We start from the raw sequence: 57671 nt of genomic DNA on the forward strand, positions 1-57671 counted from the left end.
GATGGTGGCGGACAGCGCGCTGGCCTCGGTGGACAGCGCGCTCAGGCGCGACGAGAAGCCCGGCTTGCTGGCATCGGCCTTGAGGAAGGCTGCCACGGCAGCCTTGTCCTTGTCGCTGCCTTCCACCGTCAGCCCGCCCTTGGCGTCCACCGAAAACGCAACCGGGCCGCTCAACGTGACGCCAGCCTTGGCCATCGCGGCCCGCATGTCGGTGGCCAGCGCGGTCTGCTTCTGGTCAAGCTTTTGTTGCGCGCTGGTGGACTTGAAGCTTTTCGAGGCGGCGGCAAGCGACGCGGCCGCAGCCGCCTTGGCAGCCACCGTGGCGGGCGTTGCCGCAGCGTTGGCGCTGTCGGTGCTGCTGCCCGTCGTGCCGGCAGCACCGCTCGCCTTCGCAAGCAAGGCATTGATGTAAGCGGACATGCCTGCGCCACCCCCGATGCTGCTGAAGTTCATGGAGAAGAATCCTGTCGCTGGAGGCCTGGCCTCGGAACCCCGGATGCTGCCGCCGGCATGCGTCGGCAATGCCTGGAAAAGCCCAGGCAGCAATGCGCTTTTCGGCGCAGCAGGTTCCTCGCCGTGGCGCTCGGCCTGCGCATGTGGCGCATGCCTGGACCATCACAGTCGTTCGATGATGGTCACGTTCGCGAGGCCGCCGCCTTCGCACATGGTCTGCAGGCCGTAGCGCGCGCCGCGGCGCTGCAGCGCATGCACCAGCGTTGTCATCAGCTTGGTGCCCGAGGCGCCCAGCGGGTGGCCCAGCGCAATCGCCCCACCGTGCACGTTGAGCCGTGCCGGGTCGGCCTCCAGTGCCTTCAGCCAGGCCAGCGGCACCGAGGCAAAGGCCTCGTTGACCTCGAACAGGTCAATCTCGTGGATGCCCAGGCCGGCGCGCTGCAACGCCCGCTGCGTGGCCGGCAGCGGGGCTTCCAGCATGATCACCGGGTCATGCCCCATCACGCTCATGTAGTGGATGCGTGCCAGCGGCTTCACACCCAGCGCCTTCAGTCCACGCTCGTTGACCACCAGCACACCCGAGGCGCCATCGCAGATCTGCGAGGCGCTGGCCGCGGTCAACAGCCCGCCGTCAGGCTGGATGGTCTTGACTTCCGCGAAGCCCTCGCGCGTCACGCTGAAGCGGATGCCTTCGTCCACGCGATGCAGCTCACCCAGGTCGCCCTGCTCCGCATTGCGCGCCGCCACGGCCACCACCTCGGCGTCGAACGCGCCGCCCTGGCTGGCAGCAATCGCACGCAGGTGACTCTGGTACGCGTAGTCGTCCAGCGCCTCGCGCGACAGGCCGTATTTCTGCGCGATGCGCTCGGCGCCGCTGAACTGGCTGAATTCCACGCCGGGGTAGCGGCGCTGCATGGCCTCGCTGACATAGGTGCCCAGCCCGTTCCTGGCCGGCAGCGTCATCGGCAAACCCATGGGCACGCGGCTCATGCTCTCGACGCCAGCGGCGATCACCGCGTCCATGCTGCCGGACATCACCGCCTGCGCCGCGAAGTGCAGCGCCTGCTGCGACGAACCGCACTGCCGGTCCACCGTGGTGCCGGGCACAGCCTCGGGCAGCGAAGACGACAGGATCGCATTGCGTGCCACGTTGGCAGCCTGCTGGCCGGCCTGGCCCACGCAACCCATGATCACGTCGTCGATGGCGGCCGGGGCGATGCCCGAACGCGCGACCAGCGCGTCCAGCACCTGGGCTGCCAGGTCCGCCGGGTGCCAGCCAGACAGGCGGCCGTTGCGCCTGCCGCCCGCCGTTCGCGCCGCTGCGACGATGAATGCTTCTGCTGCCACGGGATGTCTCCTTGCGTTGTTCGTTGTCGAGGACTCATGCGAATGGCGCCATCGAGGCGCACGCAATCGCCATTGAAGTAGCCGTTGCTGATCATGGTCTCGGCCAGCTGAGCGTACTCTGCCTGCCGGCCCAGGCGCTTAGGGAAAGGCACCGAGCCCGCACTGCCTTGGGCAGCCAACCCCGAGTGGCAGCAACTGCTGGAGAAACCGCGCAATGTCGGTGAACGCGCGGCCCGGTGGGCGCAGGGTCAGCGTTCGAGCAGCATGCCTTGCAGGGCCTCGAAGGCTGCCGAGACATAGCCGCGACGATGCAGCAGCAAGGTGTCGACCTGCGCCAGCGGCTGGGTGCGCAGGCCGGGAGGCTTGCGCTGCAATTCCAGCACCGAACGCGGCGCCACGCCGACGCTGGTGCCCGCCGCCACGCAGGCGAAGATGGCGTGGTACGAGCCCAGCTCCAGCACCCGCATGCCCGGTTTGCCGGCCAGCCATTGCTGCGCCATCCGCCGGTAGGTGCAACCCGGCTCCAGCGCTGCAAGGCTGCTGACCTGCAGTTGCCCGGCGCAGTCGACCTCGGGATGCTCGGCCGGCAGCAACAGCAGCAGTTCCTCCTGGAACACCGCACGGGCCTCCAGGCTGTCATCCAGCGCCACGCCAAGCACCGCCGTGTCGGCGACGAGGGCGCAGTCCAGCTGGTGGCCCAGCAGCTGCTCGATCAGGCTGGCCGAAGGCGCCATCTGCAGCTCGAGCGCCACCTCCGGCCAACGCTTGTGATATCGCGCCAGCAAGCCCGGCAGGCGGCTCGCCGCCGTGCTTTCCATGGTTCCGACGCGCAGGCGGCCTTTCGGGTTTTGCGGCTGCAGCGCCGCCTTGGCCTCGGCGGCAAGGGCCAGCAGGCGCTGGGCATAGGTCTGGAACAGCTGGCCTTCGGGGGTTAGCGTCATGCGCTTGCCTTCGCGCAAGAACAAGGCGGTGCCCAGCTGCTCTTCCAGCTGCCGCAGCCGTGTCGTGACGTTCGACTGCGCGCGCTGAAGACGGTCAGCCGCCCGCGTGACGCTCAGCTCGTCGGCCACGACGCAAAAGATGTCCAGCGAAGAAAGATCCATGAAATGTTCTCAAAATAAGATTGATAGCAAGATATCAATCTCTCAATTGGTATTATCACCGACGGCGACACCGCCGCCTACTCAATCCCGGAGTCCCCATCATGAGCGCCTGGCCCGACACCCGCCTTCTCGATCTGTTCGGCATCGATCTGCCCATCCTGCAAGCGCCGATGGCCGGCCCCTCGCTGCACGAGATGGTGATTGCCGTGACCCAGGCGGGCGGCCTGGGCGCCTTGCCTTGCGCGCTGCTGAGCGAGGCGCAGGCGCGCAACGAGCTCGCGCTGATCCGTGCGCAGACCACCGGCCCGTTCAACATCAACTTCTTCTGCCACCAGGCACCGCAGCCGGATGCTGCGCGCGAGGCCGCCTGGCGGGCCCACCTGCGCCCGTTCTACCTGGAACTGGGCCTAGACCCCGAGGCGCCGGTCCCGGTCTCCAATCGCAACCCCTTCGACGCGGCGATGTGCGCGCTGGTCGAAGAATGCCGGCCGGCGGTCGTGAGCTTTCACTTCGGGCTGCCCGCGCCGGATCTGCTCGCGCGCGTCAAGGCCACCGGGGCCAAGGTGATCTCCTCCGCGACGACGGTGGCGGAAGCGCGCTGGCTGGAGGCGCATGGGGTGGACGCCATCATTGCCCAGGGCTTCGAGGCCGGCGGCCATCGCGGCGTCTTCCTGCACGACGAAGTGCACAGCCAGCTGGGCACATTCGCGCTCGTGCCGCAGGTGGTCGACGCGGTCAAGCTGCCGGTGATCGCCACCGGCGGCATCACCGATGCACGCGGCGTCGCGGCAGCCTTCATGCTGGGCGCCGCCGCCGTGCAGGTCGGCACGGCCTACCTCTACACCCCGGAAGCCAAGCTGCCGGCCGCGCACCGGGCGGCCTTGCACAGCCCGCAAGTCGAGACCACCGCGCTGACCAATCTCTTCACCGGCCGGCCGGCACGCGGCATTGTCAACCGCCTGATGCGTGAGCTGGGTCCGCTGTCGCCGCTGGCACCAGCCTTCCCTTTGGCCGGTGGCGCGCTGGCGCCGCTGCGTGCCGCCGCGGAGGCAAAGGGCTCGGGCGATTTCATGTCCTTGTGGTCAGGCCAGGCCGCTGCGCTCGGGCGCGAGATGGGTGCCAGCGAACTCACCCAGCGCCTGGCCAACGAGGCCCTGGCACTGCTCAAGCGCTAGTCCACCCGCATGCAAGCCTCGAGGTCGAAAGATGAACCTGTCCCAGCCGATCATTGTTGATCTGGTCCACGAGAGCCCGGTGGTTCGACACGGCCTGGCCGCCATGATCCGCATGTCCACCCAGCTGAAACTGGGGCGGGAAGCGGCGACCGCCGACGAACTGCTGACGGCCATCTCCGACGCCCGCCCCGGGGTGATCCTGGCAAGTCAGCCGGCGGGCGCCGAGGTGCTGCGTCGCAAGCGTGCGGACCGGGACCTCCCACTGATCCTGGTGGCGGTCGCGTTCGCGGCCATGTCGGCGATCCTGACCAAGCTCTCGGCCAGGAGCCGGACCGAAGCCGTCTTCATCGCCAACCGAACCGGCATGCTTCACAAAGCCGCATCTTCAGGCGGGCGGGACGGCCCGATGAGCACAAAGCCTGTCGACGTCTGGGACGGCGCCGAAAGGCGCGTTCGCGGCGCGTGATCTTCGCCCCGTCAAGCCCGCATTCCGTCGCCGCGCGCGTCTATCGAGACTCGGTCAACGGAATGATCCGCCTGGCGGAATTGGCCGGCTTGGCCTTCTCCAGCGCGTACTCCCGCGCCTCCAGCGTCGGCCCGAGGAAGGTCTTCAGGCTCTGCCCCTCGCGCACTCGAACGGTCTTGAACATGAATTCAAAAACTTCGCGCAGCCAAGTTCGGCGCCCCATCTCCGAGTACCAGCGCATGGATTGCCGGAAGACAGCATCGGGGTGACCCAAGAGTCGGTACAACGCCTTGGGGCGAAGCTGCAGGATCAGCTCGATGGACTTGAACCAGAGGAACAGGCGCCACGGCGGCATGTGGCGAGTGGCCAGCACCTGGTGCTTGTAGTCCCAGCGGCGGGTGTCGGTCTGGATGACCTGGCGGTGCTCGGCGGTCTTGTAGAACGGCGTCCAGCGGTGCGGCGTCAGGTACAGCAGCTGGATCTGGTCCGGGTCGTAGCGCAACAGGTGGCGCAGGGAACGCCAGAGGTCCACGTCACGTTCCTCCTCGAACCCGACGACGTAGGTCGCCATCGAGATGATGCCGTGCTGGCGCATCAGTTGGATCGCTTGCCGGTCCTCATGCACGCTGGCGCCCTTGCGGATTTGCGTGAGCGTGGCTTCGCTGTAGGCCTCGATGCCCAGCAGGAAGCGAATGACCCCGGCCTGCCGGTACAGGTGCAGGATATCGGCATCCCGGACGATGTCGCCTGCCCGCGTGGAGCCGACCAGCAGCACCGGCACGTTCTCGGCAATCAAGGCCTCCAGGAAAGTGCGCCACATCCGACGCGAACCCGTAGGCAGTTCATCGGCGAAGTTGATCAGCTCCACGCCGTGCTCGCGATGCAGCCTGCCGATCTCCCTGGCCAGCTTCACCGGGTCCCGGTGGCGCCACTGCGTCCAGTACCCGCGCTGCCCGCAGTAGTTGCACAGGTACGGGCAGCCGCGTGAGAACTGCAGGACGACTGCGCGCTTGCCACCCCAGTAAGAGTAGCTGCTGTGGTCAATCAGCTCCCAGCCAATGCGATGTTCGTCCAGGTTGCGGATCATGTAGGCCGCCGGGGTTTCAACCACCTTCGCCGAGTCCTGCGGGTCGCGAAAGGCAATGCCACGCACCGCGTGCAGGTCGCCCTGCGCCTTCAGCGTCCGCATCAGGTCAACGACGGTTTGCTCGCCCTCTCCGCGCACGATGATGTCGATGCATGGGCTGTCCCTCAGGATCTCGTCCCAGTGATAGGTGGGATGCACGCCGCCATAGACGATGATGAGGTCGGACAGCCGCTGCTTGAGGGCACCGCACAGCGCGACCACGGTGGCGTGTGCGGAGCTGGAGCCCGAATGACCCAGCATCACCACATCCGGCTCTCGGTTGGCCGCTTCTTCGACGATGCGATTCAGCGGCATGTCCGACAGGTCCGCATCGATCAGTGCCACCGCGAAACCGGCGTCAATCAACGGCCCGCCGATGCAGAGCAGCCCCAGCGGTGGCAAATGGTCGTCCGGAATCCGGCTGCCAATGGCCGTGTGCGGCGGGTTGATCAAGACGACCTTCATCGATTCCTCCTGCGCGCCGTCCCCGGTACATGATCGCCCTGGGGTGTCGGTTGCTGTGCGCTGGAGTGTGCGGACCTTCGGTGAGGTCAGTGTGAAGTCCTGCAGGCAGGTCAAGGCATGCCGGTGCCCGCATGCAGCGCGCTGGCCGGCCGCGCAGCCAGCCATGCCCAGTCGGCCGAGGCGGCCTGGCGAGGCGTCATCGAGGCCTCAATGTGCCACTGCCTGCGCTTGGGCCATTGGCATTGGGCGACCGAGGTGGAAGCCCTGGCCTCGCGTGATGCCCAGGCGCTTGAGTGTCTCGAGTTCGGCTGGCGTTTCGATGCCTTCGGCAACGATGCTGCAACCCGTTTCAAAGGCAAATCCGTGCAGCGCGGCCGCCAGCGCGCGTCGCGAAGGATCGGCGTCGATCGAACGGGTGATGCTGGTGTCGAGCTTCACGATCTGGGGTTGGAGATTGAGGATGTGCCTGAAGCTCGCGTAGCCGGCGCCAGCATCGTCAATGGCAATGCGCAAACCGGCCTTCTGCAGCGGCCTCATCACGGCCACGATGTCCTCGTAGCGCTCGACGGCATGGTGCTCGGTGACCTCCAGGACGACGCGGTGCAGCGGCAAATCCTGCAGCGCATCAGCGATCCGGCCCTTGACGATCATCTCGGGCGACGCATTCACAGCCACATAAACCTCGGCAGGCAGAACCTTGAGCGCAGTCAGGGCCATGCGGATGGCCTTCGATTCCAACTCCAGCTCCCGCCCCACCCAGGCAGCCTCGGCAAACCAGACATCGGGCGTGCGATAGGGCTCAGAGGAAAAGCGGGCAAGCGATTCGAAACCGACGACCCGATCGTCGATGACGTCGTAGATCGGTTGGTAGACCATCCCGAGCCCGCCCGATTCAAAAACCCTGTCGATCTGCCGCTCGATCGTCTGGATCGCCTTGTGCTTCGACAAGTCTGCATCGACCTGCTCTGCGACCATTTCGGCAAAGACTCGCATCATGCCCAGATCGCGATCATTCAAGGTTTCATTGGCCGCATGACTGAAGCAGCAGAACGTGCCGTACACACGCCCGTCGTGAAGCCGGATGGGCACGCTCATGTGGGCGCCCACCGGCAACGCGCGTGTCGCCGGCAAGCTGAGCGCCTCGGCGTTCATGCAGGCATCGGTCATGAGCTCCGGCAGCCTGCCATCGACGACACGTTGGCAGTAGCTGTCTTCCACGGGGTCGGAATTGCCCGGCTGGACAAACCCGTCCGGGTTTCGCGCATCGACATGGCGAAAGAAGCGGCGCCCCCCGACGATTTCGGAGACGAAAGCGACCTCCATGCCCAAATGCGTCCGGATGGCATTCAGGATGCGGGCCACGGCGGGTCCTGCGTCATCGTCCGACATCGATGGCCCGCAGGCCGATCCGGCAACCGCGGCGGCAAGTAGTTTGTTCAACTGCAGCTCCCTAAAACAGCAGTCATGCCGCGCACTTCAGGACAAGCATCATGTCTGGTTTGGCGGCGCCGCACCGATGTTCTCACAGCAGCTGGCCCGCCTGTGAAGAATGGACTTGAGGTATTTCCTCTCGACAGATCGAAGAAAACAGGACTCAGGATTTGCCTGCGCCTGATGGACTGCGGCCATACCGCACGAGGCATTTGTGAGGCGGTCGCGAAATGGGTACAGGACATGGCGAATTCGCCCCGGCAAGCACACCAGCGCTCGCCCTCATCGGCCGAAGAACCTCCAGTGCCCTTCCGAGACAATTTCCACGCAGCCGTCCACCACCTTGAGGGCAGTCTGGTCATCGATGGCGTATGACGGGCAGCCGAGGCTGGCCGCCCACTTTTCCGCGCATGCCATGGTGTTGTCCGGGAAGCTCGGGTAGTCCAGGTGAGGAAAGATCGAGAAGTCGACCATCCCGAGCGCAATGTCGTCACCGGTGATGGAGGGCTTGGTCGAGACGAAGTCCACCCCGACCCGCGGCGTCATCACCATGCTTCCCGCGCTCAGGCCCACCCAGACCATCTCTGGCAGCAAGGGGAGAAGGTCCGCAAGCCCGGACTGCCGCATCCAGTGACAGAGGTACATCGGGTCGCCGCCATTGACCAGCAACACGTCCGCCTGCCGCACCCACGATTCCCAGCGTGCCTTGTCGATGCTGGGCAGCGCCGTGAGTTCCAGCAGCCCGATGGACCGCCACCCAAGTTCACACATCGGCGTGTCCAGCTCCTTGCCAGCCACGAAATGCCAGGCCATGTCAGGCGTGACACGCGGATGCCCGTATCCCGCTGTCGGGATGCAAAGGGCGCGGCAGTCGGCGATCGGTTTGCCCAGCAGTTCGAGCAGCGCGCCGTGAATGCTCGGGTTCTTGATGCCTGCGGAAGTCAGGAGTAGTTTCATGGTGCCCTTTCCAAAGCCTGGCCGACCGGGCCAGTCAGGGGAACGACGATCCGGCACACCGGGGATCGACAGCGCGTTCCACGCCGCGCCTGTCGATTCCGGCCGTCGTCGATCGTCGTGCGGGTGGAGTCTCCACAGGTGTGAAGACTTCAACCCTCAGACAAGCCACAGGAAAACCCTATGACCAAGATGATCATCGTCAGCCTGCCGGTTGCCAACCTCCAGGCATCGGTCGCCTTCTACAAGGCCCTGGGATTCGAGCCGAACCCGCAATGGACAGACGACACCGGCGCCAGCATGGTCTGGAGCGAGACCATCCAGGTGATGCTGCTCACCCACGCCAAATGGCGGACCTTCACCGAGCGGCCGTTCCCACCAGCCGGCACCGCCTCGACGATGCTCACGCTCAGCCTGGACAGCCGGGAGGCCGTCGATGCGATGAACAGCGCCGCAGCCGCCCACGGCGGGCAGGCCGACGTGAACCCGGTTCAGGACTGGGGCTTCATGTACGGCCGCGACCTGGCCGACCCGGACGGGCACCTGTGGGGGGCGATGTGGATGGATGTTTCGGCAATGCCGGCGGCTGCGAAGCAAGGCTGAGGATCGATGCGCAACGCCTCTACCAGCCGATCTACCAGCTGATTCGCCAGTCGTCGGACGAAGGCGCACAGGCCTTCGTTTTCACCATCGGCCAGCGGCAATTTCGTTCGACCGCTGGCCGGCAAGGTGAGGCTCACCCACCCTTGCCTCATCGACGATGAGCTCGACCGCGCCCGCGGCAGTTGCGGCAGTCGCGGCGGGTCTCCACTCTGCAAGCGGTCGAACGTCGCAACGATTTTTTGTACTTGACAGTACGTTATGTTGGGATAAACTTTAGTGGACTAAAGGGTACAGTAAAACATGGTACCGGGCACCAGACAGCATCGGTTCACCACAGCCCACTGAAAGAAAGAACATGTCAAGTTCCAAAGTCGTTTTCGTCACCGGCGTCTCATCCGGCATCGGGCGCGCTACTGCAGAACAGTTCGCAAGGCTGGGCTGCAAGGTGTTTGGCTCAGTTCGAGACATCAGGAAGGCACAGGCCATCCCTGAAGTCGAGTTCGTGGAAATGGATGTGCGTGACGACGCCTCCGTGAAGCAAGCCATCGACGTCATCGTCGGCAAGTCCAAGCGGATCGACGTGCTTGTCAACAATGCTGGCGGGACCTTGCTCGGATCGGTTGAAGAGACGTCGATCGCCGAGGCACAGGCGCTGTTCGACACCAACGTGTTCGGCACCCTGCGCACGACGCAGGCCGTGCTGCCGCACATGCGGCAGCAGCGCTCCGGAAGGATCATCAACCTGAGTTCCGTGCTGGGCTTCCTGCCCGCTCCCTACATGGGGCTCTATTCCGCATCCAAGCACGCCATCGAGGGGATGTCGGAAACGCTGGATCACGAGGTTCGCAAGTTTGGAGTCCGTGTGGTGTTGGTCGAACCGTCCTACACCAAGACCAATCTGGACCTCAACGCGCCGCAGACGGCGAATCGAATCTCCGCCTACGATGGTGATCGGGACCTCGTGTCAAAGGCCATCGTGCGAAGCGTCCAGAAGGCTCCGGGGCCGGACAGCGTCGCCGCCACCATCGTCGACGCCGCGCTCGGCAACTGGAGGATGCGTCGCACACCCAAGGGCGAGGCATCGCTCCTGAGCAAGTTGCGCCGCTTCATGCCGGCCGGCCCCGTCGATGGAAGTCTTCGCAAGACATTCGGCCTGGGCTGACGCCCTTGGCCACAGGCGGCGGGCCCGCGGCTGCGAGCCACCAACCACTCGTGCTCGTCACGAGGTGGTGCGCTCATTGACCGATGCAGTGCCTCCAGCGCGAACCGAAGGCGCACCAACGCAAGGGTGTCCCGATGGATCTTCTTCAATCGATGCACGTCTTCAGATGCGTGGTGGACGAGGGCGGGTTTGCCGCAGCCGCTCGCAAGATGGATCTCGCGCCGGCGGTGGTCACCCGGCTGATCCAGGACTTGGAGCGCTCGCTCAGCGTCCGGCTGCTGCATCGCACGACCCGGAAAATCGCGCTCACGCAGGCGGGCAACGCCTACCTGTCCAGACTGCGCCTCATCCTCGCCGAGATCGACGAGGCGGGGGACCAGGCAAAGCAGCACTCGCGAGAGATATCGGGGAGCGTGCGCGTCGTGACGACCTCCCTGGTCGCGGTCAACCTGTTGGCGCCTTGCGTGGCCGAGTTCCAACGTGAGCATCCCGATGTCATGGTCGAAATTCACACATCCGATCGGCCCGCGCAGGAACTGCACCAGTTCGACCTCACGATCGTGAGGCAGGACGATCAGCTGGACCCCGATGTCGTCGTTCGCCCCGTGCTCGAAATGAACTATGTGCTGTGCGGTTCGTTGACATATCTGCAGGCCAGAGGCACCCCGCGGACGCCTGAAGACTTGTCAGGGCACTGTCTGGTGCGCTTGCGCGAGCCCGGCACCCGGCTGCCGACGATCAGGCTCGTGAATCCTGCGGAAGGTGGCCGCAGCTTCGAGGTCTTGTCAGCTTCGTCCGTGATTTCGAACGACGATGAGGTGGCGTATCAAGCGGCCTTGTCGGGCGCCGGTCTCACGGTGCTGCCCGATCTCGCCTTGACCGCCCGACTGCACGGTGGACAAATGCGCCGAGTGCTGGCCCCCTGGGTCAGCGCCGACGAGTTGAAGCTCGTGGCCACAATGCCCAGCCGGCAATTCATGCCTTTGCGCACCCGCATCTTCCTGGAATTCTTCGTCCAGCACGCCCGCAAAGTCGCCGCATCGCCTCCGATCTGAAATTGGCAGTTCAATCCTCAGCCGGGGGTTGCGTAAGCTGCCATGAAGACCCGCACAGCCTCGCGCAACAGCGCCTTGTTCTCGCGTGCGTCGGGCATCTCCAGCATCAGCAGGCCGCGAATATGGCCATCCCCCAGGAACATGGCCAGGAACAGATCGGCCGCCAAGCGTGGGTTTTTCACTGCCATTGTTCCGGCCTCGCTCGCGCGGCGCAGGTACGCGGCGAGCTCGTTGTTCAGTCGGTCCGCTCCCTGCCGGTAGAACGCTCGGCAGGCTTCGGGATACGCGCTGGCAGCGCCGTAGACCGAACGAAACTTGCCCAGGGCGTCCTCTTCGCGCGTCAGTGCCAGGAACTGTTCGCCGACAGCGAGCAGCGCCTTGCGCGGCTGCAGCGGATCCAGCGCTTCAACACCGGCAGAGCCACCCATCACACGGTCGGTGCGGTCCTGCACCACCGCCTCGAAAAGCCCTTCCTTCGATCCGAAGTGGCTGTAGATGGTCATCTTCGAAACACCCGCCTCCGCAGCGATGGCGTCCACGCTGGCGCGCTCCAGGCCATGGGCGAAGAAGTGGCTGCGGGCTGCTTCCATGATGCGTCGCAAGCGCTCGGGGTCGCGCGGTCGGCCGCGACGCGCGGGAGGCGGCGCGGGTTCGTCGTTTTGTGCCATTGAATGTGTTTGTGGACTTGACAGTCCATTATATGCCGCTAGACTTGCTGTACTAGTAAGTCCACTAAATGCAGGAAACACATGACGCCTCCATTGCATCGCAGCCGTGCCGTCCGCATGCGATCCAGCCGTTCCACGGTGGCCGCGTTGGCAGTGACGCTCCTTTCCGCCTGCTCGGCCCCGCAGCTTCGGGCCCCGTCCCCATCCGTGCCGCTGGCTCCCACCTTCATGAACGACCCGGCATCCGCCGCCGCCACGCCTATCGACGATGCCTGGTGGCGCAGCTTCGGCGACCCCACGCTGACCAGGCTCGTCAGGGACGCCTTGTCGACCAATCAGGACGTGGCCATGGCACTCCAGCGCGTCGCCCAGGCCCGCGGGGGCGCGGATGCCCAGGCCTCCCGCCTGTGGCCGACGGTGGGCGTGCAGGCTTCGGCATCGCGCAGCGAGAGCGGCCTGCCGGAAGCGGTCAAGCAAGGCCAGCCCGACACGCGCGCGCTGCGCGCCGGAATCGAAGTGGCCTGGGAGATCGACCTGGCCGGCGGCGTACGGGCTGCGCGCGACGCGGCGCAGGCCGATGCGCAAGCCGCCGCGGCCGGCCTGGTCGGAGCCCGCCTGCTCGTGGCCAGCGAAGTGGCCCGCCAATACTTCGTGCTGCGCAGCGCCCAGGAACAGTTGCGCATCGTGCAGGCCCTGGCCGATGCGCAGCGTCAGACCGCCGCGCGCGTGGAAAGCCGTCAGCGCGAAGGCCAGGCAAGCGCCTTCGACCTGGACCGCGCACGTGCCGAAGCGGACACACTGGCTGCCCAGGTGCCGGCGCTGCGGATGCTGGTCGGGACCACCCAGACCAAGCTGGCCGTCCTGCTCGGCCGCGACCCGTCGACCAGGGTTGTCGACGCCGACAACGGCTTCGCGTGGCCGGCCGCGCCCGCCATCTCGGCAGGCCAGCCCAGCGAGCTCTTGAGGCGCCGCCCCGACCTCGTCGCCGCCGAGGCGCGCGTCGGTGCCGAGGCCTTGCGTACCGCTGAAGCCCGCGCCCAGTGGTGGCCCAAACTGTTCCTGAATGCGTTGGTGGGTCGCGAAGACCTGCGGTTGAACGCGCTGGATCTCGCGCCGGTTCACTTCTCCAACGTCGCGCTGGCCTTTGCCATGCCGATCTTCAATGCCGGCCGCATCGACGCTGGCGTCCGCGTGCAGTCCGCGCGCGCCGATGAGGCCCTGCTGGCCTGGCAGAAGGCGGTGCTGGTGGCGGTCCAGGAAGTCGAGGACAGCCTGCTCATGCGCTCGCAGGAGTCCGAGCGAAACGCAGCCCTCGCCCTCACAGTCGAGCATCGCCGCCGTTCGCTGCAACGCGCCGAGTCGCTGCAGCGCGAGGGGCAGATCGACCTGCTGGTCTTGCTGGACGTGCAGCGCTCCGTGCTGGCCAGCGAATTGAACTTGTCGGACAGCCGCCTGCAGCAGGCGCTGGCCGACGTGCAGCTCTACAAGGCGCTCGGTGGTGGGCTTCCCATGATCCAAGCCGGTGCCGACATGACTTCTCTTGCCGCAAGGACGCCCCAATGAACGACGCATTCAACAGGATTTTTCCCGCCGTTTCGCTTTCGGGCCTCGCGGCTGCCTGCCTGCTGCTGACGGCCTGCAGCAAGCCGCCCGAGCCGGCCGCCATCGTGAAGCCGGTCTTCGTGACGACGGTGACGCCGGCCAACGCCACACAGAGTCGCAGCTTCACGTCGGTGATCCGTGCCCGGGTGGAGACGGACTTCGGCTTTCGGACTGCGGGCAAGGTGGTCGAGCGGATGGTGGAAGTCGGCGACAGCGTCAAGGCAGGCCAGGTGCTGGCCCGGCTGGATCCGGCCGACTACCAGCTGGCCGTGGAGGCGGCAGCCGACCAGGTGCAGGCCGCGTCCGTGGAGGCGCAGCAGGCCGCTTCCGACGAGGCGCGCTTGCGCCGGCTGCTGTCTGACGGATCGGTCGGCACCGCCGACCACGAGCGCCAGAAGGCACGCGCCGACGCCGCTGCAGCGCGCCTGGCCCAAGCGAATCGCCAGCTCGAGCTGGCGCGCAATCGGGAGGCCTACGCCACGCTGGTGGCGCCCTACGCGGGCGTCGTCACGACCCTGCGCTTCGAGCGCGGCCAGGTGGTCGCAGAAGGCCAGCCCGTGCTGTCACTGGCCCGCGACGGCGAACGCGAGATCGTCGCCGAACTGCCCGAGGATTGGGTCGGCCGGGCGCGAAGCCTGGTCGCCACGGCAGCGCCCTGGAGTGACGCGACAACGCCGGTCCGTCTGGTGCTGCGTGAGCTCTCGCCGCAGGCCAGTGTGCAGGGCCGGACCTACCGCGCGCGCTATTCGGCCGCGCCCGAATCGCGCGAAACCGTGGTTGCGCTGCCACTGGGCAGCACGATGCAGTTGACGCTGTCGGCACCGCAGGCGGGCCCCGCGACCATGGCGCTGCCAGTAAGTGCCTTGGTCAAGGGCAGCGGCTCGGCCGGCGTGTGGACCGTGAACGCCAAGGGTTCTGGCCTGGTGTTCACACCGGTCAAGGTGGTGGCCATCGACGACGCCACGGTTCAGGTCACGGGACTGGCCACGGGCAGCAAGGTCGTCAGCGTGGGCGCTCAGAAGCTCGACGCGGGCACCGCCGTGCGCGCCATTGAGCGCACCCCCGTCTCCGCCACGGCCACTGTTGCCAAGAGCAGTTCATGAAACGCTTCAATCTTTCCGAATGGGCCGTCACGCATCGGGCCATGGTGCTGTTCCTGATCGTCGCGACGCTCATCGTTGGCGGCCTGTCGTTCAGCCGCCTCGGGCGCCTGGAGGATCCGAACTTCGACGTGCCGCAGATGACGGCCATCGTCGTGTGGCCGGGCGCCACCGCGCAGGATGTGCAGGACCAGGTGCTCAACCGCATTGAGCGCAAGCTGCAGGAGCTGGACCAGTTCGACTACGTGCGCAGCTTCGCGCGCCAGGGCTACGGCGGCATCACGCTGTGGATGAAGGGCGGCAGCAGCAAGGAAGAGCTTAAAAACGCCTGGTACCAGGCGCGCAAGAAGATCGGTGACGTGCGCCAGGAGTTCCCCGAGGGCGTGCGTGGGCCGTTCTTCAACGACGAGTACAACGACCGCTACAGCGTGCTGTATGCATTGAGCGCACCCGACCTGTCGATGGCCGAACTGCTGACGCTCACCGAGGACGTCAAGCGCCGCCTCCAGAGCGTGCCCGGTGCCGCCAAGGTGGACGTGCTGGGCAAGCAGGCCGAGCGGGTGTATGTGGAGTTGTCGACCCGGCGCCTGGCCGCGCTCGGCATCGCGCCGACGGCGGTGTTCGACGCGCTGGCGCGCCAGAACCTGGTGACGCCCGCCGGTTCGGCCGACGCCACGCACGACCGTGTGCAGGTGCGCGTGGACGGCGAGCTGAAGAGCGCGGCGGACGTTGCCAAGGTGACGCTGGAAGTCGGCGGTCAGCTGCTGCGACTGGCCGACATCGCCACCGTGCACGCCGGCTATGAGGACCCGCCCAGCTTCAGCATCCGTCACAACGGCGTGCCGGTGCTGGCCATCGGCGTGACCATGCAGGCCAACGGCAACGTGCTGGACTTCGGCAAGGCGCTGGAGCAGCGGCTGGCCCAGATCCGGCAGGAGATCCCGGCCGGGGTCGAGATCCAGCAGTATGCCGACCAGCCGCGGGTGGTGGCGGAGTCGGTCTGGGAGTTCGAGCGCTCGTTCCTCGAGGCGCTGGCCATCGTGCTGGCCGTGTCTTTCCTGTTCCTGGGCTGGCGCACCGGCATCGTGGTCGCCGCGTCGGTGCCGCTGGTGCTCGCGCTGGTGGCGGGTGTGATGTACGCCGCCGGCTGGAACCTCGACCGCATTTCGCTCGGCGCCTTGATCATCGCGCTGGGCCTGCTGGTCGACGACGCCATCATCGCCGTCGAGATGATGGTGGTGAAGCTGGAGGAAGGCTGGGATCGCATGCGCGCGGCCACCTATGCCTACACGTCCACCGCGTTTCCGATGCTGACCGGCACGCTGGTCACGGCCGCGGGCTTCATGCCGGTGGGCTTCGCCAAGTCGATTGCCGGCCAGTATGCGGGCGGCATCTTCTGGGTCGTTGGAACGGCGCTGATCCTGTCCTGGCTGGTGGCCGTGATCTTCACGCCTTACCTGGGCGTGCTGCTGTTGCCTAAGAACCTGGCGACCCAGCACCAACACGGCAAACACCACGACCCCTACGACCGACCCGTCTACCGCCGGCTGCGCGGCATCGTCGACTGGGCGGTGCATCGCCGGGCCTGGGTGCTCGCCATCACGGTGCTGGTCTTCGCCGTCGCTGGTGCCGGCATGTTGCTGGTGCAGCAGCAGTTCTTCCCCACCGCATCGCGGCCTGAACTGCTGGTGGACTTCCGCCTGCGCGAAGGCGCGTCGTTCGCTGCCACGTCCACCCAGGTGAAACGCCTCGAAGCACGCTTGGCGAAGGACCCGGACATCGAGTTCTTCACCGCCTACACCGGCGCCGGCACGCCGCGCTTCTACCTGTCGATCCAGCCGGAATTGCCGAACCCCGGCTTCGCCCAGTTCGTCATCAAGACCGCTGGCATCGAGCAGCGCGAACGCGTGCGCGCCCGCCTGATGGAGTTGTTCGCCAAGGACGAGGCCTTCCCGGACATCAATGCGCGCGTCACGCGCCTGGAGTTTGGCCCGCCGGTGGGCTTTCCAGTGCAGTTCCGCGTCACCGGTCCCGACAAGGCGCAGGTCCGCGAGATCGCCTACCAGGTGCGTGATGCAGTGCGCAAGAGCCCCCTGGTGCGCGACACGCAACTCGACTGGAATGAGCAGGTGCGTTCGGTGCAGGTCCATGTCGACCAGGACAAGGCGCGGCTGCTCGGCCTGTCCAGCGCCGATGTCCAGAGCCTGGTGCAGACCACCCTCGACGGTGCGCCGGTGACGCAGATCCGCCGCGGCGAAGAGCTCATCGACGTGGTCGTGCGCGCCTCGCCCGAGGAGCGCAAGCGCATCGGCCAGCTCGGTGACCTGCAGGTCGCCACGCGCGACGGCGTCGCCGTGCCGCTGTCCCAGCTGGCCCGCATCGAGCCGAGCTTCGAGGAGCCGGTGCTGTGGCGGCGCAACCGCGACATGGCGCTCACGGTGCGCAGCGACGTCATCGATGGTGTGCAGGGCCCGGACGCCACCGCGAAGATCCGGCCGTCGCTCAAGCCGATCATCGACAGCCTGCCGGCGGGTTACCGCATCGAGGAAGGCGGCGCGATCGAGGAGAGCGACAAGGCCAACGTGGCGTTGTTCGCGGTGTTCCCGGCGATGTTCGCGGTGATGCTGACCCTGTTGATGATCCAGTTGCAGAGCTTCTCGCGGCTGTTCATGGTGTTCATGACGGCACCGCTGGCGCTGGTGGGCGTGGTGCCGGCACTCCTGCTGTTCAACGCGCCGTTCGGCTTCGTCGCGCTGCTCGGGGTGATCGCGCTCAGCGGCATGATCATGCGCAACTCGATCATCCTGGTCGACCAGATCGACCAGGACATCGCACGCGGCATCGCGCCCTGGGCCGCCATCGTCGAGGCCACGGTGCGGCGCTCGCGTCCGGTGGTGCTGACGGCCGCAGCGGCGGTGCTGGCGATGATCCCGCTCACGCACAGCGTGTTCTGGGGGCCGATGGCCATCGCGATCATGGGCGGCCTCGTGACGGCCACGGCGCTGACCCTGGTCTTCGTGCCGGCGCTGTATGCCGCGTGGTTCCGCATCCGGCGCGACGGCCCGGCGCAGACACCGGCTGCGGCACCGCTCGCAGACACGGCCGCACCCGCTGGCCATTGACGCACCCGTCAAATATTGGGGAAACAAGCTTGTCTGCAACCACCAATTCCCGTTCCGGAATCAGAATCCCGGGGACCACCGAACACTTTCTGGACCCGCTCGGGCCACAAGCCCGAAGCCATGGTCGACTGCGTTACCTCGCGGGCGGAACCGGGGCGCCGTTGGTCTTGCTTCACACCGTGCGCACGCAGGCCGAGCACTTCCGCAACCTCATCCCGCTGGTCCAGGATCGGTACACGGTGTACGCACTCGATCTGCCCGGCATGGGTTACTCGCAGATCGTGCCGGGTGCTTCCTACGACGAGCCCGCGATGCGCGATGCAGTGAAGCGCTTCATCACCCAACTCGACCTGCGCGACGTGACGCTGCTTGGCGAGTCGATGGGCGCCACGCTCGCCCTGACAGCCGCTGCAGATCTTCGCGAGAGAGTGCGGCGTGTCGTGGCGATCAATGCCTATGACTATGCGGGGGGAATCGCGCGGTCCAGCCTCCTGGCGCGGTTCATCGTGACCGGCGTGCTTGCCCCGGGCATTGGCCCGACCATCGCCGGTGTCGAACCCAAGGCGATCATGCGCGCCGTGCTGCGTGGAGGTCTCGGCGACACGACCGCCCTGACCGACGACTACGTCGATGAACTGCTGAAGGTCGGACGCGGCCCAGGCTACCCGGTCGTTGCCCGTGCGGTGTACGGGAACCTGCCCAGCCTCATCGCGGCGCGGTCCCGATATCCCGAGGTCGGCGTACCGGTCCATCTCATCTATGGAGAAAGGGATTGGTCACGCCCGTCGGACCGACAGGCCAACAGGCGACTCCTTCCCACTGCTGAATTCATCCAGGTGCCGTACGCCGGTCACTTCATCGTCCTGGAAAGGCCCGACGTGCCCGCCAAGGTGCTGAACGACGCGATACGGCTCGCGGGCGTTCCAGAGACTGCGGCATGACCTCGCTCGATGCAACGTCCCCAGCCCAAATCCGGGACGCAAAGGATCAGACAGATGCGCCACTCGCGACGTCGCACTGAAAGCCGGGGCTTCAATGATCAATCGCACTGCCTTCCCGATCCGGCGGCACAAGCAGGCGCGGCCTCAGGAGCTTCTGGATGCCGCCCTCAGCCTGTTCATCGAAAAGGGGTTTGCGGCGGCTCGTATCGACGAGATCGCCGCGCGCGCCGGTGTCTGCAAGGGCACGCTCTATCTCTACTTCGACAGCAAGGAAGATTTGCTCAAGGCATTGATCGCGCAGCGCTTCTCTTCCCGAGTCGCCATCTCGTTGCACGAGACGACCGATGTTCGCGCCAGCCCTGACATGCTTCGAGAGCTCATTGCCACGTGGCAGTCCGAGTTCGTCGCAGGAGAGGCCGGCGGGATCGTCAACCTGCTGTTCACGGAAGCCCGCAACTTTCCCGTTCTGGCCAATTTCTGGATGCGCGAGGTGATCACACCGACGCGCCTGCTCGTGTCCAGGATCGTCAAACACGGCATCGAGCGCGCCGAGTTCCGTGCCGTGGATCCAGACATCGTGGTGGATGCACTGGTGCTGCCCTTGATCGCGGCATGCCTGCACCGCCATGCGATCGCGCCCTATTCAACACTGGATGCCGTGCCGTGCGGTCACGCCGACTTCAACGGCTACTTCGAGTTCGTTCTCGAAGGTCTGATGGATCGGCCTGCAGACAGCTCGCAGTCACCCAACCGGATCACTGCATGAGGATGAAAGCTCGTCGGTCCATCGGTTGGGTCGTCAGCGCTTCACGAACCGATAGGCGAAACGATCCGTCTCGCCCTTGATCGAAGGATCGAACACCTTGATCGAGTGCGGATCGTCACTTCTTGCGAGCAGGGCGCTTTCCGCGTCCAGTACAAAGCCGGCCGCCTCCACCTCCTCGCGAACGAATGCAGGCTCAATCCGATGCAGTGACTGCGCATCGCCCGTGCCCAGCCCGGCGGTGGCGGCGTGGTCCACGATGACGTAGTACCCGCCGGGCTTCAGCCGCTCGTGGACAGCTCGATTGAAGTGGGCCGCCGTCGCGCCCTTGGCCTGCATCAGCGCGGTGTGGAGATCGTGATAGAACAGGTGCATCCAAAGAACATCCGCCTGCTGCGTGACCTCCGGCATCGCCACGAGGTCCGCCGAGACCGCTTCGGTGTTCTCTCGGCCCGGCTCCATCGCAAGCGTTCGCATGCGGCCGACTGGATCGTTCTTGAAATGGGCGACTTCGGCCGGCACGAAGCTGAAGACCCGTCCTTCGGCTCCGACGATGTCGGAGAAGAGACGGGTCCAGGCGCCGTCGCCTGGGTAAACGTCGATGACGGTGGATCCCGCATCAACTCGTGCGAACCGGATCAACTCGGACAGCTTGGATGGGTCGTACATCGGAATCTCCTTTGCGGTTGGCATTTGACGAGCGCGTGGCGTGCGAGGGGGCGGTCCACGGCGGGTCCACCGTTGACCCGCACCCTCGTACTAGACCTGCGCCATGCCTCCATCGACGGCGAGATCCACGCCGGTAATGTAAGAACTCTCATCAGAGGCGAGGAACGCAACTGCAGCCGCGATTTCCTCGGGGAAGCCTCTGCGGCCCATCGGGATCTGCGTGGTGAACTGTGCGACCGCCTGCTCGGCCTGCTCAGCGGTAAGGCCAGTCGTCGTCGCCAAGGCCGGGGTATCGATTGCGCCGGGACTCACACAATTCACGCGGATGCGGCGGTCCTTCAATTCCAAAGTCCAACCGCGCGAGAAGTTGCGCACAGCCGCCTTGCTCGCAGCGTAAGCAGTAAATCCTGGAAGCCCGAGCACGTTCGAGACCGACGAGTTCAGGATGATCGAACCGTCGTCTTTGAAGAGGGGAAGGGCCTTCTGCACCGTAAAGAACAGCCCCTTCACGTTCACGTCAAAGGTCTGGTCAAAATGCGATTCAGTCGCGACCGCGAGCGGCGCGATTGTCCCCGCGCCCGCGTTCGCGAAGAGGACGTCGATGTGACCGTGCTTTTCTTTCACGACGGCATAGAGCCGGTCCAGATCTTCCAGGCGCGACACGTCGCCCACGACCGTCGTGACGTTTCTCTTGATGGAGGCAGCGGCTTCCACCAGCTCTTTCTCTCGTCGCCCAGTGATCACAACGTGTGCACCTTCTTCCACGAAGCGCTTGGCGGTGGCCAAGCCAATCCCGCTGCTGCCGCCCGTGATGACTGCAACCTTGCCTTCTAGTTTCTTCACGATCTTTTCCTTTCGTTTGTGGTGTGACGCAGCGCCCTGTTCCGATGGGTACAAAGGCGCTGTACCATTTGGATCACCGATCCAGATCCAAATTCACGTATCCGAACCAGTGATCCAAATATACGGATCAGTGATCCACTTGTCAAGAAGCCTATGCGAGCCGACGCCCAGAAGAATCGAACCCATCTCCTTGTGGTCGCACGAGAGGTCGTCGCCGAGCAGGGTGTCAACGCGTCCATGCGCGACATAGCGCGCCGGGCCGAGGTCGGATTGGCCACGCTGCTTCGTCATTTCCCGACGCGCGAAGCCTTGTTCGAAGCGCTGCTGTGCACACACCTGGACGCGTTGGTACAGACGGCAGGCGGACTCGAGAAGTCGGATGCACCCGGTGAGGCGCTCGTTTCATGGTTCCGAGAATGGATGGCGTTCGCGCAGAGCTATCGAGGCGTTGTCGCCATGATGGCAACCGCCCACGCGAACCCGGAGTCCGCTCTCTATGCCGCGTGTGCAGCGGTGCACTCAGCCAGCGCGCGCCTGCTGCTTCGCGCACAGGCCGGCGGCCAGGCGCGCACCGACATGAATGGGGACGACTTGTTCGGCCTGATGTCGGCGCTCGGTTGGCTTGTCGACCTGCCGGCGTTCGCGCCACGGGCCGATCATCTGTCCCACATCGTCGCCAGCGCCATCCTGCCGAATCTGCCGAATCTGCCGAGTCACGGTGTCGCGAAGCGAAGTGCCAAGCCAGAGCGATGAGGCTTCGCGATACCGGCCCCAAGGACGCCGCGCGTGCGCGACACCATCGCAATGCTGCCCGCCGGGCAGCATTGCAAAGCACCTGCCGAGGTCCGCGCAATGTCCGCGCCGTCAGCCGCCAGGTGTTCCGTCTCGCACCGCCTTGTCCAGCACCTCTCGCACCTTCACCGCCAGGTCGTCCAGCGAAAACGGCTTGGTGAGCAGGTTCACGCCAGCGTCCAGGCGGCCGTGGTGCACGATGGCGTTGCGGGAGTAGCCGGTCGTGAACAGCACCTTGATGCCGGGCTGCAGCACCTTGGCCCGCGCGGCGACATCTGCACCGGTCAGGCCGCCGGGCAAGACCACGTCGGTGAACAGCAGGTCCACGCCCTGCTTCTCCAGCACCGCCAGTGCCGCGGCACCGTGGGCTGCTTCGATGACCCGGTAGCCCAGTTCCTGCAGCGCGGAAACCGAGAAGGCCCGAACGTCGGCATCGTCTTCCAGCACCAGGATGCGCTCGCCTTCGGCGCCCGGCACCGGCAAGGCTTCGTCATGCTCGGTCGGCTGGGCCAGCTGGTGGTAGCGCGGCAGGTACAGCTTGACCGTCGTGCCGATGCCGAGCTCCGAGTACAGCTGCACATGGCCATGCGACTGCTTGACGAAGCCATAGACCTGGCTCAGCCCCAGCCCGGTACCCTTGCCCTCGGGCTTGGTGGTGAAGAAAGGTTCGAAGACGCGTGACATGGTCTGCGCGTCCATGCCCGCACCGGTGTCGGTCACGCTGATCACCACGTACTGGCCCGGGGTCACTTCCGCATGCCGCGCCGCATAGGCCTCGTCCAGGTGGCCGTTGGCGGTTTCGATGGTCAGCTTGCCGCCGGAGGGCATCGCGTCGCGGGCGTTGACCGCCAGGTTCAGCAGCGTGCTCTCGAGCTCGTTCGGATCGACCTCGGTGGTCCACAGGCCGCCGGCGCCGACCACTTCCAGCTCGACCGTTTCGCCCAGCGCGTGGCGCAGCAGCTCAGACATGCCCTGCACCACCACGTTGGCAATGAGGGGCTTCGGGTCCAGCGGCTGCCGGCGGGCAAATGCGAGCAGCCGCTGGGTCAACGAGCTGGCGCGTTTGGCACCGGACATGGCCTGCGCCGCAGCCCGGCGCAGGCGTGCCATTTCCTCTGGCAGGCCACGCGAGAGCAAGTCCAGGTTGCCGACGATCACCTGCAGCAGGTTGTTGAAGTCGTGCGCGATGCCACCGGTGAGCTGGCCCACGGCCTCCATCTTCTGCGCTTGCCGCAAAGCCTCGGCGTGCTGCAGCAGTTCGGCCGTGCGGCGCTGCACCTGCGCCTCCAGGCCGAGGTTGAGTTCGCGCAGCGCCGCCTCGACACGGCTGCGCTCGGCGATTTCCAGCTGCGCCTTTTCGAACAGGCGCATGTTGTCGATGGCCACCGCAGCCTCGCCCGCCAGGCCCTCGAGGTTGCGCTCGGAATCTTCCGTGAACACGCCCACGCGCGAGTGGCCGAAGAACAGCCCGCCGATGACCTCGCCCGAGCGGGAGATGACCGGCACTGCCAGGTAGCTGCGCACAGGCAGGTGCCCGGCCGGCATGCCGGCGTTCGGCGCGTTGCGGCCGTAGCGGGCGTCGCGCGTGATGTCGTCGGAACGCACGATGTCCTCGCCACTGAAGGTCGGTGCAAACACCGCCGTGTTGCGTGGCATCGGGAACTGCGCGAACTTCTCCCTGGGCACGCCGGAGAGGCTGTAAAGCATGTAGCTCTCGCCGGCCGCGTTGACCAGGTTGTAGAAGAAGGCACCGAACTCCGCGCCGGTGAGCGCCACGCCGGCATCGGTGACTGCCTGCACGACCTTGTCCAGCTCGGTTTCACGGGCCAGCGTGCTGCCGGTCTGGTTCAGGATCTCCAACGCACGCGTGCGCTCCTGCAGAGCCAAGGCAAGCTGCTGCGCATCGGTGCGGTCGCGCAGGATCTTCACGAACCCCGAGCTGCCTTCGCCGCTGGCCATGCGCCGCGTTTCGCCGATGGCCCAGAAGCGCCCGCCCCCCTTGCGCAAACGCCAGCCCTCCGAGCCGCCGGTCCCCTGCAGCTTGGCCTGGCCAATCTCGGCCAGCAGGGCCGCCGGACCTCCCGCTTCTTCGGGAAAGATGACACCGAGCGAGCGGCCGAGCATTTCGCCCTCGGTCCACCCCAGCAACCGCTCGGCACCCAGGTTCCAGCCGGTGACCAGGCCGTGTTCATCGAGCGTGATGATGGCGGTGTCAAGCGCGCTGTTGAGCACATCCTGGTATCGCCTGAGCGTGGCCACCAGGTCCTCAGGGCTGCGCAGCAGCGTGGGGTCGAAGCTCGAGGACAGCGCAGCGGTAGGGCCAGAGGTCGACATGGGCGAGGTCCGGAAAGCAGCGCCGCAGCCTGCAGCGCCGAGGGTCTTGGAAGGTGATGGTAATGCCCTGCAAAGCGCTCCGGCCCGCTGGACATCCCGCGCACTGCATTCAGCCTGCCCTCCTCGCCTTCTGTCCTCGCCGTCTGATCTGCTTGCGGGTGGGTCTGTGCACGCATGGTGCTGCCTTGGAATAGGTTGAAGGAATCTGCCCGCTGGCGCCGTCCTGGCGGATGCGCAGCAGCGGCGCCACGGCTCGGACGTAGGTTGACTCCCACAGCCGCAAGGCCGCCTGCCCGATGGCGGCCGGGGCGGACCCTTCCTACATTCGTCCTTGAGGCGCCAAAGACGGTGCCGCATCATCACAACGCCGGTGCGCTCGATTCGCGCCGGCCCATGGAAGCAGGAAGCTGTCTTGAAAATTCAAATCGGGTTCGACATCACGCTGGCCGTCAATTCGCCCAACGCCATCCTCTTGATGCTCAATGTGCATCCCGATCGCAAGCATGACGTGCTCAGCGGCGACGCCATCGTCGTCGAACCGGGCCTGGCCATCGAGAACTACACCGACGCTTTCGGCAATCACTGCGGCCGCATCAACGTGCCACCGAACGTGAACAGCGTCCGATTGCGGAACACGGCTGTCGTGCTGGACCCTGGCCGGCCCGACCCGGTGTGTCTGGACGCCATCCAGCATGCGCCGCAGGACCTGCCCCACGAGACCTTGCAATACCTGTTGCCCAGCCGCTACTGCGAGGTCGACAGCGCCTTGATGGACTTCGCCTGGTCGCGCTTTGGCAGCACGCCACTGGGCTGGGCACGCGTGCAGGCCATCGTGGACTTCGTGCACGGCCACCTTCAATTCGACTATGGCCGGGCCCGTGCCAATCGCAGCGCCCTGGAAGGGTTCAATGAGCGCACCGGCGTGTGCCGCGACTTCGCCCACCTGGCAGTGACGCTGTGCCGCGCCATGAACATCCCTGCGCGCTACACGACCGGCTACCTGGGGGACATTGGCATCCCGCCGGTGCGCTCCCCAATGGACTTCAGTGCCTGGTTCGAGGTGTACCTGGGCGACCGCTGGCACACCTTCGACGCCCGCCACAACACGCCCCGGATCGGCCGCATCGTCATCGGCCGCGGGCGCGATGCGGGCGACGTCCCGATCACCATGACCTTTGGACAACACCAGTTGACGCACTTCTCGGTGGTCACCGAGGAGCTGACTTGAGCCAACCGGCGACTGCGCCGCGCGGCCAGAAGCCCCTTCGGCGCTCCATCTTCTGGTCACGGTAGGGACGGAGATCGCCCACGCTGTCGCCGGCATGCCGGACGATGATCACCTCCCCTTTGGCATGGCCGCCCCGCCCGCGGTGCGCCCACAGGTCGAAGACGCAGTGCAGGCAGATGTTCGCCAGTGGCAGCGAGATCACGGCCCTTGCGGGGGTGCCTACCTGCCCTGCATCAGCTTTGCTTGCCCACTGTTAGGGCCTACTGCTTGCGCACGGCTCCCATGTAGACATGGTCGAAACTGAGGAAGCCACAACCGCCGGATTCGTTGTCGAATATCTGCACCTGCGCCTGCTTGCCGGCCTGGACCGACAGGTCCAGCGTCACCCAGTTCCCATCGTCCCTGATCGAGGACTGGTTACAGGAATTCGGTGTGTAGGTCGCGAGAACCTCGCCGGCAGCGTCCAGCACCTTCAGGCCAACGGTGCCGTCGGGATTGCCGCCAGACATCAGGAAATTCAGGAAGGGGCGCGCGGCATCTACGGTGAACAGCGGAGACGTCAGCGTGCCGGTGGAGGCATCGCAGCCCTTGTTGTTGCCGTTCATTTCGCAGGTGCTGACGGCTCCCACGCCGACCCGTGCGCCGCCGGATGTCCCCTTCCAGACATCGGCGTTGGCCGGGTTGACGAAATCACCGGTGGCGGTCCAGACCTGCGCGGTGGCCATGGCATCGTCGAAGTCGCCGATCGGCTGCGCGAAGGCGTCGGCCGTCACCGTGACATTGAAGCCCAGCCTGGCCGTCATCGCTGCACTGAGCACGACCGTGCCGCCGTCCTTGCCTTGGCCCGAGGGATTCCATGCGGTGGGCGACTGGTACCAATGGTCGGTGCTGACGAAGCCACAGCCGCCTGCCTCCTCGTCGAAGAGCTGGGCCTTGATGAAGGCGCCATTCAGGGCCGAGATGTCGATGTGGGTCCAGTCATCGTCGTTCTAGATGAAGGACGGTCCGCAGCTGTTCGGGCTGTAGCTCAGCAGCACATTGCCCAGTGTGTCCATGACGCGCAGGCCGACGTTCTTGCCCGCACCGCCGCCATGCATCAGGAAGTTCAGGTACGGGTCCGTCACCTTGAAGGCCGGCGAGGTCAGCGTGCCGGTCGGCGAGTCGCAGGGCGAGCCCGGGCCGCCGATCTCGCAGGTGCTGATGGCCGTGTCGCCGACGCGCGCGGCGTTGGCGTCCGTGCCGGTCGTGCCCTGCCAACTCGTCGCTGTCGGGTTGGCAAACACCCCGGTGCCGGCCCACCCGCGCTTGGCCACCATGTCCACCGGGTTCTCGAAGCTGGCGAAGGGCACCATCTTCTGGAACGCCACCGGATCTTCGACGCTGACCTTGACCGGCGTGAGCGGCTTGCTCAGCACGCCGGCATTGACACCGCGCGGCTCGTCGGTCTGGTAGAAGTGGTCGAAGGCGACGAAGCCGCAGCCGCTGGACGCGTTGTCGAAGATCACCAACTGCACCGTCTCGCCGATCAGGCCGCTGGTGTCGAAGTTGACGTAGTGCTGGTCGCCCTTGAGCACAGGATCCCCGCAACTGTTCGGGTTGTAGGTTCCCAGAACGACCGGGGCGCTGGCACCGGGCGGCGTGTAAAGCACCTGCGCGCCGACGTCGGGCCCGCCGTTGCCACCCGACATCAGGAAGGTGATCGAATCCTTCTTGATGAGCACGTTGTTGATCGTGATGCTGCCAGTCGGCGCATCGCATCCCGCGCCGCCGATCTCGCAGGTGCTGACCGAGGCATCGCCGATGCGCGCAGCGATCGGCGCCATGCCCGGGTTCGAATACTCGAGATTGTTCCAGTTCGTCGTCGTGGCGAAGGCACCCGTCAGCGTGTACTTGGCCGTGTCCTGCTGCATCTGTGCCGGGTACTCGAAGCTGGAGATGACGTTCTCGGTGACGAAAGTGGTGTCGTCGGTGGTGACATGTGCCGAGGTGTTGGCCACGTGGCATGTCGGGCAGGCGGTCACCTTGATGGACAGGTTCAGCTTCGACGGCGTTGAGTAGCTGTCGTCAGCGACGACGGTGACCTGGTAAGTGTTGTCCCTGTCCGCATCGGCGGGATTCTGAAAGTCGGGCGGAATCGCGAAGCGGATGGAGCCATCGCCGTTGATCGCGAACAATGCCGCATCGGCGCCGGAGAGCGTGAGTTCGAAGGCGTTGTTGTCCGGGCTGCTGACCGTCAACTTCGCCACGGCCGTGGTGAATTCGGGCACGCTCAACGCACCCGGATCGGAGATGACCGGCGAGTGCGGCTGAGGCAGTGACTCGGCGCTGCCGCCGTTGCCACCACCGCAGGCGCTGAGCAGGACAAGTGCGGGCAGGCTCAGCATGCAAAGCAGTTTTTTCATCATGGTTCTCCCACTCAGAAGAAGTAGGTGTACATGGCGCGCAGCGTGCGACCGAACAGCGGTCGGCTCACGCCGCGGTTGGTCGCTCCGTTGGGGCCCTTCAGGTCCACGAAGACCGGATCGCCCTCGGTGAACGAGAGGCGGTTGGTGATGTTCGAGACGTGGAACTGGATCGAACTCTTCTGGCTGAAGTCCCAGATGAAGCCGCCATCGAGGTGGTAGTACGCAGGGTAGAGCGTGACGTTGACGTCCTGCGATTCCGAGTAGCGGCTCCCGAAGTAGGTGTACTTGGCATAGGGCTTCAGCGGCAGGCCGGTGTAAGGCTTCAAGTCCCAGCTCGCCTGCAAGTTCGCCATGACCGCGGCAAGGCGGCGCGGGCGGCGGCCGTCCTCGCCGATCTGCTCGAAGGTGTAGCCGGTGACCACGTCGTTGACGCGCAGCTCCTTGACGGTCCGGTAGTTCGCGTCCACGACCTTCGGGTCCTGCACGAGGCCGTTGAAGCGCAGCTCCAAACCCTTGACCTCTGACGGCCGCCACGCAGCTTCCAGCTCCAGGCCGACGTTCTCGATGCCGCGGCGGTAGAACTCGCGCACCAGCGGGCAGCTGTTGATGTCCACTGTCACCCCGGCCGGCGTGCAGCTTGGCGACGTGAAATCGCGGAAGTCCACGTACTGGTCGCGTGGGCTGAACTTGTTGTAGAACAGCGCCAGCTGGGTGTCCCAGGTCTTGGCGTAGTAACGGAGGCCGCCTTCGTACTGCATGATGCGCTCGACCTTGCTGCCGGGCTGGCTTGGGTCGAACTGCAGCTGGTTCAGCTGCTCCAGGCTCGGCAGCCGAAAGGAGCGCGAGACCAGGCCGTAGACGGCCAGGTTGGGCTGCACCGAGTAGTTGCTGCCCAGCGACCAGCCGGTGGCGCTGAGCTTGGAGTCAAGCCTCTGGTCGGCACCTGGCAGCAGGATCTCGTTGTCGGCCAGTGTGTCGGCGGTGCTGCCGGGCAGGACGCCGGCCGGTGTCAGGTCGCGTGTCTGGTCGCGCACGTTGTAGATCACGTTGGCGCGCTGCGTCTGGTGGCGCACGCCTGCGTCGATCTTCAGCCGGCCGTCACCCGTTTCCCAATGATCAAGGAAATACAGCGCTTCGCCCTTGACCTTGGCATCTGCCAAATAGCCATTGAAGCCCAGGCGCATCACGCCATTGGAAGTGACCGAGGGGCCGACAGGATTGCCCGCGGCATCGATGGCGCGCAGGTCTACCAACTGCGGATGCGCCTCCATCGTCGAGACCAGCAGCGACTGCTGAAAGTTCTGCCTGTTCGCATAGTTGGTGGCATATGCACCGAGGGTCAGCTGATGCTCGCCCAGCCACTGCACCGACTTGCCCAGCTTCAAGTCGAACGAGGTGCTGCGGGCCTCGGTCCTCGCGATGAAGGGAATCAGGTAGTTCAGATAGGCGCTGTCGGCGATGCGTGCGCCGCCGTCCACGCCATAAGCTGCCACGCCGACGGCGGTCGGGTAGAAGCTGCCGAAACGCAGCACGTCGTTGTTGAAGCGGGCATTGTTGAAGCGGGCGGCCGTGGTCGTGTCGTTGCCGGTGAACATGCCGTTGAAGCCGCTGCTGCCGTTCGAGTGCCGCAGGCCGGCGTCCAGCGTCCAGCCCGACTCGAACTCGTGGATGCCCTTCAGCGTGGTGATGTTGAAGTCGGGGTGGATGCCGTCGGCGGTGTCGATCTGGCGCTCACCATACTCGCCGAGCATCCTGAAGCGGCGGTTCGACGAGGACGCCACCGTGCCATGCGCGAAATCGATGCCCAGCGGCCAGACCTGGTCCATGCGGATCTTGACAGGATCGGCCGGCGTACCCGGCGCGCTGATGGCCGGCACCTGGAAGGGCACGTTCTGGTAGAAGGCGGTGCGGTCGTTGATCTTCAGCGCGTGAAGCTGCACTTCGCTTCGACCGTCATCGGTCTGATAAACGAGATTGCCCCTCACCTGACCGCCTTTGTCAGCGGTGTAGCCGGTGTTGCGCAGGCCGTCGGAGGTGCGGTAGAAGCCGCCCACGGCGAAGGTCAGGTTCTTGCTGATCGGGCCGGAGACGAAGAGGTCATTGCGGACGAAGTTGTAGTCGGCCACTTCCAGCTTGTAGCCGCCCTCGAACTGCTGGCTGCCAGTGCGGGTGATGTGGTTGACAGTGGCGCCCAGGCCGTTGGAGTACAGGATGCCGCCAGTCCCTCCCTTGACCACTTCCACACGCTTGGTCATCAGGTCGTCGCGCACGGCGACGTCGTTGTTCATGAAGGGCACCTCTGGCTCTTCGAACCAGGGCAGGCCGTCGATCAGCTGCGGTGCGTAACGGTAGCCACCAGTGACCGGCAGGCCGCGCACGGTGATGTTGTTGCTGGCTTCACCGGCGGTGCTGCCCTCGGCGAAGATGCCCGGCACGTTCTGCAGCAGGTCGGCGGTGCTGATCGGCGCCAGGCGCCGGATCTCCTCGGCCGACAGCGTGTTGATCGTGTTGGTCGAGTCCTTTTTCAGCGTCTGGCGCCCGCTGCTGGCAGTGCCGGTGATGACCACCTCCTGCGGCTTTTCGGCGCTCTCGGTGGCTTCGGGGGCCGGGGCCTGCTGGGCGAAGGCGGCCTGCGCTGCCAAGGCCACGGGCAACAGACGCCAGGCGATGGCGGCTCGTGGGTATTTCATCGTTCGTCTCCTGTGGATCCCCTTGCCGGGGTATTTCTCGAGGTCGGTGGTGGTGGGGCGATCAGGGTGGCGGCCGCAGCGGCCAGAGCTGAACCTGCGCGGTCATGGGTCTGTCTGAGGACAGGCGCAGGCCTGTGCTGGCGGGCAGGGTCGGGTAGCTGCGCAGGGAATAGGCTGCGGCGTCATTGACGAACACATCGACGACCGAGCCATCCACGAACACGCGCAGGCGGCGCATGACCCCGAACGCGGCGCGGTCGTAGTGGCCTTGCAAGCGCAGCGGGCCTTCGTTCTCGGCGGACAGGCTGGCGTGCGTCTTGTCGACGGACACGCTGCCCTGCTCGGGGTCGAAGCGCAGGCGGGTGAATTCGCCCCCGTCCGGCGAGGCCATCAGGTCCATGGTGACCGGGGCGGTGCCGCTCAGGTCGAGTTGCAGCTCGTAGGCCTGCATCCCGCTGGCCAGTCGCTGCGGGTGCTCGTCCAGCGCCAGCGCGCTGTCGGTGCGCAGCGGGTCGTCACGCAAGGCGCGCAGCTCCGGCGCTGGCGCCTGGCCCAGCGTGCGCCGATCGGGTCCCAGCGTCCACACCCGCGGCAAGCTGAAGACATGGGCCCAGCCGGCACGCAACTGCGCCGCCGGCGTGCGCCGCTCGTCCACGATGCCGATCGCGCGCAGGCTGCCATCCGCGGCGCGGCCCACCGTCGGTGCCAGGTGACCGGGCAGCAGGTCCAGGGGCTTAGGGCTGCGGTCGAAAGGCGTGAACAGGTCGCCGGACCATGTGCCGGTCCAGTAGACGGCGCGGGTGGCGGGCTCCCCGTACTTGCTCACCTTGCCGCCGATTGGATTGGCCAGCAGCAGCCACACGCCGTCGCCCAGCGGCACGAAGACCGGCATCTCCCAGATCTCGGAGCCGTTGTCGAGTTGGCGCCACGCGACGTCGGTGAAGCGAAGGGGCTTCCATTGAGGGCGCGCCTGCGAACGGTCCAGCACATAGTGCTGCAGTCCGCCGCCGCTCTCCAGCGCAGCACCGACGAGCATGTGCCAGGTGCTGCCCTCCTTCCACAGGAAAGGATCGCGAAAGTCGCGCAGGCCCTGGCTGTTCAGGACTGGGCCGAGCTTGCGCCAGTGGCGCAGTTGCGGATCCTCGCTGACGGCCATCGCCACGCCGGGGTTGGCGGCCGACAGCCGGTCGCCATGGTTGACGCTGGTGTAGAAGGCAAAGGCTTTGCCTCCGTCCTCGATCACGTGCCCGGACCAGATGCCCTTCATGTCAAAGCCGCTGTCTTCCGTTTGCAGCTCGGGCCACAGCGCGTCGGGCAGGTGTTTCCAGCTCACCAGGTCGGTACTTGTCATGTGGCCCCAGTGCATCAAGGTCTTGTAGGGACCGTTGGGTGTGCGCTGGTAGAACAGGTGCCAGGCGTTCCCGACGCGGATCAGGCCGTGCGGCTCGTTGGTCCAGTTGGCCGGCGGCATCGGATGCACGCGCGGGCGCTGCGTGTCGCCAGCGAAGCGTGTGGCCGGCACTACAAGCGAGGCTTCGGCATCGGGCGCGACGGCCGGAACCGGCAGGCGCCTGATCTGCTCGACGCTCAGTGCCGAGGGATAGACAGCCAACTCGTCATAGGCGGCATTCAGGCGGTTGACGATGAAATCCAGGATGCGCGCCTCGATGGCCGGTGCCGCAAGCGTCAGCGGCACGGCCGACAGAAGCAGGCGCATGCCGGGTTGGCCGCTGGCGGTGCCGAGCAGCGCGCCGTCCTGGTAGAGGCGAACGAGACCGGCTTGCGGATCCACGCTGACGATCACCTGCACCCAGCGGCGCAGCGGGAAGCGCTGTGGCGCCAGCAGCTCCAGCATGCCCGCCGAGGTGGCGATGCGGAAGCCCCAGCGGCCAAAAGCGTCGACATGCAGGTCGAAGCCTTTGCCGTCCTGCGACTGCTGGGCGATCGAGGAGGGAGACAGCTCGTCGACCGGCACTTCCCGATCGGAAGGGAAGCTCTCCAGCGCCAGCCAAAGCGACAGCGTGAAGCCGGCGTGGGCGTCCAGAGGCAGCGCGGCCTGGGTGTAGCTGGAAAAGCCATCGGTGCGCCAGGCACTGCCGATCACGCCCGGCACCACGTCCGGCGCGCGGAACTGCGTGTGGATCGTCGCGCCCACGGGCAGCTCGCCCTGTGCCAGCCGGTCGAAGTTCAGCGCGAGCAGTGGCGCCGGCATCGGCTGCGCCGATGCAAGCCGCGCACCGAGGCAGATGAAGGCCATGCCCAGCCGCATCCATCGATAGACATCTGGATCGCGCGGGGCACGGCTGCCGGCCCCATGCGCCGCGCCCGGCCTGCGGTCGCCGGAGGCCTTGACCGATGTGCAAAAGAAAAAGTCCGGCATAATGTCTATCGATAGCCATTTTATTGGAAAGACAGGCGCCGAACACCTGAGAGAGGGCTTCGGCGCCAAAATGTCTATCGATGGTATTTGCGGGAAAGAGAAGCCGTTCCTGGTGTTTCCCCGAGGTTCCGGGCCGGCATTCAACGCCTCGGGTAAACACGCAGTGCATCGCGTTCCCTGGAAACTACCATCGATAGACAAAATGCCGCTGAACAGAGACGAAAGACGAGCTGGCCCCGATGAATGACGCTTCGACCATCTACCAGGTCGCCGACCAGGCCGGCGTTTCGGTGCGTACCGTATCGCGCTACCTGAACGACCCGAACTGCATCTCTCAGAAGACCTCCGCCAAGATCGTCGCGGCGATGCGCGAGCTGCAGTTCCGCCCTTCCGTCGCGGCCCGCGCGCTGAAGGGCGTGAAGCCCAACCTGATCGGCATCGTGTCCGACCGCATCACCACAAGCCCCGACTCATTCGAGCTGATCAAGGGCCTGCAGCTGGCCGCAAAGGCGCTGGGCAAGCGCCTGTTGATCGCCGAATGCGGCGGCGTGGACGCCGACGTGCCGGAACTGATCGATGGACTGATCGAGCACCGAGTGGACGCGCTGATTTTCGCCACCCATTTCCACCGCGCGCTTGATGCGGCCCAGCTGAGGCGCGCCGAAGGCACGCGCCTGGTCTTGCTCAACTGCTACCTGCCGGGCGGCGAGGTCCCCAGCGTCGTGCCGGACGACGAGCAGGGCGCGCGCGACGGCCTGGCCCATCTCTACACCCACGGTCACCGCCGCATCGTCGTGTTCGAGCTCTTTCCGGACATGCGCGCCACGCAGCTGCGCCACCGCGGCTTCCTGAAGGCCGCGAAGGCGGCGGGCCAGCCCGAACCGGTCTTCGTGCAGGGCTCGCAAGGCGCATCGATCGAGGATGAGTTCGCCGCGATCGATTCGCTGGTCGGCCAGGTGCTGCGCGAGCACAGGCCCACCGCGATGCTGGCCGGCAACGACAAGATGGCCGCCCGCATCATCCAATGCCTGCACAAACGCCAGATCGCCGTGCCGGGCCAGGTCTCGGTGCTGGGCTTCGACGACCATCCGATGCTGGTCCATGCCACCGACCCGCCGCTGACCAGCGTGCGCCTGCCCTATCTGCAGATGGGCCGCCGCGCCGCGCAGATGGCTTGCGACGAAAGCGCCTCAGGCGCCATTCGCGAGCGCTGCGAGGTTCAGGTGCGCGCCTCCGTGGCCGCGCCCCCGGGCAGGAAGCCCAAATGAGGCCGGCCATCCTGCTGCTGGCGGCCACGCTGGCCGCCGGGGCGGCCCTTGCCGAACCGGTCGAGATCCAGGTCTGGCGCCACCAGACCGGCGATGCCGACATGCGGGCCAGCGCCGCCGCCGAGGCCCGCTTCAATCGCCAGCAGTCGCGATGGCGCGTCGTCGTCGAGACGCTGCCCCAAGGCTCCTACCAGCAGTCGGTCATCGCGGCGGCAATGACGAAGAAGCTGCCCTGCGTGCTCGACCTCGACCAACCGGCGGTACCCAATTTCGCCTGGGCCGGCCATGTCCAGACGCTGGAAGGCGCGCTGCGGCCGGCCGGCGTAGAGGCGCTGATCCCCGGCGCGCGCTCGACGTTGAAGGGCAAGCTCTACGCCGTGGGCCAGTTCGACGCGGCGCTGGCCCTGTTCGCCCGCAGGAGCGTGCTGGCCACGCACGGCATTCGCCTGGCGACGATGGCGCAGCCCTACACGGCCACCGAGTTCCGCGACATCCTGCGCAAGCTGAAGAACGAAGGCTTCCGCTATCCGCTGGACCTGAATGCGCAGTGGACCGGTGAATGGGTCAGCTACGGCTTTTCGCCCTGGCTGCAGAGCGCCGGCGCCGACCTGATCGATCGCAAGAACTTCACGCGGGTGGACGGCGTGCTCAACGGCGATGCTGCGCTGGGCGTCGTCGACTACTACGGCTCGCTGTTCACCGAACGGCTGGTGGCGCGCAAGCCGGTCGACGACCAGTCCTTCCCCAGCGGGCGCGCCGCCTTCCACTACACGGGCTCCTGGTCCGCCAAGGACTACCTCGCTCGCATCGGCGACGACCTGGTTGCGCTGCCGCCGCCGGCCTTCGGCGCCCAGCCGCGCATCGGCGCAGGTTCCTGGCAGTGGGCGGTGTCGAGCAGTTGCCCGCATCCTGAAGGCGCACGGCAGTTCATCGAATTCCTGATCTCCGCGCCCGAGATCGCTGCCTTCTCGCAGGCCACCGGCCTGATGCCCACCAGCGAGGCGGCAGCCGACCAGACCGCGCTCTACCGCCCCGGCGCCTTTGGCCGCAGCTTGTTCGAGTACGCCCGCGCCTATGCCTTGCTGCGGCCCGAGACACCGGCCTATCCGATGCTGTCCAGCAGCTTCGAGCGGGCCCTGAAGGAGGTGCGCGAGGGCGGCGATTCCGCCGAGGCGCTGGACCGGGCGGTCGAGGCGATCCAGCAGGACCTCAAGCGCAATCGCAACTATGGCTTCTGACCCGAACTCCCGCCTCGCCCAGGCGCACTGGTCCGAGGTGGCCGTGCTCGCCGGCCCAGCCTTGCTGCTGTTCGCAGCCTTCGTGCTGCTGCCCTTTGCGCTGGCCGTGGGCTTCAGCTTCACCAATGTGAAGCTGCTGCAGACCGAGCGCATCGAATGGACCGGGCTGGACAACTACACGCGCATGTTCGCGCTCAAGGTGGTGGACGCACCGCCGGCCGCCAGCGAGACCGAACGCGAGTTGCCGCAGCGCCAGTGGCGGCGGATGAAACGAGAGGCACCCGCGGGCCTCGACGGCTATCAGTACCTCGGCGATGTGTCACTGGCCGGCCGCCATTACCTCGTCGGTGCGCGCGATCCGCAGTTCCTGCGCTCGATCGCCAACACCTTCCTGTTCGCGCTGATGGTCGTGCCGCTACAGACGGCACTGGCCTTCGCAATGGCACTTTGGGTCAACCACGGTTTCCGCGGCCGGGTGGTGCTGCGCACCGTTTTCTTCTCGCCGGTGGTGACCTCGATGGTCGTCGTCGCGGCGGTCTGGGGCCTGATCCTGCACACCGAGGCCGGCCTGGCCAACCAGCTGCTGCGCGTGATCTTCGGCGACAACGCGCCGCAGCCGGACTGGCTGGGCGACCCGCACCTGGCCATGCTGTCCATCGCCATCATGTCGGCCTGGCAAGGCGCGGGATTCCAGATGCTGATCTTCCTGGCGGGCCTGCAGGGCATCTCCATCGACCAGTACGAAGCAGCCGACGTGATGGGCGCCAGCCGTTGGCAGAAGTTCGTCTACATCACCTTGCCGGGCCTCAAACGCACGCTGGTCTTCGTCGCCCTGTCCACCACCATCATGGCCTTCGGCCTGTTCACCCAGGTGGACGTGCTGACCGGCGGCGGGCCGATGGATTCGACCAGCACGCTGATCTTCCATTCGATGCGCGTGGGCTTCCGCGAGCAGGACATTGCCTACGGCTCGGCGATGACGCTGTTCTTCTTCGTCTTCGTACTGCTGCTGTCGCTGGGGCAGAAGAAACTGTTGGAAAGGTCCAGCCGATGATGAACGGCAAACGCGCCGCCGGCCCGAGCGAGGTGGCGAAATCCTTGCTGCACATCGCGCTGATGCTGCTCGCCGGCCTGGTCTTTGCCTACCCACTGCTCTTCATGGTGGCGGCCAGCTTCAAGCCGGGCGAGGCGCTGTTCACCGACCTGGGCAAGCCGACCGCGCTGCTGCCCGACGCTCGCTGGTCGCTGAACAACTACCGAGCGGTGTTCGAGAAGGGTGCCGTCGGCGCCTACCTGCTGAACTCGGGGCTGATCGCCCTGGTCAGCGTGTCTGCCGGCATCTTCATCAACAGCGCAGCCGCTTTCGCGCTGGCCAAGCTGAAGTGGCGCGGCCAGGGCCTGGTGCTCACGCTTGTCATCGGCCTGCTGATCGTGCCCTTCGAGGTACTGGCGATCCCGATGCTGCTGATCGTCTCCAAGTTGCCCTGGTTCGACGCCAGCGGCCTGACCATTGGCTGGCTGGACACCTTGCACGTGCAGATCATTCCCTTCCTGGCCAATTCCTTCTGCGTCTTCCTGTTCTACCAGTTCTTCAAGGATGTGCCCGACGAGCTGGTGGAGGCCGGACGCATGGACGGCGCCGGCGCGCTGACCATCTACCTGCGCCTGGTGCTGCCGGTGTGCAAGCCGGTGATCGTGACGGCCGCGATCATCCTGTTCCTGGGCATGTGGAACCAGTACCTGTGGCCGGTGATGACGGTGCACACCGCCAGCGCCCGGCCCGTGATGGTGGGCCTGCAGCAGTTCTTCGGCCGCAGCACCCAGTGGGGCGAGGTGATGGCCTATGCCTGCCTGATCACGCTGCCAGTGATGGTCTTCTTCCTGCTGTTCCAGAAGCAGTTCATCCGCTCGGTCGTCGGCGCAGGCATCAAGGGCTGAAACCTGCCCGCACATCCTCGCACATCGCCACATTTGTCTATCGGTAGCCAGTGAAGTTCAATCGACATGCCGAACATCGTTTTCCAGCACGCAGACAAGCGCTACGACGAGCGCATGGAGCGCTACGTCTTCCGCGACTTGAACCTTCACATCCGTCGTGGCGAGTTCACCGTGCTCGTCGGTCCCTCGGGCTGCGGCAAGTCCACACTGCTGCGGATGATCGCGGGGCTGGAAGCCGTCAGCGGCGGCCGCCTGATGTTCGATGACCTGTGCGTCAACGACCTGCCGCCGGTCAAGCGCGGAGTGGCGATGGTGTTCCAGAACTACGCGCTCTACGCCCACATGACGGTCTACGACAACATCGGCTTCGGCCTGAAGATCGCCGGCCTGCGCCGGGCCGAGCGCCATGCGCTGATCCTCGATGCCGCCCGCCAGCTCCAGCTCGAGGAGCTGCTGCAGCGCAAGCCCACACAACTCAGCGGCGGCCAGCGCCAGCGCGTGGCCATCGGCCGCGCGATCGTGCGCAAGCCCACCGCCTACCTCTTCGACGAGCCGCTGTCCAACCTCGATGCCAACCTGCGCGGCCAGATGCGGGCGGAGATCGCCGAGCTGCACCGCCGCCAGGGTGTGACCACCGTCTACGTGACGCATGACCAGGTGGAGGCGATGACCTTGGCGGACCGCATCGTCGTGCTCAGCCGCCAGGGCCTGGAGCAGTTCGGCACGCCGGACGAGCTCTTCGACACGCCGGCCAATGTCTTCGTCGCCGGCTTCATGGGCACGCATCGGATGAACCTTGTCCCGGTGGACGCCGCCCACGCGCCTCAGTTGGCGCTGCTGACCGGCCGCTCGGTCGAGGCGCTGGCCGCCGCTGGCATTGCCACCATCGGCGCGCGGCCCGAGGACATCGAGCTCGTCGCGGGCGCGGCCGGCAGCGTGCAATTGGTCGAACGGCTGGGCGCCGAATCGCTGGTTCACCTGGTCGTCACCGGCGCGTCCACGCCGCTCACCGCGCTGACCACTGACCGCAGCCTCGCCTTCGGCCAGCCGCGCTCGCTGCGCGTCAACGCCGACAAGCTCCATCTCTTCGGCCCGCAAGGCCAACGACTTCCCTCGCCCTGACCGAGCTCGCACCACCGTGACCACACCGATGCCGACGACCGATGCCGACCAGCATGCCTGGCGGCCCCGCTACCACTTCTCGCCGAAGCGCCACTGGATGAACGACCCCAACGGGCTCGTCCACTTTGACGGCGAATACCACCTCTACTACCAGTACAACCCGCAGGGCGACGACTGGGGAAACATCAGCTGGGGCCATGCGGTGAGCACCGACCTCACGCACTGGCAGGAGTTGCCGGTGGCCATCCCCGCGACGGACAGGCTGATGGCCTTCTCGGGCTCCATCGTCGTGGACCATGCGAACCGTGGCGGCTTCGCGCCGGCCGGCGCCACCGTCCCGGCACTGGTGGCCTTCTTCACCGGCTTCGACCCGGGAACCAAGATCCAGTCCCAGCACCTGGCTTTCAGCCTCGACCGGGGCCGCACATTCACGCCCTATGCAGGCAACCCGGTGCTGGACATCGGTTCCACCGAGTTCCGCGACCCGAAGGTGTTCTGGCACGAGCCGACGCAGCGCTTTGTGATGCTGGTGGTGGTGGCGCTGGAACAGCAGGTCTGGTTTTACACCTCCCGCAACCTGGTGGAGTGGACCCGTGTCTCGACCTTCGGCCCCGCCGGCTCGGCCGACGGGAACATCTGGGAAGTACCCGAGCTGTTCGCGCTGAGCGTCGACGACGACCCCACTCGCAAGCGCTGGGTGCTGATCGTCTCGGTCAACCACGGCTCGCTGTGGGGCGGCAGCGGCGTGCAGTACTTCATCGGCGATTTCGACGGCACGCGGTTCGTCGCCGATGACGCGCAGCCACCGACGCTCTGGGCTGACCACGGCCGCGACTTCTACGCCCCGATCATGTTCGCCAACATGCCGGACGAGCGCGTGCTCTGGCTGGGATGGTGCAGCAACTGGGAATACGCCCGCGAACTGCCAACGCAGCCCTGGCGCGGCCAGCAGTCGGCGCCGCGTGAGCTGAGCCTGGTCACCACACCCCGGGGTTTGCGCCTGCGCCAGCGCATGGCGGCGGAGATGAAGGCGCTCGTCGGGCCAGAACCGCTGTTCACCGCGCGTGAGAACTCTGCGCACATGACAGCGGCATCGCTGGCCCAAGCCGGTATTCAGGGCAGGCAGCTGATGGTGCGTCTGCGCGCGCTTCGGGCCGGCCTGGACTCACCCATCGGACTGGAGCTGCTCAAGGGCGCAGGGGAATCCGTGAAGGTGGGATTTGACCCTGAACGCAACAGTTTCTTCATTAACCGGAGCTGCGCGGCGCCCCGCTTCAAGGGTCAGTCCGAGAGGCACGATGCACAGCGGCTGTCCAACGCCAACGAGATAGAGATCGAGGCATGGATCGACGGCAGCCTGATCGAAGTCCTGGCAGACGGCGGCAGCGTTGCGTTGACAGATCTTGTCTATGCGCGTCCAGACGCGTCATGCCTTGGCCTTTTCCATGGCGCCGCTGCCACGGTTAGCTTGCTCGAGGTGCATGCCATGCAGGCCACATTGTGTTCCCCGGACGGTCTCCAGGTCGAAGCGCGACATCTCTGACGCACGGCATCGAAGGTCAATCCGAGGTTTCGATCCGGACGAGAGGCGCAAAACAGGCTCAAGTGGCGCTCCAACTTGTCGAAATGTCCAAGAGACGCTGGTGCCCGCTCCATGTCAGCAAGATGCGGTGTGTTGATGCCGCGCCCACCTGGAGAAGACCCATGAAGATTCGACAGCGCCTGTGGACGCCCGCCGTCGGCTGGACAGACGGATCCCCGGCCGCCGGCGACCGCGATCAACTCGTGCTTGCCTTCGGTTCACCGGACGCTCTTCGCCAACAAGGGCTATTCGATCAGTTGCGGGCGTGGCACCCGAATGCCCTGATCGTTGGTTGCTCGACCGCCGGAGAGATCCTCGGTACGCGTGTGCACGATGACTGCCTCGTGGCGACGGCCGTGCAATTCGAACGCAGCGTGATCGACTGGGTACTTGTTCCGGTCGCCGAAGACACGGATGGCCGCGAAGCGGCAGAACAGATCGCGCTCAAGCTGGTGCGCCCGGGCCTGCGACACGTGATGACGTTTTGTGACGGCCTTGTGGTCAACGGCACGTCGTTCGCCAAGGCTTTGCGCGAGCGCCTGCCCGAGGGCATCTGCGCTACCGGAGGGCTGGCGGCCGACTCCGACAGGTTCATCGAGACCTTGGTCATGTGCAACGGCATCGGGCAGAGCCGGCACGTCGTTGGCATTGGCTTCTATGGCGATGACTTGCTCGTCGGATATGGCAGCGTCGGTGGCTGGGACAGCTTCGGCCCCCTTCGCACCGTGACTCGCTCGCGAGGCAACGTGCTTTTCGAGCTGGATGGCAAATCGGCACTAGAGCTCTACAAGAGCTACCTGGGCGAACACTCGTGCGGATTGCCCGCGACGGGTTTGCGCTTCCCCTTGCTGCTGGAAGACGGGCGCGGCGGTGCCGGGCTGGTACGCACCGTGCTGGGCATCGACGAAGCCTCCGGGAGCATGACCTTCGGGGGTGACATCCCCGAGGGGGCCAAGGCCCGTCTGATGAAGGCCAACTTCGATCGCCTGGTAGATGGCGCGTCCGGTGCCGCGTCCGAAGGGCTGCGGCGGCTGGGCCGCGACGATGCGCAATTGGCCGTCCTGATCAGTTGCGTCGGCCGAAAACTCGTGCTGCGCCAGCGCATCGAGGAAGAGATCGACGGCGTTCGCGAAGTGCTTGGCGATACGGCGCTTGCCGGCTTTTACTCCTACGGCGAACTCTGCCCGCAGGGGACGCTTGGTGGATGCGAGCTGCACAACCAGACGATGACGATCACGACTTTCTCAGAGGTATGAATCCCTCCCATCACAAGTTGCTTCGACGTCAGCTGCGGCGCGCATTCGGCGATACCTATGCGCTGCCCACCGGGCTGGAGCTGCTGCTGGGGGCGGTAAGCCAGGCGTACGAAGATGCGGACGGAGAGCGCATGCTCATCGAGCGGGCGCTCGAAATGATGTCTCTCGAACTCAACGAGCGCAATGAACAGCTGCGAGCCGACCTGCGCGAGCGCCAGCAGGCGCGTGACGAACTGCAACGCCGGACCGACGAACAGCAGGTGCTGATCAAGCGCCTGGAGGAGGCCCACCATCAATTGCTCCAGTCCGAGAAGATGGCTGCCATTGGCCAGCTCGCCGCCGGAGTGGCGCACGAAATCAACAATCCGATCGCCTTCATCACGTCCAACCTCGGCACCCTGCGCGATTATTCGAAGTCGCTGCTCGCCATCGTTGAGGCGTACGAGGCGCAGGAGCATGTGTTCAGTGCGGCCGCCTTGTCGGACCTGCACCGGATCAAGGACGTCAACGACTACGCATTTCTGAGCCAGGAGGTGCTGCAGCTGGTGGACGAATCCAAGGACGGCGCCCTCCGAGTGAAGCAGATCGTCCAGGATCTAAAGGACTTCTCGCATGTGGGCGAGCAAGGCTGGCAGTGGGCAGATCTCCACAAGGGGCTGGACAGCACCCTGAACATCGCCAACAACGAGATCAAGTACGTCGCCGAGGTCAAGCGCTGCTATGGCAACATTCCGCAGATCGAATGCCTGGCGTCGCAACTGAACCAGGTGTTCATGAATCTGTTGGTCAACGCCGCACACGCGCTTCAGGGAATGATGGGATGCATCGTTGTCACGACCGGGTGCGAAGGCGATGACCACGTCTTCATCGACATCTCGGACAACGGTTGCGGGATCCCGCCCGAGAATCTGAAGCAGATCTTCGATCCTTTCTTCACCACGAAGCCAGTCGGCAAGGGCACCGGTCTCGGGCTGTCGCTCTCGTACGGCATCGTCCGCAAGCATGGCGGCCGCATCGCAGTCACCAGCGAAGTCGGCGTCGGCACCAGCTTTCGCATCTCGCTGCCGGTGCGGCAGCTTGTCGGCAGCGCACCCGACGCCACACCCGCGTCATAGACGACCCCGGAGCCTGATTGCCGCCAAGGGGCGATCCGCAGATCACGGGTCGCCCGCGGCAGTCGAGGCGCTCAATGCGCGCCAGGCCCGCACGACGCGAAGATCGAAGCATGTCCCGCCTTGGCAGTGCGCTTCGACGAACTGCGACGTCACCTCAAGCGCGATGCGCATCGCTTCAAAGACCTGCCGGTGGAAGATCAGCATGCCGCAAGAAAAGTGCCTGCTCGGCCACCATCCCGTTGAGCTTCCGCTCATCTCGAACTGAAGTCCTGGGTGCTCGATCACGCGTCCGATGGCGTTGAACTCTGGGCCGCGCACGGATCCACGGAGCTGCGCTTCGCAATAGGCGAGTCCACCCACAAGACGGACGGTTCGCTTTCCCACCACCAGGAACCTCGGCAGCCCCTTGCTTCACCGGGTCGAGGTGCAGTCGACTGCGTATTCCGGTCAAGACCGCCTTTCGGTCCAACTCAACGTCGACACCCGTTCCGGCTCAAAGTCGTCAGCTGTTCCAACGCTGCTCCAGCAGCTGTCCGGGAAGCGCGACAGTGACAGGCAGGCCCTGACCCAAGATGTTGGCCGGCTCAAGGTTGAAGCGCGACACACCGCAACCGCGGATGGCGCGGCATCGCCATAGGGCGCAGGTGCGCCTCAGGGTAGCTGTTCGAACAGGACGTCCTGCGCACCTTTCCACAGCACCTGGTGCCCCAGCGCGCGGAGTTTGTCTCGACCTTCCACGATGGTCAGGAAGTGGTTGCCAGCCAGCGGGCCCATGCGGCTGGCGAAACTGCAGGGGCCGTAGGCGAGGATGATTTCCGTCTCGCTGTAGCCACCGGGGTAGAACAGGATGTCGCCCACCGAGGGGTGGCTGGTGTGGTTCTCGAAGCCGACTGGCTCGCCCTGGCTTGCCAGGCGGAAGTCACCCAGCGGCACCCAGCAGGCCTCGCCGCTCCAGCGCACGTGGATCAGCTGCTGCTGGTAGGGCAGCAGCTGCAGGAATGCCGCCACGGTGCGGGGGGCGTCAGGGTGGGTCTCGGCGATGAAGGTCTGGTCGCCGGCAGTGATGCGGATGCGTGTCATGGGGACTGCGAAATGCGGGGCGGGGGGGCTGGAGGCGCTCAGGCGCCCGGCTGGTTGATCCACTTGGAAACCTGGGTCGGCTGCCAAGCCTGCAAGGCGTCGAGCAGGCGGTCGGGCGCGTCGTCGATCAGCACCATGTCGCGGTGCTCGGGTTTCAGGAAGCCTGCGCTCACGGCGTGGGTCAGCATGGCTCGCATGGGGTCGTAGAAGCCGAGCACGTTGAGGGCACCACAGGCCTTGGTCTGGTCGCCGAGCTGGGTCAGCGTGGCAGCCTCGAACAGCTCCTCCAGCGTGCCCAGCCCGCCGGGCAGCGCGACGAAGGCATCGGCGAGTTCGGCCATGCGGGCCTTGCGCGCCCGCATGTGCTCGACGACTTCATGTGCTGTCAGGGCTGGGTGCAAGTGGCCACGCGCGTACAGCCGCCGGTTGATGATCCCAACGGCAGCCCCTCCAGCGGCCAGCGTGGCGTCTGCCAGCACGCCCATCAGGCCTTTGTTGGTGCCGCCGTAGATCAAGCGGATGCCGCGCCGGGCCAGGGCCTGGCCCAGCGCCGTGGCGGCGTCTGCATAGGCCGGCGAGCTGCCGAAGTTCGAGCCGCAGAACACCGCGACGCTGCGCAGCGGGGCAGCGCTCGCGGGACGATCCCCTGCGCTCATGCCGGCTCCTGCAGCGGTGTGGCGCTGGGTGACACCCCATCGGGTGTCTGCAGCACCGCGCTGAGGTAGTGCTCGGTGTTGCGGGGCCGCGGTGCCGGCATGCGCTGCACGCTCTTGACCGAGCGGCCCCAGCCCGCCGCTTCCGCGACCAGCCGGCCATCGCGCATCACGAAGCGGCCCCGCACCAGGGTGTGCAGCGGGTAGCCTTGCACCGCCCGGCCATGCCAGGGCGAGATCTTGCTGATCGACTGCAGGCGGTTCTGGGACAGCACGCCGGTGCGGTCCATGTCGACCACCGCGATGTCGGCGTGCGCGCCCGGCATGATCACGCCCTTGGTGCCATACAGCCCCCAGGCCCGCGCCGGGTTCACCGCGCTCCAGCGCACGTAGTCCATCAGGCTGGCCCGGGCGCGGTTCACCTCGGTCAGCATCAAGGGCATCTGGGTCTCGACGCCCGGAAAGCCGCAGTCGCAGGCCCAGATGTTGGCGCGCGTCTTTTCTTCTGGCGTGTGGGGCGCATGGTCGGTGGCGATCATGTCCAGCGTGCCGTCCATCAGCGCGTCCCACAGCGGTTGGTTGTGGCGGGCCTCGCGGATCGGCGGGTTCAGCCGCATGATGCCGCCCAGCTTGCGCATGTGATCGGTGTTGAGCAGCAGGTACTGCGGGCAGGTCTCGGCGGTCACGTCCACGCCGCGCCGCTTGGCGTCGTGCAACAGGAACAGCGAGTCGGCGGCGCTGTGGTGGGCGATGTGCACGCGCGCACCGGTCCATTCGGCCAGCGTCAGCACGCGGCCGATGGCTTCGACCTCGGCGACCGCCGGCCGGGCCGCCAGATGGGCCAGCGCGTCCTGGCGGCCGGCGGCCTGCATGCGCTGCTCGCGGCGCAGCAGGATGGACGAATTCTCCGCATGCACCACCGTGCGGATGCCCAGCGGCGCGAGCTTCTCGAAGCCCTCCAGCAGCGCGCCATCGGTGGGCGCCGGCAGGTTGCCGAAGGTGTTGCCCACAAAGGCCTTGAAGCTGGTCACGCCAGCCTCCAGCAGCGCCTCCAGCCGCTCGATGGTGTCGTCGCCCAGCAGGCCGTGGATGCCGTAGTCCACATACGACGATTCCGCCGCCTTCTGCTTCAGGCGCAAGGCCTCCAGCGTGCCGGTCGGCGGGTTGGTGTTGGGCATCTCGAAGACGGTGGTCACGCCGCCGCAGGCGGCCGCTGCCGAGCCGGTCTTCCAGGTTTCCTTGTGCGGGTAGCCCGGGTCGCGGAAGTGCACGTGGCTGTCGATGGCGCCAGGCAGCAGGAACAAGCCGTCGGCACGCATCTCCTGCGCGGCTGGCGGCATCAGGTCGTCATGGCCGACCGCCACGATGTGTTCGCCGGCAATGGCCACCGAGGCCTGGATGATCTGGTCCGCCGACACTACGCGGGCGCCGCGGATGACAAGGTCTGCGCTTTTCATGGGGAGATATCCTTAGAGAGAGGCCCAGCCGCCATCGACGGCCAGATCGGCACCGGTGATCTGGCGCGACACGTCGCTGGCCAGGAACAGGCAGGCGTTGGCCACGTCGTCGTCCAGCGTCACGCGGCGCAGCGCGTAATCGGCCGCATGGCGTTGCATCGCCTCTTCCAGCGTGATGCCCAGCTTCTCGGCCATGTTGGCGCAGACCTTCTCGCGAAAGCGCGGCCCATCCACCATGCCGGGTGCCACGCAGTTGACGTTGACGTTGTACGGGCCGGCTTCCAGCGCGAAGCTCTTGGTGATGCCGCGCAGGCCCCACTTGGAGGCCGAATACGCCATGCGGCCGGCGCGTCCGCGCATGCCGAAGGTGCCGCCCACGTTGACCACCTTGCCACCGGCCTGGTCGACCATGGCCGGCAGCACCGCACGCATGGTGTTGAAGCAGCCTTTCATGTTGAGGTCGACGATCTCGTCGAACTCCTCCGGGGTGGTCTCCCAGCCGGTCTTGCCGATGGGGCCGGAGCCACCGGCCACGTTCACCAGCACGTCGATGCGGCCGAACTCGGCCAGTGCAGTCCGGGCCAGGGCCTGGGTCTGCGCGCTGTCGGTCAGGTTGCAGGGCACGACGATGGCTGCCACACCGAGCGCGCGAGCCTCGGCGGCGACAGGCTCGATCGCGGCCACGTCGCGGCCGGCCAGCACCAGCCGGGCGCCTTCCTGTGCGAAGGCCAGCGTCACCGCGCGGCCCATGCCTTTGGCCGGGCCGGTGATCACGGTGACTTTGTCTTTGAGTTTCAGATCCATGGTGTTTCTCGTTCGGAAAAAGGAGGGGCACAGCCGCAGCGCGCATGCGCGCGCAGGGCGCCCTGCAGCCGGGTGATGGCCGCGTCGTCTGGGGGATGGCGCTGGCGGGCTGCGCGGGCCTCGGCCAGCAGCGCTGCCTCCAGCGCAGGCAGGCTGACGCTGCGGCAATGGGCTTCATGCACCACGGTGCGGCCGGCGACGAGCAGGTGCTGGATGTCGCGCTTGGTGGCGCGTGCCACCACCAGCGCCAGCAGGTCGGCGGGGTCCTCGCTGAGCCGGTCGCGCGTGAGGTGGCGCAGGTCCAGCACCAGGATGTCGGCCGGGGCGCCGGGCTTGAGTTCGGCATCGCCCGGCGCTTGTCCGGTGATGCTCGCCCGCCCATGCCCGCAGACGGCCTGGAACAGGTCGCCCAGGCTGAAGCGTTCGCAGCCATCCACGGTGCTCAGTTGGTGCCAGGCCAGCCGCATCTCGCGCAGCATGTCCTCGTCATCGTCCAGGCTCATGCCGTCCAGCCCCAGGCCGAAGCGCAGGCCCGCATCCAGGTAGCGGCGCCACGGCGGCATGCCCGAGCGCAGCCGCAGGTTCGACGAGACATTGGCACTGACCATCACGCCACGCTCGGCCAGCAGCGCGCAGTCGGCTGCGTCCAGCCACACCGCATGGGCCACGGTCAGGCGCGGCGACAGCAACCCGATGGCGTCCAGATGCTTCAGCAGGCCCCCAGGGTGGTGCGCATCGGCCCATGCCCGTTGCTGCCGTGTCTCGAACAGGTGCATGTGCACGCGCCGTCCGCTGTCGGCGCTGGCCTGTGCGATGCTGGCCAAGGCCTCGTCGTCCACCCACTGCGGGCCGACCGGCCCATACTGCACGCTGAAGCCCTCGTGGGAAAGTTCGGCAATCTCCTCAACCAGCGCCAGGTTCTCCTGCAGCGTGCGGCTGGGCTGGCGTTGGGCGATCAGCCGCGCGTGGTCCGCCGGTGGCAGGTGCGCCAGCAGCGGTGCCAACGGGCCGTAGACAACGTTGTTGCGGCCCGCGAAAGGCACAGCGAAAGCGATGCGCAAGCCCACGTCGCGGGCGGCGCGGGCCACCCCCTGAGCCTCCCGCAGCAAGGCCTTGCCGTCCTGCGTATTGTGGCAATGGTTGGCGGCGGCAATGCCGCCCTCGGCCATGCGGGCGAAGGCCACCACCGCGCGCAGGTACGGGTCCACGTGTGGCTCCCGGGCCAGCTCCGACAGCCAGGTTTCCAGCGCCTGGTCCTGGGCGCCGAAGGCCAGCGTGCGCAGGCCTCGGCCGTGATCGTGGGCGTCGCAAGGCGCAGGCAGGGCGATGCGGTGGCGGGCCGCTGCCGGCGGCGCGGGCAGCGGCTCGATGCGCGCGATTCGACCTTCCGCCAGGTGCAGCCGAGAAGGCCCCAGCGGCGGCTGCGCCCCTGGGCGTGCGTAGACCTGCGCAACGTCGATGTGGGTCGGCTCACGCATCGGGTTCACAGCGCAGCCCAGCCTCCGTCCACTGGCAGGTCCACGCCGGTGATCTGGCGCGAGACATCGGATGCAAGGAACAGGCAGGCATTGGCCACGTCCATGTCGGAGCTGATGCGGCGCAGCGCGTATTCCTGCGCGTGGCGCTCCTCGGCCTGGTCGGCGTTGATGCCGAACTGGGTCATCGCCTCCGGGATCCATTTGTTGCGGAAGCGCTCGTCATCGACCATGCCGGGCGCGACGAAGTTGACATTGATGTTGTGTGGACCAGCTTCGAGCGCGGCAGATTTGGTCACGCCGCGCAGCCCCCATTTCGAGGCCGAGTAGGCCATGCGGCCGGCCCTGCCGCGCATGCCGTAGGTGCCGCCGACGTTGATGATCTTGCCGTAGCGGCGCGCGATCATGCGGGGCAGCACTGCCCGCATGGTGTTGAAGCAGCCCAGCAGGTTGACCTGCATGGTGTGCTCGAATTCCTTGGGCGAAGTGTTCCAGGTGGCGTCGCCAATCGGCCCGGTGTCGCTGGCCACATTGATCAGCGCATCGATCTGGCCGAAATGCTGCACGGCCAGCTCGGCCATTCGATCAGTCTCCTGCGGGTTGGTGACATCGCAGCGCACCGGCAAGGCCTGGCCGCCCAGCCCTTCTGTCTTCATCGCGATCGCCTCGATGGCCTCCAAGTCACGGCTGGCCAACACCAATCGGCAGCCTTCCCTGGCAAACGCCAAGGTGATCGCAGGCCCCAGGCCTTTGGCAGGCCCGGTGACGATGACGACTCTTCCTTGCAAGCCCAAGTCCATGCAAATCCCCATTTGTTTTGATGCAGCACAGCTTTACCTGTGGCAGGCACTTCACTTGCTCAGCACGCGGCGGTATTGCGCGATGTCTTGAGTGATGAATGTGCGAGCTCACGTTAGTGGATCGCCATGCACTTGTGAGGTGCCAAATTCGCGTGGGTGTGTTGACTTTCGTGCCTGAGGAGTAGTGATGGCTCTTAGAAACATGCGCGTATGGCGCTATCTGGAAGAGGTGGCCCGCACCGGGTCGGTGAGGCAAGCTGCCGAGAAGCTGCACCTGACCCCTTCGGCCCTTTTGCGTCGAATCCAGGATGTCGAGTCCGACCTGGGGGCGGCGCTGTTCGAGCGCACTTCCTCCGGTGTGTTGCTGACGGCTGCGGGCGAGATCTTCATCGCCTGGATCAAGAACCAGAATGCCGACCTGCGCCGCGTCTATTCGCAGATCGAGGCGCTTGCAGGCCTGCGCCGCGGCGAGATCCGCATCGCCTGCAGCCAGGCGGTGGCACGCGACCTGCTGTTGACCGAGATGAAGGCCTTCCGCGCCGAGCATCCTCTGGTGAAGATGACGGTGAATGTCTGCGACCATGCCAATGCCATGCGCCTGATGCTGGCCTACGAGGCCGACCTGATCCTGGTCTTCCGGCCCTCGCATGCCGCCGAACTTCAGCCGCTGATGTCCATCGGGCAGGGCATGGTGGCAGTGATGGCCAGGGACCACCCCTTGGCCAGCAAGCCCAAGCTGCGGGTGCGCGACTGCCTGATGTATGACCTGGCGCTGCCCGACCCCAGCTACTCCGGTCGTGAGCTGATCGACCAGGTGCTGGCGCGCGGCTCGATGCAGCCCAACCCCGTGATCGAGTCGAACTCCTTCGACCTGCTGGCTGACGTGGTCAAGGGCAGCGAGATCATCAGCTTCCAGGTCGATGTGGGAGCCGGCCACTGGCGCAAGGACCCTGAGCTCGCGGTGCGTGCCATCGACGAGGTCGACGGCGCCTATGGCCCGCTGGTGCTGGGCCAGCTCAAGGGCCGCACCTTGCCGCTGCCGGCTGCGCGCTTTGGCGAACAGCTGGCGCGCCGGCTGGACGCGATGCGCTCGCTGCCCATGGACGAACGCGCCGCCAAGGCCGAGCGGACGGCGCGCGTGCGCGAGACCGAAGACGAAGCCGAATAGCAGGCCCGGATGGGGGGCGGGGTGTGGCCCAAAGCGCAGCCGCCAGGCGCGCAAATGGCGACACGGCTGGCGGCCCGGCTGCCTAGCATGGCCAGGTCTGTCACCTCATCGCCTGTGCCGTGTCGCCGTACTGCCTGCATTGCCGCCCTGCTGGCGGCCTGAGCCGCCGAAGCTTTGTCTCACTCGCCGCGGCCTCCGCCGTGGCCAGCGCCCAGCCCTGGCTGCTGCCCGTTGCGCAGGCCGCGCCGGTCGCGCCGGATGGGCTGGACGTGCCGCTGGCAGAAGGCGAATGGGGCGACACGGCCGTCACCCTGACCCAGGGCACCAACCTGGCGATCGCGCTGTCGCCCGACCGGCAGACCCTCGCAATGGACCTGCAAGGCCTGCTGTGGACGCTGCCGGTGGCCGGTGGCCAGGCTCGCCGCCTGACCGGCTACCTGCATGACGTGGCCCGGCCGCACTGGTCGCCCGATGGCCGGCGCATTGCCTTCCAGTCCTACCGCGACGGCAGCTTCCAGCTCTGGACGATTGCCCCGGACGGTGGCGACCTGCGCCAGCTCACGCACGGCGAGTTCGACTGCCGCGAGCCCTGCTGGTCGCCCGACGGCCGGGAGATCGCCTTCGCCAGCGACCGCAGCGGGCGCTATGCGCTGTATGCGCTCGACTGGGCCTCCGGCCGGGTCAGGCCCTTGGTGGATACCGAGGGCGAGGATGCCGAGCCCGCCTGGTCGCCCGATGGCCGGCGGGTGGCTTTTGCCAGCAGTGGCCGCATCCTGGTGGTCGAGGCCGCGCCGGCCGAGGAGACGCCCGCGCCGCTGCTGATCAGCGCCGGCCCCGGCGCCAGCGCGCCGGCCTGGTCGCCCGAGGGGCGCTTGAGCTGGCGGGTGGTCGAAGGCACGCCGCGCGACATCCGGGCCAGCCGCTTGATGGTGGACGGTCAGGCCGTGAGCGACGAGGCGGAAGATGTGTTCCCGCTGCCGGCCGTGTGGCGCAGCGCCACCGAACTGTTTTACACCAGCGAGGGTGAGATCCGCATGCGCCGGCTGGCCCCGGCTGAGGCCCCCGGCATCACCGGCCGGGTGCCTTTCAGCGCCGAGGTGCGGGTGACGGCGCACCGCGCGCCGCTGCGCCGCCGCGACCTGGACAGCCGCGCCCCGCGCAAGGTCAAGGGCATTTCGTTTCCGGCCCTGTCGCCGCAGGCGGATCGTGTCGCCTTCAGCGCCCTGGGCCAGCTCTGGCTGCTGACCGTGGGCCAGCCCCAGCCGCGCCAGCTCACCCAGGACGCCAGCACCAAGCTCGGGCCCACCTGGTCGCCTGACGGCCGCCACCTGGTCTATGCCTGCGACCGCAGCGGCATGCTGCAGCTCTGGCGCCAGGCGCTGGACAGCGGCGATGCGCGCCAGCTCACCCATGCGGACCGGCCGCTCAAGCAGATCGCCTGGTCGCCGGACGGCAAGACCCTGGTCTGTGCTTCTGAAGACGGCTGGCTCTGCCTGGTCGATCCCGACAGCGGTGCCTTGCGGCGCGTGGCCAGGCAGACCGTCTGGTCAGGGCGCCCGAGCTGGTCGCCCGATGGCCAGTACCTGGCGCTGGCCGCCATCCGGCCCTACAGCGCGCGCTACCGGGAGGGGCTGAACGCCATCCTCACCGTGCACCTGGCCAGCGGCCGCATGCGCTACCAGTCTCCCCGGCCGGGCGCATCGCTGGATGTGCGCAACGTCAACGGCCCGCTGTGGACGCCCGATGGCCGCCACTTCATCTATACCCTGGGCGGCACCCTGTGGCGCTCGCCGATCTCGGCCGACGGCACGCTGCAGGGCGAGCCCGAGCCGCTGGGTGACGACAGCGCCGATGCGCTCAGCCTGAGCGCCGATGGCAGCGCCTTGCTCTACCTCTCGAATGCCCGCTTGCGCCTGCGCACGCTGGCCGGCCCGATGGCAGGGCAGGTGCGCGAGCTGCCCTGGGGCCTGCAGTGGCGGCTGGCCCGGCCGGAGGGCATCACCGTGGTCCACGCCGGCCGGCTGTGGGACGGGGTGGCCGACACCTTGCGCGAGAACGTGGACATCGTGATCCACGGCCACCGCATTGCGGCCATCGAGCCGCATCGCGCGCGGCGGCCCGGCGTGCGCTGGGTGGATGCCAGCGGGCTCACCGTGATGCCGGGCCTGATCGACATGCACACCCACCGCGAGATGGGCAACCAGCTGGGCACGCGCGATCCGCGCATCTTCCTGGCCTATGGCATCACCACCACCCGCGGCCTGAGCGACAACGCCTACCTGGCGCTGGAGAACAAGGAATCTGTGGACGCCGGCCTGCGCGTCGGGCCGCGCCATTTCGGCACCGGCGAGGCGCTGGAAGGCGCACGGGTGTTCATGGACGGCATGCACCCGCTGCGCGATCAGGCTCAGTTGCTGCGCCAGTTCGAGCGGGCCCGCGCGCTCGACTACGACCTGCTCAAGTGCTACGTGCGCCTGCCGCTGGACCTGCAGGCCCGTGCCACGCAGATGGCCCGCCAGCTGGGCATTCCCATCACCTCGCACTACCTGTTCCCGGCGGTGGCCTTCGGCGCCCAGGGCCATGAGCACATGGGTGGCACCAGCCGCTTCGGCTACTCCCGCACCGGCAGCATGCTGGGCGTGGGCTACCAGGACGTGGTCGCCATTGCCGGGGCCGCCCGCAGCTTTCGCACCCCCACGATTTTCGGCACCGAGGGCCTGCTCGGCGATGCACCGGAGGAGGTGCTGGAAGACCCCCGGGTGCAACGCATGTTCCCGCCCGCCGAGCGCGCGCCGCTGGAGAAGGCCGCGCGCGGCGGGCCCAGCCAGCCGGTGCGCATGGTGGCCCGCCAGGTGGCCACGGTGCTGGCCCAGCAGGCGGCCGGCGTGACCATCGTCTGCGGCAGCGACTACCCCATCGTGGCCCCTGGCATCAGCCTGCACCTGAACCTGCGTGCCATGGTCAAGCACGGCATGCGCCCTGTCGAGGCGCTGCGCACGGCCACCCGCAACGCCGGCCAGGTGCTGGGCCACGACCTGGGCACGCTGGCACGCGGCCAACTGGCCGATCTGGTCTGTGTCGAGGGCGACCCGCTGCGGGACATCCGCGCCGCGATGCGGGTGCGGCGGGTGATGGTGGGCGGCGTGGACCACACGCTGGAGGCCTTGATGGCGCCCTTCGATGCGGCCCCTGCCACGGGCGTGGCGTCAGTGGCACCTGCAGCGGCAGAGCTGCCGCACGCGGCAGTTGATGCGGCGGCGGATCAGGCTTGGTGGCACGACCCGCATTGGGTGGCCGAGGTGCGCCGCCACTGCTGTTCGCCCATGGTCTGAAGGGCCGGCCCGAGGGTCAGCGCGGGGCGACCAGGCCGGCGGCCGCATCGGCGGCCAGTGCTGCCGGGTCACGCGCCTCGGCCGGGCCCAGCCCGGCCCCGCCGGGCAGTTCAAGCACCAGCCGGTCGCCGGCGGGAATGGTCTGCAGGCCCTTGGCGCGCAGCAGCGGGCCGGACTTCAGCCGCACCACGCCAGCGGCGCCGTCGCCGCCGCCCGAGCGGCCCTTGGCCGGAGTGGCCACCCGCTCGTACATGGCCAGCACTTCAAAGGCCGCACCGTCGCGTGTGCCCACCTCCACCGTCTGGCCCAGGCCACCACGGAACTGGCCGGCGCCGCCGCTGTCCTCGCGCAGTTCCTTTTTCCAGATTACGATGGGCGCGCCGTGTTCGCTGACCTCGACCGGCATCGCCCGCACGCCGCTGGGGAAGGCGGTGGCATCCAGGCCGTCCTGCCCGGGCCGGGCGCCGGCGCCGCCGCTGTTGAAGAACACGGTGTCGAAGGTGGCGGCGGCCGAGCCTGGCGCACGGCCGCGCAACTGCACGCTCCACAGGCAGGAGGAGCCTTCGGCCGGCACGCGCTGCGGCATGGCCTGGGCCAGGCAGCCCAGCACCACGTCCGGCAGCATCTGGCCGATGACGTGGCGCGCCGCCACGGGCGAGGGCCGCTGCGCGTTGAGGATGCTGCCCTCGGGCGCGCTCACCTCGAAGGGCAGCAGCGCGCCGTGGTTGTTCGGCACCTCGGGCGCGATCAGGCACTTGAGGCCGAACACGGTGTAGGCGCGGCAGTAGTTCAGCACCACGTTGATGCCTTGCGGCACCGCGCCGTCGGTGCCGGCATAGTCCACCGTGACACGGTCTTCGGCAATCGTCAGCGTGGCGCGCAGCGTGATGGGGCGGTCGTAGCCGTCGATGGTCAGCGCGCTCTGCCAGCAGCCCCGCGGCAGGGCGGCAATGCGCTCGCGCGTGGCGCTCAGCGACTGCTGCAGGATGTAGTCGCCCAGCGCGTCCAGGCTGGTCTGGCCAAACTCCTGCAGCATGGCCTTGAGGCGGCGCGCGCCGGTGTCGTTGCTGGCGATGTAGGAAAGCACATCGCCTTCGACCTGCAGCGGCGTGCGCACGTTCTGCTGCAGGATGGCCATCAGGTCCAGGTTGAGCTGGCCGCGCGAGGCCAGTTTCATCAACGGGATCTGCAGGCCCTCCTCGAAGATGGAGCGGCCATCGGGCCCCTGGCCCAGGCCGCCGATGTCGAGCTGGTGGCAGCAGCAGCCCAGCAGGCCGACCACCCGGCCGTCCATCACCACCGGGCTGACCACGGTGATGTCGTGCAGGTGGCCGGCCGTCAGCCAGGGGTCGTTGGTGATGTAGTGGTCGCCTTCGGCCATGGTTGCGGCTGGAAAGCGGGCCAGGAAGTGCTTCACGCCTTCGGCCATGGAGTTGACATGGCCGGGGGTGCCGGTCACCGCCTCGGCGATCAGCCGGCCCTGGGTGTCGAACACCGCGGCCGAGAGGTCGCCGGCGTCTCGCACCGTGGTCGAGAAGGCGGTGCGCATCAGCGCCTGCGCGGCTTCCTCGACGACCGAGATCAGGCGGGTCCACATCACCTGCAGGCGCAGGTCCTTCAGGGTGTCATGCGGGTTGTCGTGCGGGACGGCGGGGGAGTTCATCGCAGGGGTTCCAGGGTCAGGCGGCGGCGCGCCGCGTCAGCACGATGTAGCCGTGCCCGTCGATGTGGGCGTCAAAGGCGGGCGAGACCACGGTGGTGGTCTCGTCCTCGACGATCAGTGCCGGGCCGGCCAGGGTGTCGCCGGGCCGCAGCGCGCTGCGGCGGTACAGCGCGTGGCGGCAGACCTGGCCCAGGCCAGGGTCCAGCACCTCGCGCTGGCCTTCGGGGCGGGCGGCCTGGGTTTGGGGGGGCATGGCCATGCGCTCGACCGGCGGCGCCACGGTGGCCGCAGCCACGCGCCAGGTCAGGATCTCGATCGGCAGCCGCACCGCCAGGCCGCCGTAGTGGGCGCGGTAGGCCTGCTCGAAGGCCTGGGCCAGCAGTGCCGCGTCATCGGCGGTGAGTGGGCGCACCGGCACCTCGATGGCGATCTCGTAGCCCTGGCCGCGGTAGCGCGCGAAGGCGGTGCGGCGTTCGGTGCGCGCCTGCGTGGCATCGCCCTGGCGCACGATGGCATGGGCCTCGGCCGACATGGCCTGCAGCAAGCTGTTGACCGCCGCGGTGTCCAGCGCATCGAGCTGCTGGTGCAGGCTGCGTGCGATCTCGTAGGCAATGGGCGCGCGCAGAAAGCCCACGGCCGAACCCACGCCCGCGCTGCGCGGGATCACCACCTCGTCGATGCCCAGCTTCTCGGCCACGCGCGCGGCATGCAGTGGCGCGCAGCCGCCAAAGGCCACCAGCGTGCGCCCTTCCAGCCGAAGGCCCAGCTCCACCGCATGCACGCGGGCAGCGCTGGCCATGGCCTCGTCCACGATCTCGCTGATGCCCAGCGCGCGCAGGGCGGGCTCGGTCTGGCGCAGGCCGGGCAGCGCGAGCAAGGCGCGCTCGCAGGCGGCGGCGTCCAGCTGCATCTTGCCGCCGGCAAAGCTGTCGGCGGCGATGCGGCCCAGCGCCAGGTCGGCATCGGTCACCGTGGGTTCGTTGCCGCCGCGGCCATAGCAGGCCGGCCCGGGCTCGGAGGCCGCGCTGCGCGGGCCCACGGCCAGCCGGCCGGCGCCGTCAATGCGCGCGATCGAGCCGCCACCGGCGCCAATCTCCACCATTTCCACCACCGGGATGCGCAGCGGCAGCCCGCTGCCCTTGCGGAAGCGATGCACCCGCGCCACCTCGAAGACCTGCGAGCTTTGCGGCCGGCCGTCGTCGATGTAGCAGATCTTGGCCGTGGTGCCGCCCACGTCCAGCGCCAGCATCTGGCCGATGCCGCGTTCGGCGGCCACGGCGGCAGCAAAGAGCGCGCCGCCTGCCGGGCCGGACTCGACCAGCCGCACCGGGAAGCGGGCGGCCGTTTCCACGGTGGTCAGCCCGCCGGATGAGAGCATCAGGAACAGCGGGCAGCCAAAGCCCAGGGCGCGCAGCTTGTCGTCCAGCCGGCCCAGGTAGCTGGCCACGATGGGTTGCACATAGGCATTCGCGGCGGTGGTCGAAAAGCGCTCGTACTCGCGCATCTCCGGCGAGACCTCGCAGGAGAGCGACACCATCACGCCAGGCAGCGCCTCGCGCAGCAGCGCGGCGGCCCGCTGCTCATGCGCCGGGTTCACATAGCTGTGCAGGAAGCCCACCGCGACGCTTTGCACCGCTTCGCGGCGGAAGACCTCGGCTGCCGCCAGCACGCCGGCCTCGTCCAGCGGCAGCAGCACGGCGCCATCGGCGGCCACGCGCTCGCGCACCGTCAGCCGCAGCGGGCGCGGGATCAGCGGCGGCGGCTTGTCCATCGCGATGTCGTACTGGTCGAAGCGGCTCTCGGTGCCCATCTCCAGCACGTCGCGAAAGCCCTCGGTGGTGAGCAGCGCGGTGCGGGCCCCGCGCCGCTCGATCAGCGCGTTGGTGGCCAGCGTCGTGCCGTGCACCACCAGGCCCACGTCGGAAGCGCCCAGGCCGGCCTCGGCCAGCAGCAGGGTGACGCCATCCAGCAGGGCCCGTTCCGGCGCGTCGTAGGTGGTCAGCAGCTTGGTGGAGTGGCGGCGGGTCGGCGTTTCCAGCACCACGTCGGTGAAGGTGCCGCCAATGTCGGCGCCGATGCGGGCCTGGCCCGGGCGGTTGGCTGTGTTCACGTCAGGCCTTGGGTCAGAGGAAGTCGCCGGGCGACTTTTCCAGCCGCGCGTAAAAGCGCTTCAGATGGGTGCCCACGTGCACCGGATCGAACCTGGCCTGCCCGCCGTCCTGCGCCACCAGCGCGGGCAGCGGCGCCACCACGGTGTGCTGGTCAGGGTTCAGGAAGAAGGGGATGGAGAAGCGCTCCACGCCGGCCTTGTTGCGCACCCGGTGGTAGTTGGAGAGGAAGCGGCCGTTGGACCACCACATCATCATGTCGCCGATGTTGATGGTGTAGGCCCCGGGCACCGGCGGCGCCGAGATCCAGGTGCCGTCCCGGCGCTTGACCTCCAGCCCGCCCACGCTGTCCTGCGCGAGGATGGTCAGCGGCCCTTCGTCGGTGTGCGAGACGGTGTTCGAGACCTCGACATCGGCGCCGTCGGGGATGGGGATGTAGTACAGCAGGCTGAGCTGGCAGATGGGGCGGTCGAACCAGGCGTCGAAGCAGTCCTCGGGCTGGCCCAGGCCAATGGCGAAAGCGTGCAGCAGGTCGCGCGAGAGGCCCAGCATGGCCGCGTAGTGCGCCTCGCAGGCGGCGCGGAAGGCCGGCATGTCCTCGGGCCAGCGGTTGGGCCGGTCGAACACCGGGTCGGGATCCGGGCGGTCGGAGAAATCGGCCTGGATGCGGTACTGCTCGAACAGCCGGCTGTTGCGGTCCAGCGCGCCTTCGCGCCTAGGCATGGGGATCCAGCC

General features: G+C 67.0%; 47 protein-coding genes and 1 pseudogene (2 of these 48 cut by a window edge). 23 read left to right on the forward strand and 25 right to left on the reverse strand.

Annotated features, from left to right (window positions below; all coding sequences use genetic code 11):
* The 4 genes and pseudogenes from LRH25_RS29215 to LRH25_RS29230 all read right to left on the reverse strand — a co-directional run.
* Positions 1 to 453 carry the 5' portion of a hypothetical protein gene (locus tag LRH25_RS29215; protein ID WP_141287107.1) on the reverse strand. It extends 171 nt beyond the left edge of the window, so only the first 453 of its 624 coding nucleotides appear in the window; the start codon lies at positions 451 to 453; its stop codon lies off the left edge, out of view.
* Between the two features lie 162 nt (positions 454 to 615).
* Complete coding sequence (locus tag LRH25_RS29220) at positions 616 to 1800, reverse strand: acetyl-CoA C-acetyltransferase (protein WP_141287109.1); 1185 nt, start codon at positions 1798 to 1800, stop codon at positions 616 to 618.
* 26 nt (positions 1801 to 1826) lie between these two features.
* Positions 1827 to 1961: pseudogene (locus tag LRH25_RS29225) on the reverse strand (3-hydroxy-2-methylbutyryl-CoA dehydrogenase); the annotation flags it as partial.
* Between the two features lie 87 nt (positions 1962 to 2048).
* Entirely contained in the window at positions 2049 to 2903 is an 855-nt protein-coding gene (locus LRH25_RS29230) for a LysR family transcriptional regulator (RefSeq protein WP_141287111.1), read from the reverse strand.
* Positions 2904 to 3004: 101 nt separating this feature from the next.
* Here LRH25_RS29230 and LRH25_RS29235 point away from each other — a divergent pair, with 101 nt between their 5' ends.
* Entirely contained in the window at positions 3005 to 4078 is a 1074-nt protein-coding gene (locus tag LRH25_RS29235) for an NAD(P)H-dependent flavin oxidoreductase (RefSeq protein ID WP_141287113.1), read from the forward strand.
* A gap of 31 nt (positions 4079 to 4109) precedes the next feature.
* Positions 4110 to 4544: a helix-turn-helix domain-containing protein gene (locus tag LRH25_RS29240; RefSeq protein ID WP_141287115.1), complete on the forward strand. Its 435-nt coding sequence runs from the start codon at positions 4110 to 4112 to the stop codon at positions 4542 to 4544.
* 40 nt (positions 4545 to 4584) lie between these two features.
* On the opposite strand, the gene bchE is transcribed toward LRH25_RS29240, so the two are convergent.
* The 3 genes from bchE to LRH25_RS29255 all read right to left on the reverse strand — a co-directional run bounded on the left by bchE (position 4585) and on the right by LRH25_RS29255 (position 8523).
* Positions 4585 to 6249, reverse strand: a complete 1665-nt coding sequence (bchE, locus tag LRH25_RS29245; RefSeq protein ID WP_231013033.1) for a magnesium-protoporphyrin IX monomethyl ester anaerobic oxidative cyclase — start codon at positions 6247 to 6249, stop codon at positions 4585 to 4587.
* A gap of 93 nt (positions 6250 to 6342) precedes the next feature.
* Entirely contained in the window at positions 6343 to 7575 is a 1233-nt protein-coding gene (locus tag LRH25_RS29250) for a sensor domain-containing phosphodiesterase (RefSeq protein WP_231013034.1), read from the reverse strand.
* Between the two features lie 273 nt (positions 7576 to 7848).
* On the reverse strand, positions 7849 to 8523 hold the full coding sequence (locus tag LRH25_RS29255; protein WP_141287127.1) for a Type 1 glutamine amidotransferase-like domain-containing protein: 675 nt from the start codon (positions 8521 to 8523) through the stop codon (positions 7849 to 7851).
* 180 nt (positions 8524 to 8703) lie between these two features.
* Between LRH25_RS29255 and LRH25_RS29260 the strand changes: the two genes are divergently transcribed.
* The 3 genes from LRH25_RS29260 (at position 8704) to LRH25_RS29270 (ending at position 11340) form a co-directional block, all read left to right on the forward strand.
* Positions 8704 to 9123, forward strand: a complete 420-nt coding sequence (locus tag LRH25_RS29260) for a VOC family protein (RefSeq protein WP_141287119.1) — start codon at positions 8704 to 8706, stop codon at positions 9121 to 9123.
* A gap of 355 nt (positions 9124 to 9478) precedes the next feature.
* Positions 9479 to 10285 carry an oxidoreductase gene (locus LRH25_RS29265; RefSeq protein ID WP_141287121.1) on the forward strand — a complete coding sequence of 269 codons (807 nt, stop codon included), beginning with the start codon at positions 9479 to 9481 and terminating at the stop codon, positions 10283 to 10285.
* A gap of 134 nt (positions 10286 to 10419) precedes the next feature.
* Positions 10420 to 11340: a LysR family transcriptional regulator gene (locus LRH25_RS29270; RefSeq protein ID WP_231013035.1), complete on the forward strand. Its 921-nt coding sequence runs from the start codon at positions 10420 to 10422 to the stop codon at positions 11338 to 11340.
* A gap of 17 nt (positions 11341 to 11357) precedes the next feature.
* Here the strand turns inward: LRH25_RS29270 and LRH25_RS29275 are convergent, their stop codons facing one another.
* Positions 11358 to 12008: a TetR/AcrR family transcriptional regulator gene (locus LRH25_RS29275; RefSeq protein ID WP_141291947.1), complete on the reverse strand. Its 651-nt coding sequence runs from the start codon at positions 12006 to 12008 to the stop codon at positions 11358 to 11360.
* A gap of 117 nt (positions 12009 to 12125) precedes the next feature.
* Here LRH25_RS29275 and LRH25_RS29280 point away from each other — a divergent pair, with 117 nt between their 5' ends.
* The 5 genes from LRH25_RS29280 (at position 12126) to LRH25_RS29300 (ending at position 19539) form a co-directional block, all read left to right on the forward strand.
* The gene (locus tag LRH25_RS29280) at positions 12126 to 13571 is read left to right on the forward strand and encodes an efflux transporter outer membrane subunit (RefSeq protein ID WP_231013036.1); all 1446 of its coding nucleotides are present in this window, start codon (positions 12126 to 12128) and stop codon (positions 13569 to 13571) included.
* Complete coding sequence (locus tag LRH25_RS29285; protein WP_231013037.1) at positions 13568 to 14713, forward strand: efflux RND transporter periplasmic adaptor subunit; 1146 nt, start codon at positions 13568 to 13570, stop codon at positions 14711 to 14713. The genes LRH25_RS29280 and LRH25_RS29285 overlap by 4 nt, the downstream gene beginning before the upstream one ends.
* Entirely contained in the window at positions 14710 to 17832 is a 3123-nt protein-coding gene (locus LRH25_RS29290) for an efflux RND transporter permease subunit (protein WP_141285947.1), read from the forward strand. The genes LRH25_RS29285 and LRH25_RS29290 overlap by 4 nt, the downstream gene beginning before the upstream one ends.
* A gap of 29 nt (positions 17833 to 17861) precedes the next feature.
* Entirely contained in the window at positions 17862 to 18773 is a 912-nt protein-coding gene (locus LRH25_RS29295; RefSeq protein ID WP_141285949.1) for an alpha/beta fold hydrolase, read from the forward strand.
* A 94-nt stretch (positions 18774 to 18867) separates the two neighbouring features.
* The gene (locus LRH25_RS29300) at positions 18868 to 19539 is read left to right on the forward strand and encodes a TetR/AcrR family transcriptional regulator (RefSeq protein WP_141285951.1); all 672 of its coding nucleotides are present in this window, start codon (positions 18868 to 18870) and stop codon (positions 19537 to 19539) included.
* A 33-nt stretch (positions 19540 to 19572) separates the two neighbouring features.
* Here LRH25_RS29300 and LRH25_RS29305 read toward each other — a convergent pair whose 3' ends face one another.
* Both LRH25_RS29305 and LRH25_RS29310 read right to left on the reverse strand, forming a co-directional pair.
* Complete coding sequence (locus LRH25_RS29305) at positions 19573 to 20205, reverse strand: class I SAM-dependent methyltransferase (RefSeq protein ID WP_141285953.1); 633 nt, start codon at positions 20203 to 20205, stop codon at positions 19573 to 19575.
* A 90-nt stretch (positions 20206 to 20295) separates the two neighbouring features.
* A complete protein-coding gene (locus LRH25_RS29310) occupies positions 20296 to 21048 on the reverse strand; it encodes an SDR family NAD(P)-dependent oxidoreductase (protein ID WP_141285955.1) in 753 nt (250 codons plus the stop codon).
* Positions 21049 to 21201: 153 nt separating this feature from the next.
* Between LRH25_RS29310 and LRH25_RS29315 the strand changes: the two genes are divergently transcribed.
* Entirely contained in the window at positions 21202 to 21801 is a 600-nt protein-coding gene (locus tag LRH25_RS29315) for a TetR/AcrR family transcriptional regulator (protein WP_141285957.1), read from the forward strand.
* A 111-nt stretch (positions 21802 to 21912) separates the two neighbouring features.
* Here LRH25_RS29315 and LRH25_RS29320 read toward each other — a convergent pair whose 3' ends face one another.
* On the reverse strand, positions 21913 to 24174 hold the full coding sequence (locus LRH25_RS29320) for an ATP-binding protein (RefSeq protein WP_141285959.1): 2262 nt from the start codon (positions 24172 to 24174) through the stop codon (positions 21913 to 21915).
* 412 nt (positions 24175 to 24586) lie between these two features.
* Between LRH25_RS29320 and LRH25_RS29325 the strand changes: the two genes are divergently transcribed.
* A complete protein-coding gene (locus LRH25_RS29325; protein WP_141285961.1) occupies positions 24587 to 25402 on the forward strand; it encodes a transglutaminase-like domain-containing protein in 816 nt (271 codons plus the stop codon).
* 260 nt (positions 25403 to 25662) lie between these two features.
* Here LRH25_RS29325 and LRH25_RS29330 read toward each other — a convergent pair whose 3' ends face one another.
* The 4 genes from LRH25_RS29330 to LRH25_RS29345 all read right to left on the reverse strand — a co-directional run bounded on the left by LRH25_RS29330 (position 25663) and on the right by LRH25_RS29345 (position 32754).
* The gene (locus LRH25_RS29330; protein ID WP_231013038.1) at positions 25663 to 26205 is read right to left on the reverse strand and encodes a hypothetical protein; all 543 of its coding nucleotides are present in this window, start codon (positions 26203 to 26205) and stop codon (positions 25663 to 25665) included.
* Positions 26206 to 26391: 186 nt separating this feature from the next.
* Positions 26392 to 27804, reverse strand: a complete 1413-nt coding sequence (locus LRH25_RS29335) for a hypothetical protein (RefSeq protein ID WP_141285967.1) — start codon at positions 27802 to 27804, stop codon at positions 26392 to 26394.
* A 14-nt stretch (positions 27805 to 27818) separates the two neighbouring features.
* Entirely contained in the window at positions 27819 to 30497 is a 2679-nt protein-coding gene (locus LRH25_RS29340) for a TonB-dependent receptor (protein WP_141285969.1), read from the reverse strand.
* 61 nt (positions 30498 to 30558) lie between these two features.
* Positions 30559 to 32754, reverse strand: coding sequence for a GH32 C-terminal domain-containing protein (locus LRH25_RS29345; protein ID WP_231013039.1), 2196 nt, complete (start codon positions 32752 to 32754; stop codon positions 30559 to 30561).
* Between the two features lie 91 nt (positions 32755 to 32845).
* On the opposite strand from LRH25_RS29345, the gene LRH25_RS29350 reads away from it, so the two are divergent.
* The 9 genes from LRH25_RS29350 (at position 32846) to LRH25_RS29390 (ending at position 42396) form a co-directional block, all read left to right on the forward strand.
* Positions 32846 to 33124: a hypothetical protein gene (locus LRH25_RS29350; RefSeq protein ID WP_170200796.1), complete on the forward strand. Its 279-nt coding sequence runs from the start codon at positions 32846 to 32848 to the stop codon at positions 33122 to 33124.
* Positions 33117 to 34145 carry a LacI family DNA-binding transcriptional regulator gene (locus tag LRH25_RS29355; protein ID WP_141286698.1) on the forward strand — a complete coding sequence of 343 codons (1029 nt, stop codon included), beginning with the start codon at positions 33117 to 33119 and terminating at the stop codon, positions 34143 to 34145. Before LRH25_RS29350 ends, LRH25_RS29355 begins: the two co-directional genes overlap by 8 nt.
* Positions 34142 to 35383 carry a sugar ABC transporter substrate-binding protein gene (locus LRH25_RS29360; RefSeq protein WP_141286700.1) on the forward strand — a complete coding sequence of 414 codons (1242 nt, stop codon included), beginning with the start codon at positions 34142 to 34144 and terminating at the stop codon, positions 35381 to 35383. The genes LRH25_RS29355 and LRH25_RS29360 overlap by 4 nt, the downstream gene beginning before the upstream one ends.
* Entirely contained in the window at positions 35373 to 36437 is a 1065-nt protein-coding gene (locus LRH25_RS29365) for a carbohydrate ABC transporter permease (protein WP_141286702.1), read from the forward strand. Before LRH25_RS29360 ends, LRH25_RS29365 begins: the two co-directional genes overlap by 11 nt.
* Positions 36434 to 37321, forward strand: coding sequence for a carbohydrate ABC transporter permease (locus LRH25_RS29370; RefSeq protein ID WP_211361331.1), 888 nt, complete (start codon positions 36434 to 36436; stop codon positions 37319 to 37321). Before LRH25_RS29365 ends, LRH25_RS29370 begins: the two co-directional genes overlap by 4 nt.
* Before the next feature lie 66 nt (positions 37322 to 37387).
* Positions 37388 to 38443 (forward strand): ABC transporter ATP-binding protein, encoded by a 1056-nt coding sequence (locus LRH25_RS29375; protein WP_141286704.1) that lies wholly within the window; start codon positions 37388 to 37390, stop codon positions 38441 to 38443.
* Between the two features lie 16 nt (positions 38444 to 38459).
* The gene (locus LRH25_RS29380; protein WP_141286706.1) at positions 38460 to 39986 is read left to right on the forward strand and encodes a glycoside hydrolase family 32 protein; all 1527 of its coding nucleotides are present in this window, start codon (positions 38460 to 38462) and stop codon (positions 39984 to 39986) included.
* A gap of 161 nt (positions 39987 to 40147) precedes the next feature.
* Positions 40148 to 41281, forward strand: a complete 1134-nt coding sequence (locus LRH25_RS29385) for an FIST signal transduction protein (RefSeq protein ID WP_141286709.1) — start codon at positions 40148 to 40150, stop codon at positions 41279 to 41281.
* Positions 41278 to 42396, forward strand: coding sequence for an ATP-binding protein (locus LRH25_RS29390; protein WP_231013040.1), 1119 nt, complete (start codon positions 41278 to 41280; stop codon positions 42394 to 42396). The genes LRH25_RS29385 and LRH25_RS29390 overlap by 4 nt, the downstream gene beginning before the upstream one ends.
* Positions 42397 to 42438: 42 nt before the next feature.
* Here the strand turns inward: LRH25_RS29390 and LRH25_RS29395 are convergent, their stop codons facing one another.
* The 7 genes from LRH25_RS29395 to LRH25_RS29425 all read right to left on the reverse strand — a co-directional run bounded on the left by LRH25_RS29395 (position 42439) and on the right by LRH25_RS29425 (position 48665).
* Positions 42439 to 42600 carry a hypothetical protein gene (locus tag LRH25_RS29395; protein WP_170200797.1) on the reverse strand — a complete coding sequence of 54 codons (162 nt, stop codon included), beginning with the start codon at positions 42598 to 42600 and terminating at the stop codon, positions 42439 to 42441.
* Between the two features lie 447 nt (positions 42601 to 43047).
* Positions 43048 to 43476, reverse strand: coding sequence for a DUF3830 family protein (locus LRH25_RS29400; protein ID WP_141286715.1), 429 nt, complete (start codon positions 43474 to 43476; stop codon positions 43048 to 43050).
* 38 nt (positions 43477 to 43514) lie between these two features.
* The gene (locus tag LRH25_RS29405) at positions 43515 to 44132 is read right to left on the reverse strand and encodes an LOG family protein (RefSeq protein WP_141286717.1); all 618 of its coding nucleotides are present in this window, start codon (positions 44130 to 44132) and stop codon (positions 43515 to 43517) included.
* Positions 44129 to 45586, reverse strand: a complete 1458-nt coding sequence (allB, locus tag LRH25_RS29410; protein ID WP_231013041.1) for an allantoinase AllB — start codon at positions 45584 to 45586, stop codon at positions 44129 to 44131. The genes LRH25_RS29405 and allB overlap by 4 nt, the downstream gene beginning before the upstream one ends.
* Before the next feature lie 12 nt (positions 45587 to 45598).
* A complete protein-coding gene (locus LRH25_RS29415) occupies positions 45599 to 46390 on the reverse strand; it encodes an SDR family NAD(P)-dependent oxidoreductase (RefSeq protein WP_231013042.1) in 792 nt (263 codons plus the stop codon).
* A complete protein-coding gene (locus LRH25_RS29420; RefSeq protein ID WP_231013043.1) occupies positions 46381 to 47868 on the reverse strand; it encodes an amidohydrolase family protein in 1488 nt (495 codons plus the stop codon). Before LRH25_RS29420 ends, LRH25_RS29415 begins: the two co-directional genes overlap by 10 nt.
* A gap of 5 nt (positions 47869 to 47873) precedes the next feature.
* Positions 47874 to 48665, reverse strand: a complete 792-nt coding sequence (locus LRH25_RS29425; RefSeq protein WP_141291440.1) for an SDR family NAD(P)-dependent oxidoreductase — start codon at positions 48663 to 48665, stop codon at positions 47874 to 47876.
* A gap of 187 nt (positions 48666 to 48852) precedes the next feature.
* On the opposite strand from LRH25_RS29425, the gene LRH25_RS29430 reads away from it, so the two are divergent.
* On the forward strand, positions 48853 to 49833 hold the full coding sequence (locus tag LRH25_RS29430) for a LysR family transcriptional regulator (protein ID WP_211361633.1): 981 nt from the start codon (positions 48853 to 48855) through the stop codon (positions 49831 to 49833).
* A 200-nt stretch (positions 49834 to 50033) separates the two neighbouring features.
* On the forward strand, positions 50034 to 53165 hold the full coding sequence (locus LRH25_RS29435) for an amidohydrolase family protein (RefSeq protein WP_231013044.1): 3132 nt from the start codon (positions 50034 to 50036) through the stop codon (positions 53163 to 53165).
* A gap of 16 nt (positions 53166 to 53181) precedes the next feature.
* Here LRH25_RS29435 and LRH25_RS29440 read toward each other — a convergent pair whose 3' ends face one another.
* The 3 genes in view from LRH25_RS29440 to LRH25_RS29450 are tightly spaced (at most 16 nt apart) and all read right to left on the reverse strand, a layout consistent with a single transcriptional unit that may run on beyond the window.
* Positions 53182 to 54828 (reverse strand): hydantoinase B/oxoprolinase family protein, encoded by a 1647-nt coding sequence (locus LRH25_RS29440; RefSeq protein WP_231013045.1) that lies wholly within the window; start codon positions 54826 to 54828, stop codon positions 53182 to 53184.
* Between the two features lie 16 nt (positions 54829 to 54844).
* Positions 54845 to 56938 carry a hydantoinase/oxoprolinase family protein gene (locus tag LRH25_RS29445; protein ID WP_231013046.1) on the reverse strand — a complete coding sequence of 698 codons (2094 nt, stop codon included), beginning with the start codon at positions 56936 to 56938 and terminating at the stop codon, positions 54845 to 54847.
* A 13-nt stretch (positions 56939 to 56951) separates the two neighbouring features.
* Positions 56952 to 57671, reverse strand: the 3' portion of a protein-coding gene (locus tag LRH25_RS29450; RefSeq protein ID WP_141289952.1) for an isopenicillin N synthase family dioxygenase. It continues 288 nt past the right edge of the window; the window shows 720 of its 1008 coding nt (coding positions 289-1008); its start codon lies beyond the right edge, outside the window; its stop codon occupies positions 56952 to 56954.

It is taken from the genome of Ideonella azotifigens, from assembly GCF_021043325.1.
Taxonomy (GTDB): Bacteria; Pseudomonadota; Gammaproteobacteria; order Burkholderiales; family Burkholderiaceae_C; genus Ideonella; species Ideonella azotifigens.

What these genes read in the sequence shown, in the direction of transcription:
- LRH25_RS29230 (WP_141287111.1), bottom strand. Translation starts at nt 2,903, where the DNA reads ATGGATCTTTCTTCGCTGGACATCTTTTGCGTCGTGGCCGACGAGCTG.
- LRH25_RS29235 (WP_141287113.1), top strand. Translation starts at nt 3,005, where the DNA reads ATGAGCGCCTGGCCCGACACCCGCCTTCTCGATCTGTTCGGCATCGAT.
- LRH25_RS29240 (WP_141287115.1), top strand. Translation starts at nt 4,110, where the DNA reads ATGAACCTGTCCCAGCCGATCATTGTTGATCTGGTCCACGAGAGCCCG.
- LRH25_RS29255 (WP_141287127.1), bottom strand. Translation starts at nt 8,523, where the DNA reads ATGAAACTACTCCTGACTTCCGCAGGCATCAAGAACCCGAGCATTCAC.
- LRH25_RS29260 (WP_141287119.1), top strand. Translation starts at nt 8,704, where the DNA reads ATGACCAAGATGATCATCGTCAGCCTGCCGGTTGCCAACCTCCAGGCA.
- LRH25_RS29265 (WP_141287121.1), top strand. Translation starts at nt 9,479, where the DNA reads ATGTCAAGTTCCAAAGTCGTTTTCGTCACCGGCGTCTCATCCGGCATC.
- LRH25_RS29270 (WP_231013035.1), top strand. Translation starts at nt 10,420, where the DNA reads ATGGATCTTCTTCAATCGATGCACGTCTTCAGATGCGTGGTGGACGAG.
- LRH25_RS29275 (WP_141291947.1), bottom strand. Translation starts at nt 12,008, where the DNA reads ATGGCACAAAACGACGAACCCGCGCCGCCTCCCGCGCGTCGCGGCCGA.
- LRH25_RS29280 (WP_231013036.1), top strand. Translation starts at nt 12,126, where the DNA reads ATGCGATCCAGCCGTTCCACGGTGGCCGCGTTGGCAGTGACGCTCCTT.
- LRH25_RS29285 (WP_231013037.1), top strand. Translation starts at nt 13,568, where the DNA reads ATGAACGACGCATTCAACAGGATTTTTCCCGCCGTTTCGCTTTCGGGC.
- LRH25_RS29290 (WP_141285947.1), top strand. Translation starts at nt 14,710, where the DNA reads ATGAAACGCTTCAATCTTTCCGAATGGGCCGTCACGCATCGGGCCATG.
- LRH25_RS29300 (WP_141285951.1), top strand. Translation starts at nt 18,868, where the DNA reads ATGATCAATCGCACTGCCTTCCCGATCCGGCGGCACAAGCAGGCGCGG.
- LRH25_RS29305 (WP_141285953.1), bottom strand. Translation starts at nt 20,205, where the DNA reads ATGTACGACCCATCCAAGCTGTCCGAGTTGATCCGGTTCGCACGAGTT.
- LRH25_RS29315 (WP_141285957.1), top strand. Translation starts at nt 21,202, where the DNA reads ATGCGAGCCGACGCCCAGAAGAATCGAACCCATCTCCTTGTGGTCGCA.
- LRH25_RS29320 (WP_141285959.1), bottom strand. Translation starts at nt 24,174, where the DNA reads ATGTCGACCTCTGGCCCTACCGCTGCGCTGTCCTCGAGCTTCGACCCC.
- LRH25_RS29330 (WP_231013038.1), bottom strand. Translation starts at nt 26,205, where the DNA reads ATGACGGCCAGGCTGGGCTTCAATGTCACGGTGACGGCCGACGCCTTC.
- LRH25_RS29335 (WP_141285967.1), bottom strand. Translation starts at nt 27,804, where the DNA reads ATGAAAAAACTGCTTTGCATGCTGAGCCTGCCCGCACTTGTCCTGCTC.
- LRH25_RS29340 (WP_141285969.1), bottom strand. Translation starts at nt 30,497, where the DNA reads ATGAAATACCCACGAGCCGCCATCGCCTGGCGTCTGTTGCCCGTGGCC.
- LRH25_RS29345 (WP_231013039.1), bottom strand. Translation starts at nt 32,754, where the DNA reads ATGGCCTTCATCTGCCTCGGTGCGCGGCTTGCATCGGCGCAGCCGATG.
- LRH25_RS29355 (WP_141286698.1), top strand. Translation starts at nt 33,117, where the DNA reads ATGAATGACGCTTCGACCATCTACCAGGTCGCCGACCAGGCCGGCGTT.
- LRH25_RS29360 (WP_141286700.1), top strand. Translation starts at nt 34,142, where the DNA reads ATGAGGCCGGCCATCCTGCTGCTGGCGGCCACGCTGGCCGCCGGGGCG.
- LRH25_RS29365 (WP_141286702.1), top strand. Translation starts at nt 35,373, where the DNA reads ATGGCTTCTGACCCGAACTCCCGCCTCGCCCAGGCGCACTGGTCCGAG.
- LRH25_RS29370 (WP_211361331.1), top strand. Translation starts at nt 36,434, where the DNA reads ATGATGAACGGCAAACGCGCCGCCGGCCCGAGCGAGGTGGCGAAATCC.
- LRH25_RS29375 (WP_141286704.1), top strand. Translation starts at nt 37,388, where the DNA reads ATGCCGAACATCGTTTTCCAGCACGCAGACAAGCGCTACGACGAGCGC.
- LRH25_RS29385 (WP_141286709.1), top strand. Translation starts at nt 40,148, where the DNA reads ATGAAGATTCGACAGCGCCTGTGGACGCCCGCCGTCGGCTGGACAGAC.
- LRH25_RS29390 (WP_231013040.1), top strand. Translation starts at nt 41,278, where the DNA reads ATGAATCCCTCCCATCACAAGTTGCTTCGACGTCAGCTGCGGCGCGCA.
- LRH25_RS29395 (WP_170200797.1), bottom strand. Translation starts at nt 42,600, where the DNA reads ATGCTGATCTTCCACCGGCAGGTCTTTGAAGCGATGCGCATCGCGCTT.
- LRH25_RS29400 (WP_141286715.1), bottom strand. Translation starts at nt 43,476, where the DNA reads ATGACACGCATCCGCATCACTGCCGGCGACCAGACCTTCATCGCCGAG.
- LRH25_RS29405 (WP_141286717.1), bottom strand. Translation starts at nt 44,132, where the DNA reads ATGAGCGCAGGGGATCGTCCCGCGAGCGCTGCCCCGCTGCGCAGCGTC.
- allB (WP_231013041.1), bottom strand. Translation starts at nt 45,586, where the DNA reads ATGAAAAGCGCAGACCTTGTCATCCGCGGCGCCCGCGTAGTGTCGGCG.
- LRH25_RS29415 (WP_231013042.1), bottom strand. Translation starts at nt 46,390, where the DNA reads ATGGATCTGAAACTCAAAGACAAAGTCACCGTGATCACCGGCCCGGCC.
- LRH25_RS29420 (WP_231013043.1), bottom strand. Translation starts at nt 47,868, where the DNA reads ATGCGTGAGCCGACCCACATCGACGTTGCGCAGGTCTACGCACGCCCA.
- LRH25_RS29425 (WP_141291440.1), bottom strand. Translation starts at nt 48,665, where the DNA reads ATGGACTTGGGCTTGCAAGGAAGAGTCGTCATCGTCACCGGGCCTGCC.
- LRH25_RS29430 (WP_211361633.1), top strand. Translation starts at nt 48,853, where the DNA reads ATGGCTCTTAGAAACATGCGCGTATGGCGCTATCTGGAAGAGGTGGCC.
- LRH25_RS29440 (WP_231013045.1), bottom strand. Translation starts at nt 54,828, where the DNA reads ATGAACTCCCCCGCCGTCCCGCACGACAACCCGCATGACACCCTGAAG.